Below are 57671 nucleotides of genomic sequence, written 5' to 3'. Positions count from 1 at the left end.
GCAGGATTGGTCAGACGCGCCGACGGCCAGGACGAGATGGTCTACAAAGGACTGGAAAGCGTTCGCACCGATTGGTCGCCGCTGGCCCGTGAGTTCCAGAAGTCGCTGTACTCGAGAATTTTCCACTATCAGGGTTATCAGTCGTATATTCGCGATTACGTGAAACGAACCCTGGCAGGTGAGCTGGACGACTTGCTGGTCTACCGCAAGCGACTGCGCAGGCCCTTGCACGACTATCAGCGTAACGTGCCGCCTCACGTTCGAGCCGCGCGTATCGCCGATGAACACAACCGCTCTACGGGGCGGCCCCTGCAGTATCAGCGCGGCGGCTGGATCAGCTACGTCATGACGGTGGCGGGGCCCGAACCTCTGGAAGTACGAGATTCAGCCATTGACTACGACCATTACCTGACCCGGCAGCTGCAACCCATTGCCGATGCGATCCTGCTGTTCGTCGACGACGACTTCAACACGCTGATCGGTGGCCAGCTCGGTCTGTTTCAGTAGGCTCAGAGGCTCTGGCTGATGAGCTCCATCGCCAGCGCCATGGCCAGGCCTGCTGTCACCCAGCCGCGCAGCCCCAGCCCCTGGCGTGCCTTGTGGTGCCAGCGGTCGTGGCCCAGCTGCGTGGCTGGCGCGAGCAGCTGGCGCCATTGCAGCTCGGTGGCATGGAAAGCGGACAGATGAGCGCCGTCGCTGTCCAGCCAGCGGCGGAAGTCGATGCGCTCGCTGGCGGTGGTCAATGGGCTTTGCAGCTTGACGTACCAGTGGATGGCCATGTTCTGGCCAGCAAGGAGTGGTGTGCAGCAGGCACGCAGCGCGGCCTGCATCCTGGCTTCGACGTCGCCGACTGTCGTATGCAAGCGCTGGGCGATGTCGAGGTAGGGAAGTTCGTCGAGGCGGCTGTAGAGCAGGACTTGTCGAGTCCGCCTTGGCAGATCCAGCAATTGTCGATGAAGACGGTCCGGGTGTGGCTGGTCGTGAATGAGGTCTGACAGATCATGCGAGGGCGTGAGCAGCGGGGTCATCGGTGACACCTCCATTTGCGCGAAACCTGGTCATCTGTAGAGAGAAAGCGAGTTCGGACTTCCGTTTTCCGATGTTCTTTTGATATCATGCGCGCCATCTTTGCAGTGGCGCCTTCAAGTCGGTGAAGTTAGAAACCGACGGCGTGCAACGCTCTTCATTAGCCTGAAGATCCAAAAAAAAGACCCGGCAAAAAGCCGGGTCAAAAACCGTGATTAGCCTGATGAGGAGATAATCTGAAGGTCCGACCTAAGGCCCTTCGGATTATCCAACCGATCTCTCGACCGGTTGAGCTCAATAATAATCGTTATCATTTGCATGTCAAATGATTTGTCTGTGGTTTCCTGTTTTTCTTGTGCGCCCATCCCTCACTCCAGCGGCAGCTCGGTGGTCCGCTTGACTTCGCTCATGGCGATATTCGAGTAGGCTTCCTGCACATGGGGCTTCTGCAGCAGATGGTCGCGTAAAAACCGCTCGTAACTGGCAATGTCCTTGGCCACCACCTTGAGCATGAAATCCATGCCGCCCGCCATCGTGTAGCACTCGAGCACCTGCGGGTAGCCGATGATGGCTTCCTCGAATTCGGTCAGGTGCCGTCTGCCGTGCCCCGACAGCTTGATGCTGACGAAAATGGTCATGCTCAGGCCAAGTTTTTTCGGGTTGAGCAGGGCAACCTTGCGTTCGATCAGCCCTTCTTCCTGCATGCGGTGGATGCGTCGCCAGCAGGGTGACTGGGACAGCTCCACACGTTCGGCGACCTGGGCCGCCGAGAGGTCCGCGTCGTGCTGGAGCAGGCGCAGGATGCGCCGATCGATCGGGCTGAGGCTGGTTTGCATGAATGAGTCCGGTTCTTATGGTTATCGGGTCGACTTCATGCAGAGTATGGCTCGTTTCTGACGATTTGCTCCAGTCACCAGCGCCGATTGGCCCAAGGCAACGCGGCGCGCTCAGCTTGCAATATGACCGAACTTACCCGCCTGGTAGTCGGCAAACGCCTGCTGGATTTCCTCGCGAGTGTTCATCACGAACGGACCGTAGCTGGCCACTGGTTCGCCCAGTGGCGCGCCGTGGCCATAGAGCAGCGTGGCTGGGCCGGTGGCTTCGACCGTTACCCTGTCGTGCGTCTCGTCAAGTTCGACCAGGTGATGGGATTGCAGCGGGGTCCCGGCGATCTCGGCCTCGCCGTCGACCACGTAGAGAAAGACGTTTTCGCCCCACGGTGCCGGCAGCGAGAGGCGGGCGCCGGCTTGCAGGTGTACGGTCATCAGGCACAGGCCGGTGAGGGACTCGATAGGCCCGCGCCTGGCGCCATGCCCATCGGACACATACTCGCCGGAAATCAGGCGTACTTCGGCCAGGGGCTCGGTGATCGTGGCGGTATCCGCGCGTTGCAGGCCGACATAGGCCGGGGGTGTCATTTTCAAACGCCCTGGCAGGTTGACCCACAGCTGGAGGATCTCCAGCGGGCCGCCTTCGCGCTTGAACGACTGCGGCGACAGCTCGGCATGCACCAGCCCGGAACCCGCCGTCATCCACTGCACGCCGCCGGCACCGATGATGCTTTCATGGCCGCCGCTGTCCAGGTGCGACAGCTCGCCCTTGAGGATGAACGTGACCGTCTCGAAGCCACGATGGGGATGCGGCCCGAACGGCAGCCCCTGGTTGTTGGGGGGGTAGGTCTGCGGACCGTGGTGATTGAGAAACAGGAACGGATCGAGCTGCTCGATGCCGGGGCCAGGCAGCGGGCGACGGGTGATCAGGTCACCGATGTCGTCGCGCTGCGCGGGAAACTGCTGGAGGACGGTTCGGGTCATGGGGCCTCGGGGTGCGCAGAGTCACTGCGGTGCATGACTATGCCGCACAAGCCCGTTGCCTGAACAGCTCAGCGGCGATCCAGCCACACGGTCTGCGCGTTGCAGAACTCGCGCAGACCGAAGTGCGACAGCTCGCGTCCGTAGCCGCTTTTCTTGATGCCACCGAAGCCCACGCGGGCATCCGAGGCACCGTAGCCGTTGATGAAGATCGCACCGGTTTCCAGGCGCTCGGTGAAATATTCGATCATCTCCACATCCCCGGTCCACACCGTTGCCGACAGCCCGAAATCACTGTCGTTGGCCAGTGCCAGCGCGTGGTTCGCATCGCGCGCCTCGACGATGGAGGCCACGGGGCCGAACAGCTCCTGATCGAAGGCGGTCATGCCCGGCTGCACGTTGGCAAGCACGGTGGGCGCGTAATAATTGCCGTCGCCGGCCAGCTTGTGTCCGCCCAGCAGCAACTGGGCGCCTTGCTCGATAGAAGCCTGTACCTGGCCATCCAGCTCGTCGCGCAGATCGAAGCGAGCCATGGGGCCGATATAGGTATCGTCGAGCTGCGGGTCGCCGACCTTGAGGGCGCGCGTTGCGGCCACGAAGCGTTCGGTGAAGGCCGGCAGGATGCTCGACTCGACGATCAGGCGCTTGGCGGCGGCGCAGACCTGGCCGGTGTTCTGGAATCGGCCGAGCAGGGCAGCATTGACCGCTTCGTCCATGTCGGCATCGGCCAGAACGATGAACGGGTCGCAGCCGCCCAGTTCCAGTACGCACTTCTTCAGCGCCGCACCGGCTTGTGCGGCAATCGCCGAGCCTGCACCGACGCTGCCGGTCACGGTCACGGCAGCGACCCGTGGGTCGGCAATGGCGCGCGATACGCCAGCGGGCTCGACATTGAGCACACCGAACAGGCCGTGGGGCAGTCCCGCCTGGTCGAACGCCTCACGCAGCAGTGTGGCGCTGCCCATCACGTTCGGCGCGTGCTTGAGCAAATAGCCATTGCCGGCCAGGATCACCGGAATGGCGCCGCGCAAGACTTGCCAAAGCGGGAAATTCCACGGCATCACTGCCAGCACCGGGCCCAACGGACGGTATTCGATGCGCGCTTTCTGGCCGGGCACCTGGGTCGCTTCGGCGGCGAGCATCGCCGGGCCGTGTTCGGCGTACCACTGGCACAGTCCGGCGCATTTCTCGACTTCGGCGCGCGCCTGGGTGATGGGCTTGCCCATCTCCCGAGTGATCATCTGCGCCAGCGGCTCACTCATTTCGCGTAGCACGTGTGCCATGCGCGCGATGACTGCGGCGCGTTCACCGAGCGCAACGTAGCGCCATTGTTCGAAGGCAGCGAAATTGTCGGCCAATGTGTGCTCGAGCTGCGCCTCGCTGTCGAACGGGTAGCGTTGCAGCTCGGCGCCGGTGGCGGGATTCATGGAAATGGCATGCGTCATGGCGTTTACCTGTCGAAGGAATATGTCAGCCACAATACGGGCATGGTTAAATCATGAAAACTGAATAATAATCATCGAAACCATCTCGTTTGGAGAATGTATGGACCTCACCCAACTGGAGCTGTTTCGCGCGGTGGCCGAAGAGGGCAGCATTGCCGCCGCCGCTCAGCGGGTGCATCGAGTGCCTTCCAACCTCACGACGCGGATCAAACAACTGGAGAGCGAGCTGGGGGTCGACCTGTTCATCCGCGAAAAGCTGCGCTTGCGCCTGTCGCCCAATGGCTGGAGTTTTCTCGACTACACGCGACGCATCCTCGATCTGGTCGAGGAAGCGCGCCAGGCAGTGTCGGGTACCGAGCCGCAGGGCTCGTTCGCACTGGGCTCGCTGGAAAGCACGGCAGCCGTGCGCATCCCACCGTTGCTCGCGGCGTACCATCATCGTTATCCCAAGGTCGAGCTGGACCTGTCCACCGGACCGTCGGGCGACATGCTCGACAGCGTGCTCGGAGGGCGGCTGGCCGCTGCCTTTGTCGACGGCCCGCTGCGTCATCCGCTGCTCGATGGGCGCGTGGTGTACGACGAAGAAATGGTCCTGGTCAGCGCGCGCGGTCACGCGCCTGTGTCCCGGGCCCAGGACGTCAATGGCGAAACCATCTACGCTTTTCGCGCCAACTGCTCCTACCGTCGGCACTTCGAGAACTGGTTCGTCGCCGACGGCGCGGCGCCCGGCAAGATCTTCGAAATGGAGTCCTATCACGGCATGCTCGCCTGCGTCAGTGCCGGCGCCGGCCTGGCCTTGATGCCGCGCAGCATGCTGGAAAGCATGCCCGGCAGCAGCAACGTCAGTGTCTGGACCCTGGCCGAAGAGTTTCGCTGGCTGCACACCTGGCTGATCTGGCGCCGTGGCGCAGGTTCGCCCAACCTAGCGGCGATGCTCGAACTGCTCGACGACAGCGTCCCGCAGACCTCTGCGGCCTCCAGGGCTTCGGCATCTGGCACTGCGCTGACCTAGTCATTCACAGGGGCGGGGATTTTCGACGGTCGCAGGGTGGCGAAATGTCGCAGGCAAACGTTGACGTTGCCGGCCACGGAAAATAGGCTACGCGCCGACCCAGGGTAAATGTTCGCGGTGCCTGCGCTTGCTATAGAATGCACCGCAAGTTTTTCGATGCCTGATGAGGGCACGCCAGCCGCTGGCGCCGTCGTGGCGCCCGGCCAGATTTGAAGGAGTACGCATGGCTGTCTACAACTACGACGTAGTGGTGCTGGGTTCCGGCCCCGCCGGAGAAGGGGCGGCGATGAACGCCGCCAAGGCTGGGCGCAAGGTGGCCATGGTCGACAGTCGGCGCCAGGTCGGCGGCAACTGCACCCATCTGGGTACCATTCCTTCCAAGGCGCTGCGCCATTCGGTCAAGCAGATCATCCAGTTCAACACCAACCCGATGTTTCGTGCCATTGGCGAGCCACGCTGGTTCTCGTTCCCGGACGTGCTCAAGAGCGCCGAGCGGGTGATCGCCAAACAGGTGGCCTCGCGCACCAGCTACTACGCGCGCAACCGCGTCGACGTGTTCTTCGGCACCGGCAGTTTCTCCGACGAGCAAACCGTCGAAGTGATCTGCGCCAATGGTGCGCAAGAAAAACTCATCGCCAAGAGCGTCATCATTGCCACCGGTTCGCGGCCTTACCGGCCCGCCGACATCGACTTCAGCCATTCGCGCATCTACGACAGCGATACCGTGCTGAGCATCACCCATACTCCACGCAAACTGATCATCTACGGCGCCGGCGTCATCGGTTGCGAGTACGCGTCGATTTTCAGCGGCCTGGGGGTGCTGGTCGAGCTGATCGACAACCGCGAGCAGTTGCTCAGCTTCCTCGACGCGGAAATTTCCCAGGGCTTGAGCTATCACTTCAGCAACAACAACGTGATGGTCAGGCACAACGAGGAATACGAGAAAGTCGAAGGCCTCGAGAACGGGGTCGTGCTGCACCTCAAGTCTGGCAAGAAGATCAAGGCCGATGCCTTGCTCTGGTGCAACGGCCGTACCGGCAACACCGATCGCCTGGGCCTGGAAAACATTGGCATCAAAGTCAATGGCCGGGGCCAGATCAGCGTCGACGAGGCCTACCGCACCTCGGTGCCGACGATCTATGGGGCAGGCGATGTGATCGGCTGGCCGAGCCTGGCCAGTGCTGCCCACGACCAGGGCCGCTCGGCAGCCGGCAGTGTGGTCGACAACGGCAGCTGGCGCTTCGTCAATGACGTGCCGACCGGGATCTATACCATTCCCGAGATCAGTTCGATCGGCAAGAACGAGCACGAACTGACCCAGGCCAAGGTGCCATACGAGGTGGGCAAGGCATTCTTCAAGGGCATGGCCCGCGCGCAGATTTCCGGCGAGCCGGTGGGCATGCTGAAGATCCTCTTCCATCGCGAAACCCTGCAGGTACTGGGCGTGCATTGCTTCGGCGACCAGGCCTCGGAAATCGTGCACATCGGCCAGGCGATCATGAACCAGCCCGGCGAACTCAATACCCTGAAGTACTTCGTCAACACCACCTTCAACTACCCGACCATGGCCGAAGCCTATCGGGTTGCAGCCTACGACGGCCTCAACCGGCTTTTTTGAGCGGCTCCGGCCGGTGGCCTGAGCCGGCCGGGGAGACCGATTTCAGCGATTCTCGAGGGTGGCGCTGGCCAAACCGGGAAAGTCTGTAATTAGGCTGTCCACGCCGAAGTCGGCGAGCCTGCGCATCAATGCAGGCTCGTTGACCGTCCATACCGACACATGCAGACCCTGGCGCTGGGCCTTGAGCAGGCGCTCGGGTGTGCACAGCGTCCAGTTCAAGGTGAGCATCTCGCAGCCGTAGCCCTGGGCGACCTTGATCGGGTCCAGCCAGGCGTATTCGGCCACCAGACCGCGGGCGACGTCCGGGGTCAACTCCAAAGCGGCGCGCAGCACTTCCCGTGAGCTGGAGGTAATGGTGATCTTGTCCAGCAGATTCATGCGCTGTGCCAGTTCGCGGATTGCCAGCACAGTGCTGGCGGCGCGCGTGCGCGATGCGCTTTTCACTTCCAGTTGCCAGTGCTCGAAGGCGCATTGCTCGAACAGTTCCTCGAGGCGTGGAATGGGGCAGGGCGACACCCATCCCGGCCCACCCTTGCGCGCGTCGTAGCGGGTCAGCGCCTGGGCGTCGTGCTCGACGACCTTGCCGCCACGGCCAGTGGTGCGCTTGAGGGTCGGGTCATGGATGACCATCAGCTCGCCGTCCCTGGACAGATGCAGATCCAGCTCGCACCGGCGCACACCGTGTTCCAGGCATTGCTTGAAGCTTGCGAGAGTGTTTTCCGGGGCTTCGCCCTTGGCACCGCGGTGGCCATAGATAAGCGTCACGTTCGCTCCTTGAATGAGAGTAGTGGATCAATCGGTGGTCGCGTCTTGCCGCTCGCGCGCCTGACGTCGTTGAACCTGCTGCTTGTGCAGAATGTAACGGGCGAGCAGCTGACGCTGGGCATCGCTGATGTCGACGAACTGGGTGCCGATCTCGAACTGGTCGTTACCCACTGCGATGCAGTTGGTGACGCTTGCCTTGAGCGATAGCCCTAGCGCCTGGGGCATCAGCGCGATCCGCAACGCCAGGCGCGTATTTTCTTCCATCGGCTGTTGCTGGAAGAACGCCAGGCCGCCCTCGGACAGCACCACTGGCCGAGCCTCGCCGATACGCTCGACTAGCGTCTGCGCAACCACTTGGCCAAGCAGGTCGATACGCTTGTTCTGGGCCTTGAGCACGGCTTCCACGGCACGGTCGGCTTCGCCGAGCTGGCGCAGCAGATGCTGGGTTTCGAACTCGGCCAGGTGCATCTCGCCAAGCAGGTCGAACAGCGGCGACGCATCCTGCAACATGTCTTCACCCGCCGTCTCGCTGGCCGGGAGTATGGTGATTTCCAGTGCGATGCGGTCATCGATGCGATAGTATTCGCGGCGATCTTCTTCATCTGATGTCGACATGACGAACCCAGGGTAGAGGCGATGGTCCGAGTGTAAAGCTGCTCGTCACGCCCTGCCAGCAGGACGTCTCCTCTTTCACCCGAACAAGCCCCGACATGTTCAGACCTCTTTTCGTTTTCATTGGCGCGCGTTACACCCGTGCCAAGCGGCGCAATCATTTCGTGTCGTTCATCTCCCTCACCTCGATGATCGGACTCGCCCTGGGCGTGGTCGTGATGATCGTGGTGCTGTCGGTGATGAACGGCTTCGATCACGAGATGCGCACCCGCGTGCTGGGCATGGTGCCCCACGCCACCGTCGAATCCGGCCAGCCCATCGCCGACTGGCCGGCACTGGCGGCTCAGGTTCGGCAGAACCCGCAGGTGGCGGCAGTCGCGCCGTTCACCCAGATGCAGGGTTTGCTGACCCACGCCGGCCAGGTGCAGAAAATCCTGCTCAATGGCATCGACCCTGCGCAGGAACACAACGTCTCGATCATCGACGCCTTCGTCAAGCAGGGCAGGGTCGATGACCTCAAGGCCGGCGAGTTCGGCCTGATGATCGGCGACAAGGCCGCGACCAAGCTGGGTGTGGGTGTGGGCGACAAGGTCACCTTCGTCGCACCTGAAGTCACGGTCACCCCGGCCGGCATGTTCCCGCGCATGAAGCGCTTCACCGTGACCGGCATCTTTCACGTGGGCGCCGGCGAGCTCGACGGCTACCTAGGCCTGGCCAACCTCGAAGACCTGGGCAAGCTGCACCGCTGGAAAGCGGGCGAAGTTCAGGGGCTGCGCTTGAAGTTCGAAGATCTGTTCCAGGCTCCGCGAGTGTCCTGGCAGATCGCCAAGCAGTTGGGGGACCAGACCTACTATGCGCGCGACTGGACCCGTACCCACGGCAATCTCTACCAGGCCATCGGCATGGAGAAAGCCATGATCGGCCTGCTGTTGCTGCTGATCGTGGCCGTGGCCGCGTTCAACATCATTTCCACGCTGGTGATGGTGGTCAACGACAAGAAGGGCGATATCGCCATCCTGCGCACCCTGGGCTCGACGCCCGGGCAGATCATGCGCATCTTCATGGTGCAGGGCACGGTGATCGGCGTGGTCGGCACCTTGATCGGCGCCGTGGTCGGCATTCTGGCGGCCTTGAACGTCAGCGCTGCTATTGCCCTGCTGGAAAAAGCCATCGGCCACAAGTTTCTCAATGCCGATGTCTACTTCATCGACTACCTGCCTTCGCAGCTCATGGCCAACGATGTGTTCATGGTCTGCGGCGCGGCATTGGTCCTGAGTTTCCTCGCCACCCTGTATCCGGCCTGGCGTGCTGCGCGTACCCAGCCGGCGGAGGCGTTACGTTATGAGTGAGTCGGGCATGAGTGAACAAGCAGTACTGAGTTGTCGCAACCTGGGTAAATCCTACGAGGAAGGCCCTGAATCCGTGGTCGTGCTGGACAACCTGCAACTGGAGCTGCACGCCGGTGAGCGCGTGGCTATCGTCGGCAGCTCCGGTTCGGGCAAGAGCACCTTGCTCAACATGCTTGGCGGGCTCGATACGCCCAGCCGCGGCAGCGTGTGGTTGGCGGGTGAAGAGCTTTCGGCGCTGAACGAGCGGGCGCGCGGGCTGCTGCGCAATCGTGCCCTGGGCTTCGTCTATCAGTTTCACCACCTGTTGCCCGAATTCACTGCGCTGGAAAACGTCTGCATGCCGCTGCTGATCGGCAAGACCGCCATCCCGGAGGCGAAACAGCGCGCCACTGCATTGCTGGAGCGCGTGGGCCTGGGCCATCGACTGCAACACAAGCCGGCCGAACTGTCGGGCGGTGAGCGTCAGCGCGTGGCCATTGCCCGGGCCTTGGTAAACACGCCGGGGCTGGTGATGCTCGACGAGCCCACAGGCAACCTCGACAACCACACTGCGCAAGGCATTCAGGACTTGATGCTCGAGCTCAGCGTTTCGCTACGCACCGCGTTTCTGGTGGTCACCCATGATCTGAGCCTGGCCCGACAGATGGACCGCGTACTGCGTCTGGAAGACGGGCGTCTGGTGCCGATCTAGCTTCTTCTTTTCTAACGGGTTACCTCTGCATGTTCAGACCCTTGTCAATTTTCATCGGCTTGCGCTACACCCGCGCCAAGCGGCGCAAGAACTTCATTTCGTTCATCTCCATGACCTCGATGATCGGCCTTGCCTTGGGCGTGCTGGCGATGATCGTGGTGCTGTCGGTGATGAACGGCTTCCAGCGCGAAATGAGCTCGCGCATCCTGGGCATGGTGCCCCACGCCATGATCCAGGGCGTGAAGCCGCTGGACGATTGGCGCCCCGTCGCTGCCGCCGCCATGAAAAACCCCGAGGTGCTGGCGGCCGTGCCGTTCACCGAGCTCGACGGCATGCTCTCGTACAAGGGCATGATGCAGCCGATCCAGATCAGCGGTGTCGATCCGGCCCGCGAGGGCGAGGTGTCGATCGTCGCCGACCACATCGTCCAGGGACGCCTGGACGATCTCAAACCAGGTGAATTCGGCGTCGTCGTCGGTGAAATCACCGCCAGGCGCTTCCGCTTGAACGTGGGCGACAAGATCACCCTTATCGTTCCGGAAGTCAGCACTGCGCCGGGTGGCATCACCCCGCGCATGCAGCGTCTCAACGTGGTCGGCGTGTTCAAGGTCGGCGCCGAACTCGATGGTTCCATGGGTCTGATCAACGCGGCAGATGCGGCGGAAATGCAGCGTTGGCAGCCGGGGCAGGTGCAAAGCGTACGGCTCAAGCTGAAGGATTTGTACACGGCGCCCGAGGTCAGTGCCGCCATCGTCAAGGACCTCGGCACAGCCTACAAGGCCGACGACTGGACCCATACCCAGGGCAGCCTGTTCAGTGCCATGAAAATGGAAAAGACCATGATTGGTCTGCTGCTGCTGATGATCGTTGCGGTAGCGGCGTTCAACATCATTGCCACCCTGATCATGGTGGTGAACGACAAAGGCGCGGATATCGCCATCCTGCGTACCATCGGCGCTACGCCGAGGCAGATCATGGGGATCTTCATGGTCCAGGGTACCGTCATCGGCGTGGCTGGCACCGTGATCGGGGGTGTGCTGGGCGTAATCGCGGCAATCAACGTCAGCGCCATCGTCGGCTGGGTGGAGCGCATCAGCGGCCAGCACATCTTCACTTCGGACGTGTATTTCATCAGCAATCTGCCCTCCGAGCTGCAGGGTGGGGATGTCATGCTGATCTGCGGGGCAGGGCTGGTGCTGAGCTTCCTTGCGACTATCTACCCTGCCTATCGGGCTTCACAGATCGAACCGGCGCACGCCCTGCGCTACGAGTGATCCATGACGACCGCGGTGCGGCCGTGCAGCCGCGCCGTCGTCGCCAGGCAGCGGCGCGGCAAATTCGCTAAACTGCCGTCGTTCATTCAGTCAGGTTTATTTCATGCATCCCGCAGCCGAACATTCTCCCCTGGGCAAGTCCAGCGAGTACGTTTCCACCTACACCCCCTCGTTGCTGTTTCCCATTCCCCGCGCAGCAAAGTGGGCCGAGTTGGGCTTGAGCGCGGAAACCCTGCCCTATACCGGCGTGGACGTGTGGAATTGCTTCGAGCTTTCCTGGTTGCTGCCTTCGGGAAAGCCGGTCGTAGCCATTGGTGAATTCACCATTCCTGCGGATTCACCGAACATCATCGAATCCAAGTCGTTCAAGCTGTACCTGAACTCGCTTAACCAGACGGCGTTTGCGTCGATCGATGACCTGCAGGCCGTGCTGGTGGCGGACCTTTCCGGGGCTGCCGGCAAGACGGTGGGCGTCAAGGTGCGCCGCTTGGAAGATGTGCAGGCGGAGGGCGTGGTTCAACTGCCTGGGGTGTGCATCGACGAGTTGGACATCACGGTCAGCAGCTACGATCACCCACAGCCGGAGCTGCTGCGTTGCGACCCGAGTTCCCTCGTGGAAGAAACCATCCATAGCCATCTGTTGCGGTCCAATTGCCCAGTCACCAGCCAGCCGGACTGGGGCAGTGTGTGTATTGCCTACAGCGGTCCGGCGCTGGACCACGCCAGCGTGCTTGCCTACCTGGTCAGCTTCCGTCAGCATTCGGATTTCCACGAGCAATGTGTCGAGCGGATTTTTACCGATCTGCAGCGACTTCTGCAGCCAGAAAGACTGACCGTGTTCGCCCGCTACGTACGCCGCGGCGGCCTGGACATCAACCCCTACCGCAGCACTGACGCGCTGCCCGCGGCCAATGGCCGGCTGGTTCGCCAGTAAGGGTGCATCCAGCAGCCGCTTGGGCAGGCGGCTGCAGTTGTACCGTCTTCAGATACCGATGTTGCCGAGCGTCTGCACGATATTGCGCAGTGCGCCAGCCACACCAGGGTGATCGACTTCGAAGCGCTCGACGGCCAGGTTCACGCTGTCGGCGACGGAAGGGTCCGCCGTGGCATTTTCCAGCTCCATGCGCGCCTTGATCTGCTCCATCAGGACGCGCATGTCTTCACGCTCCTCGAGCGACAGCGTCTGGTTCTTTTCCAGTTGCTCGCGCAGTTCATCGAGTTGTTCCTGCAATTCGCGGGCTGGCATGACGTTCTCCTTGAGTGATAGGCACTTACATGGACCGCGCCCCGTGCGCAAAGGTCCGTGTCGGCTCGCATCATTGGAATTCCATGCCGTTCCAGACGGCCGCTCGAATGAACTTGAGGGCGGGCCTGAAGTCTGGCATGGGTACGTTCAGATTGATCGGCAGCGCTGCGTTCGCCAGCGCACTGCCTAATCCGGCCTGGACACTTTATACTGGGCCACATTTTGTTGGCGGTCGCATGCGACCCAATCGTATCTCAAGGAGTAACACGTATGCGTCTGACCGGTTCAGCTGTCATCGATCGAGTGGCTGGAGCCTGTCTGCTCCTGGGGCTTGCCGTGGCGCCCGTGGTAGCACAGGCCGCCGAAGAGGATCCATGGGAGCCGGTCAACCGTGCGATCTTCCGGGTCAACGATACCTTGGATACCTATGCGCTCAAGCCTATTGCCCAAGGCTACCAGTGGATCACCCCGCAGTTCCTGGAAGACGGCATTCATAACGTGTTCAGCAACATCGGCGACGTCGGCAACCTGGCCAACAACGTCATGCAGCTCAAGCCTGCCGCTGCCGGTACCGACACTGCGCGGCTGATCTTCAACACCACCTTCGGCCTGTTCGGCTTCTTCGATGTGGGCACCAAGATGGGCCTGCAGCGCAGCGACGAGGATTTCGGCCAGACCCTGGGCTACTGGGGTGTAAGCAGTGGGCCTTACGTGGTCCTGCCGCTGATGGGCCCAAGCACCGTGCGCGATGCGTTCGCCAAGTATCCCGATACCTATACCTCACCGTATCGCTACATCGACCACGTGCCGACCCGCAATACCACGCTGGGCGTGAATCTGGTGGATACGCGCGCAAGCTTGCTGTCGGCTGAAAAGCTGATCAACGGCGACAAGTACATCTTCTTGCGTAACGCTTACTTGCAGAACCGTGAATTCCGGGTCAAAGATGGCCAAGTGGAAGACGATTTTTAATTGTAACCAGGCATTAAAAAGGCGACCCGAGGGTCGCCTTTTTAATGCGCGGCGTTCAGTCCATGCTTAGCGTGTGCAGGCCTATGATCTGCATACCATCCTGCTTCGAGCTTTCCACGCGTATCACTTCTGCCTGGATGTCCAGATCGCTGAGCGTGGGATGGTTGGAAGGCAGATGGACGCCAACCTGATCTCCTACGCTTAATTGAGTCTGGGCTTCCAGCTGCATACCGGTGCTCGAAAGATCCTTGCATACGGCGGGAACGACAACGTCGCCGACCCTGAGGTCGACCTTTGCATCCACAGTCATGCGGATGAAATCACGTTTCTCACTGTAGTCACGATCACTGTGGCTCATGGTTTGTCCTTCGATCTGGTTGCTATTGTTAACGTTCTTATAACCCAAGGTAATAGGCCAATCGGCCCGCCCTGGCCCGTGTCGCAACACCCTTGAAACGCTTGCCGGATGGGAGTACCGTCTGCGCCTTACAAGGCACCTCTGCATCCGAATGCTCAGGGCACCCAGCGCTTGTATTCGCCTCTGCGAGAGGCTAGAAGTAAAGGTAGGCGACCCATTGCTTGCATCGCCAGTTTTTACCTTGCTGACCTACTTACGACAACCAATTTCTGGCGCCGTTTGCCCACATGCAGAAAACCAGTGCAACGCTGCTGATCATCGATGACGACGATGTGGTGCGCGCAAGCCTTGCGGCCTACCTCGAAGACAGCAGCTTCAGCGTGCTGCAGGCGAACAATGGCCTGCAGGGCCTCCAGGTCTTCGAGCAACAACAGCCCGATCTCGTCATCTGCGACCTGCGCATGCCGCAGGTGGGCGGCCTTGAATTGATTCGCCAGGTGACCGAGCGTTCTCCCGATATTCCAGTGATCGTGCTGTCCGGTGCCGGAGTGATGAACGACGCAGTCGAGGCGTTGCGCCTGGGTGCCGCCGATTACCTGATAAAGCCTCTCGAAGATCTGGCCGTGCTTGAGCACTCGGTTCGCCGGGCTCTGGATCGCTCGCGGCTGCTGCTGGAGAATCGTCGCTACCGCGAGAAGCTGGAAACGGCCAATCGTGAACTGGAAGCCAGCCTGCATCTGCTGCAGGAAGACCAGACTGCCGGCCGGCAAGTGCAGATGAACATGCTGCCGCAGAGTCCCTGGAGCACGGACGGATTCCGTTTCGAACACCAGATCATCCCGTCGCTGTACCTGTCGGGCGACTTCGTCGACTATTTTCGGGTCGACGAGCACCGCGTGGCGTTCTATCTGGCCGACGTATCCGGTCACGGCGCTTCATCGGCATTCGTCACGGTTCTGTTGAAATTCATGACCACCCGCCTCATGTTCGAATCAAGGCGCGGTGGTGCGATGCCCGAATTCAAACCGTCCGACGTGTTGGGCCATATCAACCGGGGTTTGATCAACACGCGTTTGGGCAAGCATGTCACCATGGTCGGCGGGGTGATCGACGAGCACACCGGGCTGTTGACCTACAGCATCGGCGGGCATTTGCCGCTTCCAGTGCTGTACACCCCCGAGCAAACGCAGTACCTGCAGGGGCGCGGCCTGCCGGTGGGTCTGTTCAACGAAGCCACGTATACCGATCACGTCATGGCGTTGCCGGAGCAGTTCAGCCTTACCCTGCTTTCCGATGGGATACTGGACTTGCTGCCAGGCGAAACGCTGAAGGAAAAAGAAGCTGCATTGCCTGAGATCGTCAGTGCAGCGGGCGGCAGCCTGGATGGCTTGCGGCAAAAGTTTGGACTGGCCACACTCGGGGAGATGCCGGATGATATCGCCCTGATGGTGCTGAGCAGGAACCTTGCATGAGTACTGGTAGAATCCAGTTTGCTGAACAAAGCGGCACGTTCGTGTTGAAATTCGTGGGTGAGGTGCGCCTGACGCTCTGCTCGGCGCTGGATGCGACGATCGAGCGGATCTTCACCGCCCTCGATTTTTCAGCCATCGTGATCGACTTGACCGAAACCCGCAGCATCGACAGCACCACCTTGGGCTTGCTGGCCAAGTTGTCGATCATGTCTCGTCAAAAAGTCGGATTGCTGCCAACGGTGGTGACGACTCACGAGGACATCACGCGCCTGTTGCAGTCCATGGGTTTCGATCAGGTGTTCAACATCGTCGGTCGCCCGATTCCTTGCCCCGACTGCCTGACAGACCTGCCTTCGCAGGATCTGTCGGAGGATGTGGTCAGGGCCAAGGTGCTGGAAGCGCACAAGATTCTCATGGGCCTGAACGAGTCCAACCGCGAAGCCTTCCACGATCTGGTGAACGCGCTGGAACGCAGCTGATTACCTTCGGGTGACTCGCTCGGCTATAAAAAAAGGCGACCTTGCGGTCGCCTTTTTCGTGTGCGGCAAACTGGAATCAGGAAACCTTGGCAGTCAGCAGGGTTTCGAGTTTTTCCTGATCGCGAGCGAATTGACGAATGCCTTCAGCCAGCTTTTCAGTGGCCATCGCGTCTTCGTTCGACGCCCAGCGGAACTGCGCCTCGGTCAAAATCTGCTTGGGTTCGCCGGCATTGCCTGGCTTGAGCTTCTGCTCCAGCGTGCCTTCATCTTCGGCCAGCTTGTGCAGCAGTTCCGGGCTGATGGTCAGGCGATCACAACCGGCCAGTTGCTCGATCTGGTTGATGTTGCGGAAGCTGGCGCCCATGACCACGGTCTTGTAGTCGTTGGCTTTGTAGTAGTTGTAGATGCGCGTCACCGACTGCACGCCTGGATCGTCGGAACCGGTGTATTCCTGGCCGGTGGATTTCTTGTACCAGTCGTAGATGCGACCCACGAACGGCGAGATCAGGAACACACCAGCATCGGCGCACGCCTGTGCCTGGGCGAAGGAGAACAGCAAGGTCAGGTTGCACTGAATGCCTGCCTTTTCCAGCTTCTCGGCGGCGCGGATACCTTCCCAGGTGGAGGCCAGCTTGATCAGCACACGCTCGCGACCGACACCGGCCTTTTCGTACAGGTCGATGATCTGGCTGGCCTTGGCCAGCAGGGCCTGCTCGTCGAAAGAGAGGCGAGCGTCGACTTCGGTGGAGATGCGGCCGGGGATGGCCTTGAGGATCCCGGTACCCACGGCGACCGCGAAAGTGTCCGACGCTAGACCGACATCACCGTTGCTGTCGCTGATGGTCTTGCGCAGCATGTCCTTGTAGGCTTCCAGCGAGGCAGCCTTGAGCAGCAGCGACGGGTTGGTGGTGGCGTCGACCGGCTTGAGCTTGGAGATGGCGTCGAAGTCGCCGGTGTCGGCTACCACGGTGGTCATTTGCTTGAGTTGTTCCAGCTTGGAAGTCATGAGCGTGCTCTGTCCTGTGCGAATGAATGACGTTACCCGAGCGCTGCGTCCGGCTCAAGGGCCAAGGGCGTGCAGCAGGGGGAGGGCGGCGGAAAGACCTACGTTCGAGTGTCGCGCCGCGCGACGGTTCAATGGATCGAGTATGCGCTCCTATCGGGTCAATGATGCATCGTTGGGCGATCAGCGCCCTTCGAGCAATGCCCCGGCCTGATCGAGCAGCGCCAGCGGGTCATCGGCCTTGTGGATATCCACCGACAGCAGTTGACGAAACTTGCGCGCGCCGGGAAAGCCCGTACCCAAGCCGAGCATGTGCCGCGTAACGTGGTGCATGGCGCCGCCTGAGGCGATATGCGCGGCGATGTACGGCCGCATCTGCCGCAGCGCGTCGAAACGGCTGATCACCGGCGTGTCGCTGCCGAACAACTGCTGGTCGACCTGCGCCAGCAGGTATGGGTTGTGATAGGCCTCGCGTCCCAGCATCACACCATCGAAGGTCTGCAGATGCTCGGCGCAGGCTTCCAGCGTCTTGATGCCGCCGTTGAGTATCACTTCCAGGTCCGGAAAATCCGCCTTCAAGCGCTCGGCAATGTCATAGCGCAGCGGGGGGATGTCACGGTTCTCCTTGGGCGACAGGCCCTCAAGGATGGCGATGCGTGCGTGCACGGTAAAACTGCGGCAGCCAGCTTCGCGCACCTGCCCGACGAAATCACACAGCGCCTCGTAGCTGTCGCGGCCATTGATGCCGATGCGGTGCTTGACCGTGACCGGAATCGACACCGCGTCGCGCATGGCCTTGACGCAGTCGGCCACCAGCGCAGGGTGCGCCATGAGGCAGGCGCCGATCATGTTGTTCTGCACACGATCGCTGGGACAACCCACATTGAGATTGACCTCGTCGTAACCGTGCGCCTGCGCCATGCGCGCGCACGCGGCCAGATCGGCCGGCGTGCTTCCACCCAACTGCAGCGCGATGGGGTGCTCGGCATCGTCGTAGCGCAGAAAGCGCTCGTGATCGCCATTGAGCAAAGCGCCGGTGGTGACCATTTCGGTGTAGAGCAGGGTGTGCCGCGAGAGCAGGCGCAGGAAGTAGCGACAGTGGCGGTCGGTCCAATCCATCATGGGTGCCACGCTAAAGCGGCGGAAGGGCTCCAGGCTAGGCGTGGCGGGCGTTTCAGCTACATTCTGTACCATTTTACTCTGCGCGTTTTGTACCAGTTTTCGGGCGTTTTCGGACGTTTTCGTGGGGTGAGTGGTAAGTTTTACCACTGTGAGAATGACCTTAACCACTTTCGCCGGGGCCACTATTCGAGGACGAAAAAGGGCTGGCGAGGTGTTTGCTATGCAGGTCGGCTCCGTACGAAACGTGACGGGAGACAAGTCTACCAAGACACTCGGTCGTTCGTGCGAAAACAGGTCGCTTATCAAGCGCTGCAGGATGACCTTGAGGATCTGCGTTCTGAACGCCTGGCCATCGAACGTCTGTCTGGCATAGACACTGACTTGACCTTGAGCCTGGAAGAAATGAACGCCCGGTTCAAATAGGCATGTGTGCCGTACACCTGTGTTCTTCGTTTCCAGTGCGTGACAGATACAAAGCCCAATCTACCAGGCGAACCTGATACTAACCAAAGAGGCTGGTCAACGTGTCAATGATCAGCCCTTACCAGCGATAGTTGACCGAACCGACCAGCGCTCGCTCGTCGCCGTAGCGGCACGAGACGTTGCAGAACAGGTACTTCTCGTTGGCGACGTTTTGCGCCTTCATGGCCACGGTCCAGTTCTTGTCGACTTCATAGGTGACTTTCGCGTCGAACAGGGTGTAGGCGGAGACCTTCTCGTTGGCGTCCGAGCTGGACGTACGGCTGGTGCCCATGTAGCGGGCGCCGCCGCCGACCACTACCTGAGGCAGGCCCAAGGCAGTCAAGCGGTAGTCGGCCCACAGGTTGGCCATGTGATACGGCACGCCGTCGATGCGCGTACCTACGCGGGTGGACACCGCATCGTCGGTGATCTTCGCGTCGGTGTAGGTGTATGACGCAGTGGCGCTCAGGTTCGCGGTGATCTCCGCTTTGGCCTCAAGCTCCACACCGCGTGAGCGGGTTTCACCGAACTGCACGGTGTTGCCGGTGAGGTCGGTGCTTAGGGAGTTTTTCTGCTTGAGGTCGTAGACCGCGGCGCTCAGCAGCGCTGTGGTACCGGGCGGCGTGTAGCGCACGCCGATCTCGTACTGCTCGCCCTCGGTCGGATCGAACGAGGTGTTGGCGTTGGCGTTGAAGACGTTGGCCGGCAGGAACGACTGGCTCCAGCTGACATAAGGCGCCAGCCCGTTGTCAGCCTGGTAGACCAGGCCGATACGACCGGTGGCTTTCTTGTCATCGCGCGGCGTGCGAGCGCCAGTGGCGAAGCTGTAGGTTCGGCTTTCGGCCCAATCCTGACGACCGCCCAGCAGTAGAATCCACTTGTCGTCGAACTTGATCTGGTCTTGCAGGTAGACGCCGGTCTGAGCGCTGTGCAGGTCCGAGCCGGTGTTGGCGGTTGTGACGTTGGTCGCAGCGCCGTACACCGGATTGGCCGGGCTGAACATGGAGTTGGCGCCAGCGAAGCGATGAGAGTCGTAGGTCTTGTGGTAGTAGTCCACGCCCGCCAGCAGGGTGTGCTGCCAGCGGCCGCTGTCGAGGGTCCATTGCATGTTGTTGTCGCTGGTCCAGCCTTCTGAGCGCTCGCGGCGGATGCTAGGTCGGCGCGCCAGCTGGCCTCGGCTGCGCAGGGCGCCGCTGCCGGTATCAGCGATCTGCATGTAGTCCCAGCTCAGGTCCGCCTCGAAGTGGCGTAGCGAATGGCGGATTTTCAAGTCGGGTGTGAAATCGTGTTCGAACAGGTAGCCCAGACTGGTCGAGTAGTTGTTGTAGTGATCGAAGCCGCGCTCGCCGGTGAACAGGTCGCGGTCGACCTTGGGGTAGCGAGTGCTGGACGAGGTGGTCAGGTCGAAATCCAGCGGTGGTGCAAAGCCGGTACGGGTTTCTTGGTAGTTGGCCAGGACCGTCAGCGAGGTGCTGTCGTTCGGGCGCCAGGTGAAGGCGGGTGCGATGTAGCGGCGGTCGTCGTCGGTATCGGTGGTCTGGGTGCCACTGTCGCGCCAAAGGCCGGTCAGGCGATAGGAGAACTTTCCGGCTTCGTCGATCGGGCCGCCCAGGTCGAAGCTGTACTGTTTGCGCGCATGGCTGCCGTATTCGACATTGACTTCATGCAGGGGCGTGTCGGTCGGACGCTTGGTGATGGTGTTGAGCAGACCGCCCGGCGACAGTTGGCCGTACAACACAGAAGAGGCACCCTTGACCACTTCCACGCGCTCCAGGCCGTAGGGCTCGATGCCTCCGTCATACACGCTGCCTTGCAGTTTCATCCCATCGCGCAGAATGCCGCCGGTGCCTGAACCGACGTTGAAGCCACGGATCGCGAAGTCGTCGGCTACACGGCTGAACCCGCCTGGCTGCGCGATCACGCCTGGCGTGTAGCTCAAGGCCTCGGCCAAGGTGTCGGTCTTGCGGTTGTCCATCTCGTCGCGGGTGATGACCGAAATCGACTGAGGAATATCCTTGATCGCCGAGTCGGTCTTGCTTGCGCTGGTGCTGCGAGTCGCCACAGGTCCACGGATCTGGCCAGTCGGGTTTTCCAGGGCCTGGGCATCGATGGTGGTTTCCTGCAGCTCCAGGGTGGCGTTGGATATGGCAGCGCTGGCGCTGTCGGCGGCGTAGGCCGTGCTCAGTGGCAGGCCACTGAGTAGCATCGCCAGTGTCAGCGGGTGATAGGCAAAGATTTTTTTTGCCGGCATGGGGACTCCTGTGCGTTAAACGTTGTTTGCCTGAAGGACGAAATCAGGCCGCGCCTCCGTCTCGACGATCAGCACAAGCAGAACTGTAACAAATAGGAATGGTTATTATTCATATTTTGCTGCGAATATCTTTTGGAAAGCTACACCCCTTAGATGCTCGACCCGAGGGCAGGGCGCCTCGCATTGCCCTCTCGAACTGTCACTACCAGCGCTAGCGGCGATCATGACCGTCAAGTCCGCCACGCCAAAGGGGCCTGACGATCACTGTCTAAGCTTATGTTTATTCAGTATTAATTGGATTGAAAACGGTCGATTACACTCAGCGACCGCAAGCCAGACGCAGGCGCTTTCCGATGTTCGCTTTATCTATTTCAACACGTCTGGAGGTCAACCGATGACCTTCGACTACGCGTTCGCGTTGTCCACGCTTCCCGCTTTTGCGCGCGCCGTGGGGGTCACTTTGCAAGTCGGCTTGATCGCAATCCTGAGCTCACTTGCCGTCGCGGTGCTCAACGCGGGCATCGCCACGTTCCGGGTCCCGGTGCTGCATCGGCTCGTGCCGCTGTACGTCGAGCTTGCGCGGAATACGCCGCTGCTGATTCAGCTGTTCTTCATCTACTTCGCCTTACCCGCTCTGGGCGTGCGGATTTCCGGTTTCGCAGCGGCGGTCATTGCCATGACGTTTATGGGAGGTGCGTACCTGACCGAAATACTGCGCGCGGGCATCGAAGCGGTGCCCAAGTCGCAGATCGAGTCTGGCCTGTCCATCGGTCTGTCGCGCTGGCAGCTGTTGCGCCATGTAGTGCTGCCCCAGGCAGGCATTCTCAGCTTGCCTGCGCTGTTCGCCAACTTCGTGTTCCTGCTCAAGGAGACCACGGTGGTGTCGGCCGTTGCCGTGCCGGAAATTCTCTACACCACCAAGAGTTACATCGCTCTGTATTACAAGACCTACGAGATGCTGGCAGTGATGACCGGGTTGTGCGTGCTGTTGTTCTTACCGCTGTCGTTGCTGCTGGGCCTGCTGGAAAGGAGGCTCCAACATGGCCAGTTCGGGTCTTGAGCTGCTCTGGGTATCGGCACCTCAACTGCTGACCGGGGCCGGTCGCACCTTGGGTATTTCCGCGCTTGCGATCGTGTTCAGCAGTGTCGGCGGCCTGTTCTATGGCGTGCTGCGCAGCCTGGGCAAGCGCTGGCTGGACGTGCCGCTGAGGGTCTACCTGGAGCTGTTTCGCGCCATTCCGGTACTGGTCTGGTTGTACCTGTTCTTCTTTGGCCTGCCGATCTTCTTCGGCGTCAGCCTGCCTGCGTTCTGGTGCGCGGTGCTGGTGTTGTCGCTGTGGGGCGCCAGCGAGATTGGCGAAGTCGTGCGTGGCGCGCTGCGCTCCATACCCCGCGGGCAGCGCGAGGCAGGACTGGCCATCGGCCTGGGCCTGGGCCAGTTGTACGGTCGGGTATTGCTGCCCCAGGCGCTCAAGCGCCTCACGCCGCCGGTCATCAACGTCTGCACCCGTTTGCTCAAAACCAGTTCGCTGGCGGTGCTGATCGGCGTTGTCGACATCACCAAGGTGGGCCAGCAGATCATCGAGCGCACCTACGAGTCGGTGCTGATCTACGGCTTCCTGTTTGTCTTCTTTTTTATCGTCTGCTATCCGCTGTCGGGCGCTTCCCGCGTGCTTGAACGGCGCTGGAATCACGCATGAGCGCATTGATCGAACTCGCAAGCTTCAGCAAGAAATTCGCCGATACACCGGTGCTGACTGACATCGATCTGCGGGTGACCGAAGGCGAGGTGGTGGTGATCCTGGGCCCCAGCGGCTGCGGCAAGAGCACTTTGCTGCGCTGCCTGAACGGCCTGGAACTGGGCCACAGCGGTACCTTCACTTTCGATGGGCAGTTGCTGCCTGCCAATGCCGACTGGCGCCGCGTGCGTCAGCAGATCGGCATGGTGTTTCAGAGCTATCACCTGTTTCCTCACATGACCGTGCTGCAGAACGTGCTGCTGGGGCCGCTGCAAGTGCAGAAGCGCGATGTCCGGGAAGCGCGGCAGCAGGCCGAGGCGCTGCTGGCTCGGGTTGGCCTGGCCGAACGCGCCAACGCCTACCCCCGCGAGCTGTCGGGCGGCCAGCAGCAGCGGATAGCCATTGTGCGGGCACTGTGCATGAACCCCAAGGTCATGCTGTTCGACGAAGTCACCGCTGCGCTGGATCCGGAAATGGTCAAGGAAGTCCTCGAGGTGATCCTCGATCTGGCGCAGGGCGGCATGACCATGCTCATCGTTACCCACGAAATGGCCTTCGCCCGCGCGGTGGCCGACCGCATTTTGTTCATGGACCGCGGCCGTATCGCGGAACAGAACGATCCTGAAACCTTCTTCAGCGCCCCGCAGACCGCACGCGCGCAGCAGTTTCTGGAAAGGTTTTCCTACGTAGAAAACATGCCGAAAAGGAAAGCATCGTGAACTTCAAAACTGCCCTGGTTCTACCCGTACTCGCCCTTGTATTGCTGGCCGGTTGCGATAAACCGGCCGAACCCAAGGCCGCCACCCCAGCCGCGACGGCGAAACCTGCCACCAGCTACCTGGAAACCATCAAGGCCCGCGACAAGCTGATCGTCGGGGTGTTCAGCGACAAACCGCCCTTTGGTTTCGTCAATGAGCAGGGCGAATACGTCGGGTTCGACACCGATCTGGGCAAGCGCTTCGCCAAGGACCTGCTGGGTGACGAGAAGAAAATCGAGTTCGTCAGCGTCGAGCCGGCCAGCCGCATCCCATTTCTGCAGAGCGACAAGGTCGACCTGATCCTGGCCAACATGACCGTGACACCCGAGCGTAGCCAGGCGGTGGACTTCACCAACCCGAACCTGCGTGTCGCCGTGCAGGCGTTGGTGGCGGACGGCAGCAGCGTACAGCAGCTCGATGACCTGGCCGACAAGACCACCATCATCACCACCGGCACCACGGCCGATCTGTGGTTGACCAAGAATCACCCTGACTGGAAGCTGCTCAAGTTCGAAAAGAACTCCGAATCACTGCAAGCCCTGGCCAGCGGCCGCGGCGACGCCTATGCCCAGGACAACCTCGTGCTGTTCAACTGGGCCAAACAGAACCCCGGTTACCGCGTACTCGCCCAGAAGCTGGGCGATGAGGCGCCTATCGCACCGGCCGTGAAGAAAGGCAACACCGAGCTGCGCGATTGGGTGAACGACGAATTGGCCAAGCTGGGTGAAGAGAAAGCCCTGCTCAAGCTTTATGACCAGTACGTGCGCAAGGACTTGCCAGCGGACACCGACCCTAATCTGGTCATCGTGGAGGGTGGTCGCTGGAAGCCGTGAAGGCGGACGAGCTCGCGGATCAGTTCTGCCCCAGCTTGAAATGGAAATTCTTCATGAAATTCCACGAGTAGGAGGGCGGCGGAGAATAGCAGCCAGGTTGATTGGCGGGCGTGGCGTCACAGCGCACTGTGTAGCCCTTGCTGCCGATCTCGCGACCGCCTTCGCCGGTGCCTTGGTCGCTGTAGGAGGCACAGCCGCTCAGTACGCCCAAGATCAATAGTGCAGACAGTGTTTTCATTCCAGACTCCTTCCGTAGAGCGCGCAGCTTAGCCTCGATCCGTTTTCAAAAGCTATCCACCTGCGAACATGCCTCCACCGCCGCGCGCCTGATGTGATCAGGCGCGCGGTAGCTTTCAGGTATCGTTGCGCGCTGCCATCAGCTGCTTCATTTCCTCGCCGCGCAGCGGTGGGCTGAGCAGGTAACCCTGGACGAACGGGCAGCCCAATGCCTGCAGCCGGTCCAGCTGGTCCTGGGTTTCCACGCCTTCGGCGACGATGTCGACATCCAAGGCGCTGCCCAGCGACAGGATGCTGGTGACGATGGCGATGGTGCGTCTGTGGGTCATCATGCGCGTGACGAACGAGCGGTCGATCTTGATCGAGTCGATCGGGTAGCGGTCGATGTAGCCCAGCGAGCTGTAGCCGGTACCGAAGTCATCCAACGCGATGTGTACGCCCAGCTCGCGCAGGTCGGCGAGGGCGATCGCCACGGTTTCCGGTTCGTTGAGGAAGACCGATTCAGTGATTTCGATCTGCAGGTTGTGGGCGCTGAAGGAGGTGTCCTTCAGTATTTCCGCGACCTTTGCCACGAACCCGACATGGTTGAGCTCGGCACCCGAGACGTTGACGTTGAGCTTCAGTGTGCAGGCCGCATTGGCGTTCCAGCGCTTGAGCTCGGCACAGGCGGTCTGCATGACCCAGCGGCCCATTTCATGAATGATGCCGATGTCTTCCGCCACTGCGATGAACACGTCGGGCGGCACGTTGCCGAGCACGGGGTGCTGCCAGCGGACCAGCGCTTCCACGCCTTCGATGCGGCGCGAGCGGGCGGCAAAAATTGGCTGGTAGACCAGGTAGAACTCTTCTCGCGCCAAGGCGTGCTTGAGCGCGTTGCGCATCAGCAGCAAATCGACCGCCGCCTGGCGCATGGACAGGTCGAACAAGGTCCATTTGCCTTGGCCTTGTTTCTTTGCCGCGTACATGGCGACGTCGGCATCGCGGACGAGGTCTTCGGCGCTGGTGTGAGCGGCGTCGAGTGTGACGATGCCGACGCTGCAGGAGGTGAAGATCGCCTGGCCCTCGACGTCGACGGCAACTCCAAGCGCCTGGATGACCCGTTGCGCGGTCTCTATCGCAGCGTGCTTGGAGTCATTGCCGGTGTGGAGGATGGCGAACTCGTCACCGCCGATGCGCGCCAGCACGGCGTTGCCGTTCAGGCAGGACTCCAGCCGCTGCGCCACGATCTGCAAGAGGATGTCACCGGCACGGTGGCCCATGCCGTCGTTGATGTATTTGAAGCGATCCAGGTCCATGTACAGCACTGCCGCTTCGCGCTCGGCATGGTCAAGGTTGAACACTTCCTGAATCTTGGCCATGAAGTAGGCGCGGTTCTTCAGCCGGGTCAGGTCGTCGTGGAAGGCGGCGTAGGTCAGCTCTTCCTGGATTCGTTCACGCTCCACCAGGCGCGAGCGCAGCGCTACCTGTTCCTCGCGGTCGATCTGCGCCTGCTTGAGGCTTTCTTCGGCTTCCTTGCGCTCGGTGATGTCACGCTGCACGGACACCCAATGGGTGAACCAGCCTTTTTCGTTGGCCACCGGCACGATGCTCAGCTGCACCCAGAAGCGGGTACCGTCACGGCGCGTGTTGATCAGTTCGACTTCGATCGGCTGCCACGTGGACAGGGCGCTGCGGATCTGATCCAGGGTGCCGCGATCGGTTTCCTCGCACTGCAGGATACGCGGCGTCTTGCCGACGATTTCTTTCAGGCTGAACCCGGTGGTGGCCAGGAAGGCCGGGTTGCAGTAGACGATCCGCGGGCCGGGCTGGTCGATCGGCTCGGCCTCGGTGATCAGGATCGCATCTTTGGCATGAACGACCACCGATTCGAGCAGGCGCAGACGCTCGATCACTCCGGCAGGACCGGTACTGGCGGCCACCGGCAGGGACGGCGCCGAGTGGTAGAGAGCAACGGAGTGAGTCTTGAGTGCGTAGATCTGGGCGGCGCTGAGCAACTTGAACGGTGGCGTCAGCGCCAGCAGAACGATGCCGACGAGCGCGTCGCTGTGGTCTTTGACGGCGATGCACACGCGGTAGGTGTCCGCCAGCGAACCGAGAAAATCCGGGATCGAATGGATGAAAGGCGAGCCGTCGCCGATGTCGACCACGTCGCCGTAGGACATCAGCATGCGCAGCCAGGACTCGGTGGCGGCATCGACCGGCACTTCGCGCGTCGTGCCGCAGGCGGCAGTCACGTGCCAGGCGCCGGGTGCGCCTTCGATGAGCAGGGCGCCGCAACAGTGTGTGATGGCCGCTGCCGCCTGAACCAGACCTTGAAGAGCGGTGTGCTTTGAATCTTTTTCAGGGACAGCTGCGAGCATGTGAAGGACCCAGACAAGGACGAGAAACGGCGACCTCATGTCACTCGATGTCATTTTGACATCATTGTGATAGTGATACCACGCCTTCCCGTCGGACTGCTCCAGAGTCGTTAAAGTGCATCCATGCGTTCAAATATCGGCGCAAGAGAGCAGGGTGGCGATCAGCGGTCGTCTACCCGGTTCAAGCGGTAACGCAGGCGCGACTCGAACGCGCTCAGAAGTACTTCAGCCAGCCGATGTCGCGCCGACGCTGTTTGAGCTGCGCGAACCAACGAGTGGGAAAGTACAGGGCAATGGCCAGCACCGCAGTCCACAGCCAGATTCCGCCCAGGCTGTCGAAACCGTAGTACTTGCCCTGGTTCAAACCCCAGATCTGCACGGCGAGCAGGTACATCGCCTTGAGCACCAGCAGGTGCAGTACGTAGAAAAACATTGGTGCGCCACCGTAGCGCGACGGCACCTTGAGCACTTGTCGGCCTTCGAGGCGCTGGAACAATGCAAGCAGCAGCAAGCCTGCGCCCATGGTGGGCATCAGGTACAGCAGCGACGGCGGGTATTTGGTCAGCGACATGAAGCTCATGAAGGTACGCACGTTGTCGTCCAGCACGCTCCAGGGTTTTTCGCCGTAGCCGTTGAGATAGCGAATGGCGATGAAGCCCAGGATCAGGCCAATCCCCCAATTGAGCAGCAGGCGCTGGCGTCGTGCCGGGTCGGCGCCGCGGGCGAACCAAGGGCCGGCGCAGTAGCCCAGGGCGATCAGGCCGATCCACGGAAGGATGGGGTAGGTGGTGCGGGCGCGGGTGTATTCGGTGATTTCCAGGAACGCGCGCTGGTGCAGGATCGACCAGATCTCGAAGAACGGCGAGTCGGCGGTCAGGACGATGCCGTCCAGCAGATTGTGTCCGGCGACGATGACCGCGCCCACGATCGCCAGTGCGGTGCGCGGCATGTGAATGAGTGCCGCCAGTGCGATCATGCTCAGGCCGATGGCCCAGATCACTTGCAGCCACAAAGTAGTGGGCACCAGGGTTGCGTTCCAGGCGAAGTTGACCAAGGTAAGTTCGAGGAAGACCAGGAACAAGCCGCGCTTGAGGAGAAATATCGAGACCTCCCGCGAACTGTGGGATTGCCCATACAGCCAGGCGGAAAGGCCGGTGAGAAAGACGAACACGGGCGCGCAGACCATGCTGCTGATACGGGTGAAGAACAGTTCGGGAGGGGTGTTCAGCGGGTCCATGGGGTCGCTGACTTGCACGTGGAGGAAGAAGGTTTCCCGGACATGGTCGACGAGCATGAAAAGCATGACCAGTCCACGCAATGCGTCGATCGCGAGCATGCGGGTGCGTGACACCGCCTGGGTCGAGGCAGTGGAAAGCGAGCCGGGGAAGGGTGGTGAAGCGGCGGCGTCGGCCATGGGCATGCATCCAAAAATAAATCGGGATGCTAATGTTACGATATAACGTGAATATTGGAAATCGTTATGGCGAGGTGCGTCTAACCGCCCCAGCTGCAAGTAAGGCGCAGCGGTGCGTCAGATAGACCGTGTAAAGCTTCGCGGGCAGAGTCCGCTCCCACAGGGGATGAGCCCGTGTGTGGGAGCGGGCTCTGCCCGCGAAAAGAACAACGCTGGGTATCGAGAATGCTCCAATCAGGCGCTTTCTTCCTGTTGCAGGCGCTTGATCAGCGCCTGGGCGGCGGCTTCGGAAGACGCAGGGTTCTGGCCAGTGATCAGGTGACCGTCTTCGACCACGTAGCTGCCCCAATCCGGCCCTTTGGAATACTCGCCGCCATTGGCCTTGAGCATATCTTCAACCAGGAACGGCACGACGTCCGTCAAACCGACGGCATCTTCTTCGGAGTTGGTGAAGCCGGTGACCTTCTTGCCCTTGACGATGGAATCGCCGTCCGGCGACTTGACGTTCTTGAACACCCCAGGTGCATGGCACACAGCTGCAACGGGTTTGTTGGCGGCGTAGAAGGCTTCGATGATGGTCTTCGAGTCGGTGTCTTCGGCCAGGTCCCACAGTGGCCCGTGGCCGCCTGGGTAGAACACGGCATCGAAGTCGTACGGGTCAGCCTCGCCAAGGGGAAAGGTATCCGCCAGGACTTTTTGAGCCTGCGTATCCTGAGCGAAGCGGCGGGTGGCGTCGGTCTGCGCATCCGGCTCGTCGCTCTTGGGGTCCAGCGGTGGCTGGCCACCCTTGGGCGAGACCAGGGTCACTTCGGCGCCTGCATCGACGAAGGCATAGTAGGGTGCGGCGAATTCTTCCAGCCAGAAGCCGGTTTTCTTGCCGGTATCGCCCAGTTGATCGTGGGACGTCAGAACCATCAAGATCTTCATGCAAACTTCTCCAGCAGGTATAGGGACGCAACGCATCGCATTGCCCGGTTCTGTTTTCTGAAAGCACTTGGCCGCAGACGTTCAAGACAATCCGCGTCTGGTACGCTTTGGGTCGGATGGAACGCTGGCGCATCACCCCAGTCATTTCCTTCAGGACCGACCCTTTGCGGCCTTCCAGAACGGGCTCGCGCCCACCATCGAGAGGATTTGGCCAATGGCAACTGCAACCGTGCGATACCTGTTCAACGGCGCCCCGCGCAGCTGGACCCCACCGGACGAGGTCGAACAGAGTCTTCACAGTATCGTGATGCATCTGTTGCAATTGCATTTCGGCGACGGCGAAAACAGCTTGGTGATGCCCACTGCAGAGGACACCGACGAGCAGGTTCTCGAGCAGGCGGCGCGCATGGGGCTGACCGACATCGAAGTGACCGAAGGCGTCGTGCGCTAGGCCCTCACGGCCCGATACAGAGCGCGGATCAGATCGGATTGGGTGATGATGCCGACCAGATGGCGTTCGCTGTCGATGATGGGGATGTGCCGATGGCCATTTTCCGAGAACACCGGCACCAGCTCGGTCAGCAGGCGGTCCGCGCTGGCTACGCGCACTGAACGCGTCATGATCTGCCCGACGATGCTCGTCGTCGGCTGATTCCGGCGGGGTCGCAGAAGGGCGCGCAGGTGCCAGGCCACACCGTCATGGGCATCCAGATCCAGTTGCTGCATGAAATCGGCCACTGTGACAATGCCCAGCAGATGACGCTGTCGGTCGATAACCGGCAGTGCCTTGATCTTGTGTTTGCGCATCAGCGCCCAGGCATCGCGCAGCGGCATTTCCTGGCGTGCGGTGATCGGTTCGCGACTCATGACTTCGGCGCAGCGCAGCTCACCCATGTTGCGCTGGTACGCCGATGCCTCGGCGTGCTCGAGCAGTGCCTGCAGATCGTTGCGATCGACGTCTAGCACCTGGTTGTAGTGCACCAGTGCGGCGTCCAGGTCAGCATGGCTGAAACGGCTGGGGCTGGACGGCGTGCTGGTGGCGGGTACATGGGGCCATGGCCGACGTGTCAGGTTGTTGTAGATCAGCCCGGCGGCGACCAGCAGCAGCGAATCGATCAGCACCGGATTCACCGCGTAGGTGAACTGCTCGCAGCCCATCACGACCATGAGCAGCGCCGCCGCGCCGCCGGGTGGATGCAGGCAGCGGGCCGCGAGCATCAGTGCGATCGCCAGGCCAACTGCAAGGGCCCCAGCGAACGTGGGATCGGGGATCCACTTGACGCAAGCAATGCCCACCAGCGCGCTCAGGGTGTTGCCGCCCGCCACCGACCAAGGCTGGGCCAGGGGGCTTGCGGGAAGGGCAAACACCAGCACCGCGCTGGCGCCGATGGGCGCCACGATGGCCAGGCCCAACGCGCCATGTTCGGCAGCCCAGTGTCCTTGCAGGCCCAGCGCCGCTACGGTGCAGACCACCAGCACGCCCAGTGCCGCGCCAATGCAGGCGCGCCATTTTTCTCGAGCGTTGATCGGCTGGCGGCTTGGCCAGAGTGCGCGCAGTCGAAGCACTGTCAATGCGGGGCGCGGCGGATGGTCTTCATCAAGTCCTGCGGGCTGATCTGACCGACCACATGGACTCCGCTACCCGGCAACGGCAGGTCGAGGATATGCCCCTTCATCTTGCCGATCACGTGCATCTCGCACGGCTTGCAGTCGAACTTGAGCGTCAACACTTCATCGCCGTGAATCAACTGCATGGGCGCGACCTTGGTTTTCACACCTGTCACCCCCTTGGCCTGTTTGGGGCACAGGTTGAAGGAGAAGCGCAGGCAGTGCTTGGTGATCATCACCGGCACTTCGCCCAGCTCTTCATGGGCCTCGTACGCGGCATCGATCAGCTCGACCCCGTGCCGAAGGTAGAAGTCGCGGGCCTTCTGGTTGTACACGTTGGCCAGGAACGACAGGTGCGATTCCGGATAAACCGGCGGCGGTGTCGTTTCGGCCTTGCGGCTGCCACGAGGATGGGCCTGGACACGCGCGGCCGTCAGTGCCTCGATGGCCTCGCGGCGCAACGCCTTGAGCTGCGAGTTGGGAATGAAGAACGCCTGCGGCGCATCCAGTTCGATGGCCGTCGCATGGTACTGGGTGGTGCCCAGTTGACCCAGCAGATCATGCAGCTGCTCCAAGGCCTGCTCAGGCTTGTTGGCTGGGCCGAACGGGCCTTCCAGCGTGACGTCCACGCGCACGCCTTCCTCGCTGGTGGCAGTCAGTTGCAGGCGCTGCTCGGTCAGCTGTGCGAGCCAGGCCAGGCCGATGCGTCGCTCGGCGGACGTCTTCTGCAGTGCCTGCTGCCAGTTGTGGTCCAGGTTGCGGTTGAGCGGGTGATTGGGCCTTAGCTGGAACAACCCTGCAGGCATCTCATTGGGCTCGACCCGATAGCGGTAGCGCTTGTGGCCGTCCTCTTCGAACTCGCCCTTGAGCTCGGCGATGTTGGCGCGAAAACCCACGACTTCGCGCTTGACCAGCACGTTCAGACCGTCGCCGTTGGACAGTGGCTGCTCGCTGACCACCAGCATGTCGCGCTTGCCGACTTTCTCCACCAGCCCCACCGGCAGGCCGGTGAAGGTCGGCGAGTCGAACGCGCCGATGTCGATCTTGCGTTCGCTGACGAAATAATCGGTGCTGCCGCGGTGAAAAGTCTTGTCCGGGTCTGGTACGAAAAAGTGCGCAGTGCGGCCGCTGGAGGCGCGTGCCAGGTCCGGGCGGTCTTCCAATACGTCGTCCAGGCGCTGGCGGTAGTAGGCAGTGATGTTCTTCACATAGCCCATGTCCTTGTAGCGGCCCTCGATCTTGAACGAACGCACGCCGGCTTCGACCAGCGCACGAATGTTGGCGCTCTGGTTGTTGTCTTTCATGGACAGCAGGTGTTTTTCATAAGCCACCACGCGACCCTGGTCATCCTTGAGGGTGTAGGGCAGGCGACAGGCCTGGGAGCAGTCGCCACGGTTGGCGCTGCGCCCGGTGTGTGCATGGGAGATGTTGCATTGACCGGAGAAGGCCACGCACAGGGCACCGTGAATGAAGAACTCGATGGCCGCGTCGGTTTCTGCGGCGATCGCGCGGATTTCGCTCAGGTCCAGTTCGCGTGCCAGCACCAGTTGGGAGAACCCGGCCTGGTCGAGAAACCTGGCCCGAGCCAGGGTACGGATGTCGGTCTGGGTGCTGGCGTGCAGCTCGATTGGCGGGATGTCCAGTTCCATGACGCCCAGGTCCTGCACGATCAAGGCGTCCACCCCGGCGTCGTACAGCTGGTGGATCAGCTTGCGGGCCGGCTCCAGTTCGTTGTCGTGCAGGATGGTGTTGAGCGTGGTGAACACCCGCGCATGATAGCGGCGAGCGAAGGTCACCAACTCGGCGATGTCGCTCAGCTCGTTGCTGGCGTTGTGACGCGCGCCGAAGCTGGGGCCGCCTATGTAGATGGCATCGGCGCCGTGCAGGATGGCTTCGCGGGCGATGGCGACGTCGCGTGCAGGGCTGAGCAGTTCGAGGTGGTGCTTGGGCAGGGACATGTTTTTCTGGTCTGAGTCATCACGGTCAAGGCCGCCATTGTAGCGGCGAATGAGCGGGACGGCACGGTCCGCGCGTCGCGGCGCCGTTCGCGGGCGCTGGCTGGGGTCGACTGGCATGCAGGCGGATCGAACCTGTCGGCCGTGGCCAGCGTCTACCTAACCTTACCTGCATGACGCCGATGGGGGACCCAGCCGATGAGCAAGCACGTTACCGCCCATGAACTGGGTATCGACATCAACGAGCAACACGGCCTGTTCAAATGGTTGTTGGCCAGCTTTCTGATGGGCAAGCGGATCCAGGCGGACATTGCCGTGGAGGCCTATCGGGTGCTGGTCGACAAACATAACCGCGACACGCCCCGCAAGCTGAGCAATTGCACGCACCGCGAATTGGTGGCCATGCTGGGCGAGGCGCATTACGTGCGCTATGACGAAAGTACCGCAACGCGCTTGAGCGCCTTGGCGAAAAAACTGCAAGCCGAGTATGACGGTACGATCGGTGGGATGCGCGCGGCAAGCACGGATCGCCGTGACTTCGAACGCAAGCTGGAAGCGTTCGAGGGTGTCGGGCCCAAAACCGTCGAGATTTTCATGCGCGAGGCGGGCGGGGTGCTGTTTTGAACAGTCACTCCATACGGGTAGGCTGCGCCGGCTGGAGCCTGTCACGCGAACATGCCGAGCGCTTCGCGGCTGACGGTACCCATCTGCAGCGCTACGCGTCGAAGTTGAGCTGTGTCGAGATCAACAGCTCGTTCTACCGTCCGCACCGGCCGCAGACTTATGCGCGATGGGCGGCTTCGGTGCCCGATGATTTCCGCTTCTCGGTCAAGGTACCGAAACAGATCACTCATTTGCAGCGGCTTGAAGAGTGCGCTGTGGCCTTGGACGAATTCCTGGCGCAGTGCGGACAGCTTGGCGACAAACTCGGTTGCCTGCTGGTGCAGTTGCCGCCTTCGCTGGTGTTCGACGCTCAGGTTGCCGAGGACTTTTTCAGTTGCCTGCGCGAGCGATTTGTCGGGCCGGTGGTGGTCGAGCCTCGTCATCCTTCCTGGGTCGAGGCCGAGACGCTGCTGCAGGCGCAGCGTATTGCGCAGGCGGCTGTCGATCCTTCCCGTATAGCCACCGATCCCACCCCCGGTGGCTGGCGTGGCTTCCGATATTGGCGGCTGCATGGCTCGCCGCGCATCTACCACGACGCGTACGACGCCGAGTATCTCTCACGCTTGCGCGTGACTCTGGCTGAGGCCGCCGCAGACGCCGAGGTCTGGTGTGTGTTCGACAACACCGCCTCGGGCGCCGCGCTCGCCAATGCATTGGATATGCGGTATCCGCCCCGGCGGTGCTGCGGTGTGTCTGGGTAAACGCGTTGAAGCCGGACGCGGCTTGCGCCGCTGCTACAGGGGGTGCGTCGGGTGCGGATGCGGCTGCTGTGCGTGTAGCAGCGGCGCGAGCCGCGTCGGCGGTGCCTGCGGTGTGTCTGGGTGAACGCGTCGAGGCCGGACGCGGCTCGCGCCGCTGCTACAGGGGGTGCGTCGGGTGCGGATGCGGCTGCTGTGCGTGTAGCAGCGGCGCGAGCCGCGTCGGCGGTACCTGCGGTGTGTCTGGGTGAATGGGTTGAAGCCGGACGCGGCTCGCGCCGCTGCTACAGGGGGTGCGTCGGGTGCGGATGCGGCTGCTGTGCGTGTAGCAGCGGCGCGAGCCGCGTCGGCGGTGCCTGCGGTGTGTCTGGGTGAATGGGTTGAAGCCGGACGCGGCTCGCGCCGCTGCTACAGGGGGCGGTTTTGCAGGCTGCGTTCGATGCGGGCGAGGCCTTCGGTCAGCAGCGAGCGCGGGCAGCCGAAATTGAGCCGCACGAACTGTTCCAGGCCTGCACCGAAATCCGTGCCGGCGCTCAACCCCACGCGCGCCTGCTGAAGGAAAAAGCGCTGCGGGTTTTCCAGGCCCAGGGCCGAGCAGTCCAGCCAGGCCAGGTAGGTACTTTGCGGCGCATGGACGACGATGCCCGGCAGGCGCGCGCGAATCGTTTCTAGCAGATAGTCGCGGTTGTCCTGCAGGTAGGTTTTCAGCTGCTGCAGCCACTCGCCTGGCTGCGCATACGCGGCGTGGGTAGCCTCCATGCCCAGCGGGTTGACGCTGTCGACCATGCCCACCCGCGCAGCATCGAAGCGCGCGCGCAATTCAGCATTCTGAATCACTGCGAAGGCCGTCTTCAACCCAGCGACGTTATACGTCTTGCTGGCTGACATGAGGGTGATGGTGCGCTGGGCGACCTCAGGCGACAGCGAGGCAATCGGGACATGGCGGCGGCCGTCGAACTGCAGGTCGGCATGGATCTCGTCGCTGATGATCAGCACATTCTGCGCTACACAGGTGTCGGCGATGGCCTGCAGCTCGTCGCGCGAATAAGTCTTGCCCAGCGGATTGTGTGGATTGCTGAGGATGAACGCCGCGCTGTCGCCCAGCGCCTGTTGCAGGCGGTGCGGGTCGCAGGACCATTCACCTTGCGCATCGACGGTCAGCGGGACTTCGATGCTGCGCATCTTCCAGTGCTTGGCCGCTTCGCGCAGCGGCGGGTAGTTTGGCGTATGCACCACCACGCCGGCGCCTTCGGCCACCAGACCATGCAGGGCCATGTTGACCCCCGGCACCACGCCCGGCAGGACCACGATGTCCTGCGTCTGCACCTGCCAGTCATAGTGATCGCGCAGGTAATCGACCAGCACCTGACGCAGCGCTTCGGACGGCATGCTGTAACCCAGGACAGGGTGCGCCAGCCGCGCCTGCAGCCGTTCGATGACTGCCGGTGGCGCAGCGAAATCCATGTCCGCCACCCACATGGGCAGTACGTCTTCCGGGTAGCGGCTCCATTTGGTGCTGCTGGTGCCGGTACGGTCGAACAGCGTGTCCAGGTCTGTGCTCATCATGTGCTCGGGGCTGCAATACGTGAAAATTGAAGGGCTTGTGGCGGCATAGTACTCAGCGCAAAGGTGGCAGGCTACCGATGGCGAAGGATATGGCACATTCGTACGTAAAAAGATATTCAGGGTTTTTTTCAAACTTTTTCACTTGCGCCTGGGTCATTGCAGTAAGCGGGTGCTCGTACCCGCTCTGCCATTGACCCCAAGGACTACCATCATGATCCGCGATGACCGTATCGCTCCAGACGGCTACACCACCCCGGTCTACCATGACCACGCCACGACCGCGCCGTTGCTCAAGCGAATTTCGTGGAGTGCCATTCTGGCCGGTGTGGTACTGGCCATGGTTGTTTCGCTGTTGTTGAACCTGCTGGGCACGGCCATCGGTACGGCCACCATCGATCCGATGCAGGAAGCCAATCCGCTGTCCGGGATCGGTACCGGTGCCGGCATCTGGGTGGTTGTCAGCGCTGTCATTTCGTTGTTCGTAGGTGGTTGGGCTGCAGGTCGTCTGGCACAGCGCGAAGGCGCGTTCCATGGTCTGCTGGTATGGGCAAGCGTTTCGCTGATCACCGTCTACTTGGTGTCCAGTGCAGTCACTGGCGTCGTCCGTGGTGGCCTGAACCTGGCTGGCAGCGGTATGTCGGCGCTGGGCAGCGGTATCGCCCAAGTAGCTCCAGCGCTGGGCGACAAGATCCAGGATCAGCTGCGCGCACAGGGCATCGACTTCAACCTGGACGATATCCAGGGTGAAATCGAGTTGGCCATGCGTCAGACCGGCAAAGCCGAACTGAACCCGGACAACGTCAAGCAGGAAGCTCAGGCTACTCAGCAGGATGCTCAGAACACTGCTCAGCGCAGCGCCGAGAATCCTCAGCAAGCCGACAACCAGTTGGGTGGTCTGATGGACCGCATCAAGGCCAAGGGTGACCAGGCTTGGGATGCTGCCGACCGTCAAGCACTGGTCAACCTGATCAAGGCTCGTGGCAACAAGACCGACGCCGAAGCCAACCAGATCGTCGATCAGGCTCAGGCCAGCTATCGTCAGGCTTACGCCAAGTATCAAGAGCTGAAGGCTCAGGCCGAGCAGAAAGCCCGTGAAGCTGCCGAAGTGGCTGCCAAGCGTGTTTCGCAAGGCGCCTGGATCCTGCTGATCACCTTGGTGATCTCGGGTCTGGTATCGGCCGGTGCCGGTGTACTGGGTCGTCGCACTCAGCCACCTGCCAAGGTTGTTGCTGCGGTCTAATCAACCGCCCGCAATACCACGGTTATAGAAAAGCCCGCGCTGACCTGGTCATCGCGGGCTTTTTCTTGGGCTACGAATATGCGATTCGAAGCCAGTAACATTCGACTGAAGAAAGGCTAGCCCAGTAGGCTTTCGTAGGGAATGTTCATCCCGACATGCAGGCGCTTGATCATCGCAAGACTCAAGGAGCGTTTGGCGTTCAATACCTCAGACACACGCCCACTCGACCCGATGAAGGGCTCCAGATCGCGCATACTCAGTCCTAGCTGGTCCATTCGAAATTTTATCGCTTCGATAGGATTGGACGGGCCGATAGGGTAATGCTGGTCCTCGTATTTCTCGATAAGTATCGCGAGGACTTCCAATTCGTCGGCACTAGCAGTACCGGGCTGCGCACCCCACAGCTCCTCCATGCGAACAAATGCCTTCTGAAGGTCTGTCTCGTTACGGATGGGTTTCAGATTCATCAGATGGTCTCCACGTCGATCTGGTCATACTGGGCATGAGTGCCAACGAACTTTAACCATGCAATCTGGTGGTTGTAGTCGATCGCTACGACCAAGCGATATTTGTTGCCTGCTATGTTGAAAACGACCCTGCCTGCTTTGATGATGCTCGCTGTGCCGATCTCAGCTTTTAGCGCCTGAGGGGTAAGCCAGTTGGCGTTGATCATGAGATTGTGCCACTCAATCAACGGCCGTTGCGCGTCACCGTGTCCGCTCCGCTCCCAGAATTCCCGCAATGTTCGCTTGGCAATGACTCTCATGATAAATGCGGATCTCCCTTTTTGGGAGGATTTTCTGAATCAATTGCATGAGGGTCAAGTGGTGTTCTGGTGCCGCATGTGTCCCGACCGATCCCTTTGCACCGCCGGTACTGTCGCTGAGCCAACAGCAGAAGGACAGGTTGCACGATAACGATCGCTGCGCTGCTATCGCGAGCCCAGCCTATGGGGTTTTACCTTTGGCACGATAGCTGCTGAAGCCCCCTGCGAGCGCGACTATACGAATAGAGGCTCCTTCTCTTTTCGTAGCGTTCAGGAGCTTCATTCATGGGTTCAACATCGGGCCGCAAGCCCAGTGGTTCATATCGTGCTTTTGTATCGAGCAGCGTGGCATTGTTCACCGCCACCAGTTTGGGTCTGGCCCACGCGGAGGATACGCAGCTGTCCACGGTGGTGGTGACGGGCGCGGCGCGCAGCGAGGCGCAAAAGGCCAAGGTCGAACTGGACAAGACTCCCGGTACCACCGCAGTCGTCGACATGAAAGAGGTCGAGAAAGGCCGTGCCTCCAATGCCGAAGACGTACTTGCGCTACAACCGGGGGTGTTCGCGCAGGCCAGCAGCGGCACCGGTGCCAACAAGATTTCGATTCGCGGTTCGGGTTTGAATACCTTCTATCAGGGGTATGCCCTGGGCATCAAATTCCTCTACGACGGACTGCCGATCACCGGGCCGGGCGGCACTCAGGAAGACCTGCTGAACATGGCCGCAGTCGATCACACCGAAGTGCTGTACGGCGCCAACGCCTTCAAGCACACGGCGCTGTCGCTGGGTGGCGCGATCAACTTCGTCAGCCGTACCGGACGCACGTCCCCAGGCAACTACGCACGGTTCGAAGTCGGCAGTTTTGGCTACCGCAAGCAGCAACTGAGTACCGGTGGCGTGGTCGGCGACAGCGACTACTACGTCAGCGTGCTGCACAACGAACGCGACGGCTATCAAGACAATACGGCCAACAAGGGCCGCGACCTGATCGCCAACTTCGGCCATGTGTTCAGCCCCAAACTGGAAACGCGTTTCTTCCTGCGCTACCGCGAAGAACAGCTCACCAATGGCAACACCCTGACCCGAGCCCAGCTCAAGCACAATCCGCGCAGCAACGACGTCCCCACTGGTCGCAAGAAGGACGGCACCACCTTGCTGGGCAGCAACACCACCTACAGGTTCGACGACGACTCGACCCTTGAAGTGGGCCTGGGGTACAACGACTACCCGTTGCTCAACGGCTGGCGTTATTCGGTTTCGCCGCAGGACTGGCGCTCGAAGGACACCAGCGTAGTGCTGCGCTATCGCCGCGCCCATGATGAGCTGTTCGGCCTGCCCAGCGACAGCAGCATCACCTTCAGCAATACCCTGGCCTACCTGGGCGATGTCAAATCCCACAGCCGCAGCACCGGGCAACTGTTGCAGTACACAAAGTACACCGGCTCGCGCGACAGCGTGCTGGCGCTGGGCAACGAGTTGCAGCTCAACGACAGAACCTGGCTGTCCACGGGGCTTTCGTTCATCAACATCAAGCGCAAGGCCGAGATCGAATACACCACCGGGGTGAACACCAGCGAGTTTCCCGATGGCGTGAACTACTCCGAATGGGACACCGCGCCGCGGCTGGGGCTGCGGTATGAACTGACTCCAGATATCCAGCTGTTCGGCAACGTCAGCCGCTCCATCGACCCGCCCGTGACCTGGCAGCTGGGCAGCACCGGCTCGCCGTTCATACGCGACGTCAAACCACAGAAGGCCACCACGGCCGAGCTGGGCGTGCGTGCCAGTGCCGGGATTTTCGATGGCAGCCTGACCTTCTATCGCTCGTGGATCGATGACGAGATTCTGTCCGTGGTGGTGCGTCAGGCCTCGGCCAATCAAGACCAACTGGTGGCTTCGTCCAACGCCAGCCCAACCATTCACCAAGGCGTCGAGGCGGGCTTGAATGCACTGCTGTGGGAAGGCGACAACGGCGATACGCTGAACCTGCGCCAAGCCTACACGTTCAACGATTTCTACTACCGTCACGACAACACCTTCGGCGGCAACGAACTGCCCAGCCTGCCACGCCACGTGTACCAGGCCGAGCTTCAGTACCAGCAGGCCGGAGGCTTTTACGCCCAGCTCAACCTGCGTTCGGCCTCTAGCTATTTCGTCGACTACGCCAACAGTTTCAGCGCACCGTCCTACACCATTCTCGGCGCCCGCGTAGGCTTCGAAGCCCCGAGCAAACGCTGGGACGTGTTCCTGGACATGCGCAACCTGACCGACGAACGCTACGCCACCGCAGCCAACACCACCTACGACGCCCGCGGGCAGGATTCGCCCAATTTCTACCCGGGAGATGCGTTCAATGTCACCACTGGCGTTGCGTTTCGGTTTTGATTGACCGATTCTGCATGGCGCATCGGGCGCCGAATGGCTTTGGTGCACCACTCACACGGACGTTACGCGGACCGATCCAGGACGAGGCGATCACATGCAGGAAACGGAATTCAAAGCGTTTGAACTACAAAGCGGGCAGGGCAAGGTTCAGTTCATGGATGTGCAGACGCCGCTGCTGACGCCACGTCTTGAAATAGTCGCCCCGAATGTTGCCCTGGCACAGCTCTTGGCGGATGCCTTGAACGCGAGTTACGAAACCCATCGTCTGTTTCTGGTTTGGAGCCGGCCCCGCTGGGAGCTGACCGATACGCTGGACACCCTGCAGCGAGCGCAGAGCGATTTCGTCCGCCACGATGCGGAGAAAAAGTTCTTCCTGCTGACTCGCGAGCACCCGCAGCAACTGGTGGGGTGTATCGGCTTCACCCCCAAGGCCGATGGCTCCCACGAAATAGGCTACTGGGCGAACCAATCGTTGCAGGGCCGGGGTTTGATGCGCGAAGCATTGACGGCACTGATTGCCCAGTTGCCTGGAACACGTGTGTACCTGACGACGTCTTCAGCCAACGCCGCCAGCCGCCGGCTCGCGGAGTCGGCCGGGTTTCGCCTGGTTCGCACCCTGGTCGGTGATCGTCGATCGGATGTCTTCGGGGTGTGTGACACGCTGGTGTTCAACTGGCCCGTAGTGCGGCCTGCAGCATTCGAAGATGCGGCGCAGATCGCCGATGTGCATATCCGCAGTTGGCAGCAGGCGTATCGTAGTTTGATGGATCAAGCTTATCTGCACGGACTGGACCAGACCTTGCTGCAGAGACAGGCAAACTGGGAACAGAGCATCACGGGGCACGATTCGCAAGTGCAGGTCGCCTCGTTGGCGGACGCTGTCGTTGGCTGGATATCGTTCGGGCCCAGCCGCGACCACGATGCAGACCCTCAACAGGTAGGCGAAGTGATGGCCTTGTATGTGCTCGCCGAGCATTGGGGCTCAGGAGTGGGGCGGCGGTTATGGCTGGCAGCCCTGGCCTGGCTGGCCGAGCAGGGCTATGAAAAAGTCACGCTGTGGGTACTGGTCGAAAACGTACGGGCGATCAGGTTTTATCAAGCTGCTGGACTTGCAGAGGAGCCGGAAACACGACGAACGCTCGAACGCGGCGGGACGAAATTGCAAGAAGTCCGGTACAGCGGCCGTCTTTGACTGAGCGAGGTAGGTTTCATGCAGTTGTATGTCGTTCGTCATGGCGAAACATAGGCCAATGCCGAGCATCGGTATGGAGTACACGCCGTTGCAACTTGACGACCAGGAACATCACTGGCTGGAAGCATCCTCCTGAACCCCATCAATGGTCAGCAGTTGCTCCAGTATCTGCTTGGCCTGCGCGCCTGAAGTGCGTTTGAGTTCGATGGTGATGCTGTCGGTGTCGTCACGGTTGCCTTTTTCGACGATGAACTGCCTGACCTTGCCCGCGCGGTTGCCCATCACCTCGTTGACCTTTTTCAGGGACAGGGTCTGCGATGGCGCGATGAGTTTAATGACGTGGACTTGCACGCGGTTGCGGTAGACCCGTTCCATGGGTTTTATGGCGATCAGGATCACCAGAATGATAAAGGTGGCGGCGGTGCTGACCACGTACAGCCCACCGCCTACCGACAGGCCGATGGCGGCGACCGTCCAGAGGCTGGCCGCCGTGGTGAGTCCGCGAATCACTTCGCCGCGCAGCAGGATCGAGCCGGCGCCCAGGAAACCGATACCTGAAACCACCTGCGCCGCCACCCGCGAGGGGTCGAGTTCGGTGTGCGCCATGGCCAGGGCATCCTGAAAGCCGAACGACGATACGATCATGAGCAGGCACGAGCCCACGCACACCAGCATGTGAGTACGCAGGCCTGCGGCCCACAGCAGCCGCTCGCGTTCGAGTCCGATCAGGCTGCCGAGCAGAGCAGCCAACAGCAGGCGGATACACATTTCCCAATCGGTGAGCATGGTTGACCTCCTTGATAAGGGTGAAGCCCGCCGTCGATGGCGTCGGGTTCCAAATTGACGATAGGCATGCTGACGACTCCAGGCGCTTATTGTTCACGATAAATAGGTGAAGAATTCTTCGCGGACGATGATCACGCCCACGGATGAGTGCGATTGTATTTTTTTTGTAGGAGCGGTCCCCGGCCGCGAAAGGATCGCTGCGGTATGTCAGGTAAGTTGCGGTAAAGCCTTCGCGGCTGATGACCGCTCCCACGGATGAGTACGATTGTATTTTTTGTAGGAGCGGTCCGCGGCCGCGAAAGGATCGCTGCGGTGTGTCAGGCAAGTTGCGGTAAAGCCTTCGCGGCCGATGACCGCTCCCACGGATGATTGATATCAGGTGTTTGTTGACAGGGCTGTAGTGAAGTTTCAAGTGTTCGAATCGAGGCAGTCGTTCATCACCAAGTGTGTGCTGGCGGCCACTTGGCCGCTCTAATGTACGGTTTTAACGAGTTTCAGCCGCCCAATAGCTGGCACGCTCTCTGCTATCACCCTGTTGCCAATAAATAAGCACCGCCTTTTTTCAGGGCGGTGTTATATGAGTCAAGCAGGAGCAGGGAATGAACGGGGAAGTCATTGCAACAACCACGGCACGCAGTCGCTTGCCGTCGGCGCTGGGCGCGGGGGCGACATTGCTGTTTATCGGCCAACTTCATGCCGCACCAGTCAGCGAATCGGCCGAGCAGAAGCCGACCAGTCAACTCAGTACCGTAGTTGTTCAGGGTGCCAGGCTGGACGAGAACCAACGCGCCGAAACGGCTTTGAAGGAAGTGGCAGGCGGGGTCAACTATGTTGATTCAGCGACGGTTGAAAAGGGGCGCGTGTCGACCAGTACCGATATCTTCGCTCTGCAGCCCGGTGTGATCGCTACGCAGGGCGGCGGCAGCAACGACGGCACACGGATTTCCATTCGTGGGTCGGGTATCAACAAGGGTGTGGGTTATTTCCGCGCCGGCATCTTCTACCTGTTCGACGGCCTGCCGGTGTCCGGGCCCGGCGGTACCCCCTACGAACTGTTCGAGCCGCTGGGCCTGAGTCATACCGAAGTGCTGCGCGGCGGCAATGCTTTCGATATCGGCTCGTTGTATCTGGGCGGTGCGATCAACTACGTGACCAAGACCGGCTACAATTCCGCGCCCTTGCAAGTGCGCTACGAGGCCGGTAGCTATGGCTATCAAAAGCGTCAGATCAGTTCAGGGCAAGTGCTGGGCCCGCTCGACTATTACGTCAGCCTCACTGACTCGGCGTCGGACGGCTTTCAGGATCAGACCCAAGGCAAGAGCGCCGGGTTTGTCGGCAACGTCGGCTATCAGTTTTCGCCGCAGTTGAAATCCCGTCTGTACTACCGCTACCGAACCACCGACAACGAGACGCCGGGTTATATCACCCGCGCGCAACTCAAGGATGACCCCGAACAAGCCAACCCGGCCAGCGTGAACGTGCGCGCCCATCGCAAACAGCCAGGCTCGACCTGGGTCGCCAGCAAGACCCAGTACACCTTCGATGACGATTCCAATCTGGAAGTGGGGCTGGTCTACCACGACTACCCGATCGACGCGCGACAGGGTGTCAATCGCACGGCCTGGGGCTTCAGCGATTACTCCGCCAGTTTGAAATACGACCGCCTGGATACCCTGTTCGGCAAGAACAGCATCACCCGGTTCAACGTGCTGCGGACCGAGCATTTGAATGCTTACGCCAAGACCAAGGTGCGGATTCCTTCCGGTATCACCGCCAACCTGCCGTCCGGGGCATTGGTGCGCAAGGCTGAGTACGAAGGCTCCGACACCGTATTGAGCGCCAGCAATGAAACCGAGTGGATCGACAACACACTGTGGTTGAGCGCAGGCCTTTCCGCCGTGGAGTTCCAGCGCAAGGCCAAGGTGTCGTATCCGGCGGGTGGCGAGGCCGACAACCCCAACAACCCCATCGAAAAGAACGACTGGGAGTTTGCGCCCAGGGTGGGGGTGCGTTATCAGATCAACCCCAACTGGCAGCTGTTCGGTAACCTCAGTCGCACGGTCGAGGCGCAGCAGTCGTGGGCCTACGTGTCCGGTGCGCAGGTGTTCACGTCCGGGCCGGCCACCGGGCTCAATTCCGGTGGGCAGAAGCTCGAACCGCAGATCGCCGATACGTTGGAGTTCGGTACCCGTGGGCAGTTGGGCAACAACACTTGGGACCTGACGTTCTATCGCTCCCATGTGCAGGATGAACTGCTCTCGGTGATCATCAGGGAGGCGACTTCCAGCGCCGATGCATTGACCTCCGAATACAACGCCAGCAAGACCATTCATCAGGGTGTGGAGCTGGGTCTGGATTCTCTGCTGTACCAGAACGACGGCGATGCGTTGCACCTGCGTCAGTCCTATACCTACAGCGACTTCTTCTATCGCGACGACGAGCAGTTCGGCAGCAATCGGTTGCCGGGTATTCCCAAGCATAACTATCAGGCTGAACTGCGTTATGACTTCAGCAATGGCGTGTATGTGGGGGTGAACACCTACTACGCTTCCAAGACGCCGATGGACTTTGCCAATACCAAGGATGCCGGCTCCTACAATCTGTGGGGCGCGATCCTGGGATGGGACTCGCCGAAGAAGGATTGGAATGTCTATCTGGACCTGCGCAACCTGACGGACGAGAAGTATGCGGCGTCCATCAGTCCGGCGTTCAATGCCGGCGGCAATGATGTGCGGGCAATCATCCCAGGGGATGGGTTCGGCGCATATGCCGGGGTGCAGTACAGTTTCCGGTGATTCAATGCCTGCGCAGGAGCGGTCATCGGCCGCGAAAAGGGCGCTGCGGTGTGTCAGGCATACCGAATCGCGCCCTTCGCGGCCATGGACCGCTCCTACAGGGTCATTTGCCCATCGTGGTAGGAGCGGTCATCGGCCGCGAAAAGGGCGCTGCGGTGTGTCTGGTGTATTGCGGGACCTTCTTCGCGGGCAGAGCCCGCTCCCATAACGATGATAAGTGTTGCTGGAACAGCAGTCATTAAGCAGTTGCAGCCATTTCAAACATCCAGCCGCTACCTGATATCAATGAAGTTCCCTGTTCAGGGCACTTGGCGATTGGCACGAACACTGCAATCCACAACGTTATCGATGGCGTCGCAGACCTCATCACTCGAGTCCGACTATACCAATAGAAGCTCGCCTTATATTCATTGGGTGGGAGCAACACATTTGAAGTTACATGCCTATACGCCGTCGTTGAACAGTCGGCGCAGTACCGCCTATCGCTATACCGAATTCGCTTCAGGCCTGGGTGCCTGCCTGTTGTTCACTGTCGCTCCTGCCTTCGCCGATACACCAGAGCAACGCTTGCAAACGGTCACTGTGCGGGCCGCCAAGGCGACACCGGTCGAGCTGTCCCGTGCGCAGCTCAAGGAAGTGCCCGGGGGCACCAGCCTGGTCGAACAGGCCGAGGTCGACAAAGGGCGCTCCGCCAGCCTCGAAGACACCCTGGCTTACCAGCCAGGGGTGTACGCGCAGTCGGCCGGTGGCAACGACGCGGTCAAGATTTCCATCCGCGGCTCCGGCGCCAATGCATCACCGGGCTACTTCCGCGAGGGCACCAAGTTCCTCTTCGACGGATTGGCATTGACCGGCGCCGGCGGTACGCCGTACGAGCTGCTGGACGGGCAGGGCTTGCAGTACACCGAGATCCTGCGTGGCGCCAATGCCTTCGAGTACGGCGCCTTGTCTCTGGGTGGCGGCATCAATTTCATCACCCATACCGGCTACAGCGCGCCGGGCAGCCAGATCAAACTGGAAGGTGGCAGTTTCGGTTGGCAGAAACAGACCCTTCGCACCGGCGGTGTGGTCGGTGATGCAGACTATTTCGTCAGCGTCGACAACGCTCGACGCGATGGTTATCAGGATTACACCTTCAGCAAGTCCAAGGGAGTCGTGGGTAACTTCGGCTACCGGTTCAATCCGAAACTTCAGACGCGTCTGATCGTGCGCTACCGCGAGGAATTTCACGAGAACGCCGGTGCGCTGACGCGCGCCCAGCTCAAGCACGACAGCACCCAGACCAACGCGGCCACGCGCGCCAGCCGCGGCGACTCGACCAAACGCGGCTCTACCTGGGTAGCCAGCAAGACCACCTACACCTTCGACGACGACGCCACCCTGGAATTCGGCGTTGGGTACCACGACTATCCGCAGATCTTGAACCGTCGCAGCACGGTCAACCCCAACTACTGGGACTGGAGCGACATCAACGCATCGCTCAAATACACCCGCTACGACCAACTGTTCGGCCTCGACAGCACCACCACCCTGGGCTTCACCAGCACCGAGCACTTGAACGCAGGCGCCAAGACCTATCGCGGCGACAAGGACCTTGGGCTCCTGCAGAAAAACGTCAAGTACGACGGCTCCTTCGACCATGTGTTCACCGTCGGCAACGACCTGGGCCTGACCGATCGGTTGTACCTGACCACCGGCGTCTCGGCGATCCAGATCAAGCGCGACATCGACGTGTCTTTCAGCGATCGGCCCAACACCAGCGGCTTTCCCACGCGCTACGACTACGACGACTGGTCCCTGGCACCGCGTGCGGGGCTGCGTTTTGAACTGACCCCAAACTTGCAAGTGTTCGGCAACGTCAGCCGCTCCGTCGATCCGCCCAGTTCGTGGTCGATCTCCAACTCCGGGGTGACCAACAACTACATCAAGCCGCTGGTACCACAAACCGCGAACACCGTGGAATTCGGTGTCCGCGGCCAGTCCGAGCGTTTCGACGGCAGCCTGGTGCTGTACCGCTCCTGGGTCAAGAACGAGTTGCTGACCACCCAGATTGCCGCCGCCACCGGCACCAGCGCGGCGATTGTCTCGACATCCAATGCCACCCCGACCATCCACCAAGGTATCGAAGCGGGCCTGACCACCAAGCTCTGGCAGGGCAGCAACGGTGATGTACTCAGCTGGCGCCAGGCCTACACCCTCAACGACTTTTACTACCGCCACGACCCTGCCTTCAGCAAGAACGAGTTACCGGGCCTGCCCAAGCATATCTACCAGGCCGAACTGCAATACCAGTACGCCAATGGTTTCTACGCCGGCGTCAGCGTTCGCTCCGCGTCGAGTACGGCGGTGGACTACGCCAACACGTTCAACGCACCGTCGTACACGATCTTCGGCGCACGCCTGGGATACGACGCGCCGAGCAAGAAGTGGCAGGCCTACGTGGACCTGAAAAACCTTGGCGACAAGGATTACGTGACCGCCATCGTACCGGGCTACAACGCTCAGGGGCAGGACACTGCAGCGCTGTATCCGGGGGACGGCTTCGGTGCGTTCACCGGCGTGACCTACAACTTCTGATGGCTGCCCGACCCATGACCTCGACCTTCTTCGGCTGCGCCTTGATCGGCGTGCTGTTCACGCTCTCGGCCTGTTCGCCTGCTGCCGATGCGCCAGCCACACCGGTGGCGCAGGCACCGAGCACCGACGGCATCGTCAATGGCGATCTGATCAGCTACCCCGCTTCCGACTACCACGAAGAGGAACCCGGCAAGCGCGGCGGGACGCTGCGCGTGACCACGGCCGCCGACACCGGCACCTTCGACGTACATTCGATTTCCCATGGCAACGTGCAGTGGTTGGGGCGAGTGTTGTACGACTGCCTGGTTTACCAGGACGAGGAGGGCAGGGTCTCGCCCTGGCTGGCAAAGTCCTGGGAAGTGTCCGAAGACGGCAGGACCTACACCTTTCACCTGCGCGAGGGCGTGACCTTCAGCGACGGGGAGAAATTCAATGCCCAGGCGGTGAAGATCAACCTGGAACACATGCGCGATCCCGCGACCAAGTCGCCCTTGGCGGCAGCCTATATCGCACCGTATGACCAGGGTCGGGTGATCGACGAGTACACCTTCCAGGCGACTTTGCGCGAACCCTATTCGCCGTTTCTCGACGTGCTGGCGCAGTCCTGGCTGGGGATGATTTCGCCGAAGCAGATCCTCGAAGCACCCAAGTCGATCGCCGAGCACCCCGTAGGCTCCGGGCCGTTCGTGCTGCAGAGCTATACCCGCGACCAGGGTGCGGTGTTCACCCGTCGCCCCGGCTACGACTGGTCGCCACCGGTGACTCGCCATCGAGGCGAGGCCTACCTGGATCGCATCGAGCTCAGCTTCGTGCCCGAGGCGATGATCCGCTTTACCTCACTCCAGGCTGGGCAGTCGGACCTGACGCTGGACGCGCCGCCGCAGAACGCCAAGGCCATTCGCGCCTCCACCGACCTGACCCTGCGCAGCCGCATTCGCAAGGGCAACCCGTTTCGCAGCCTGACGTTCAACGTCGAAAAGGCGCCGTTCGATGACGTGCGGGTACGTCGCGCGGTAGCCAAGGGCATCGACCGCGAGGGCCTGGCCTGGATCATCGGGTTCGGCGAATACCGGGTGAAGGCGGATTTTCTCGCCGCCAATACGCGCTACTACGACCCCATGTACAAGGATGTGCTGGCCTACGACGTCAAGGCCGCCAACGCCTCGCTCGACGACGCCGGCTGGACCGCGCGCGACGAGCAGGGCTATCGCACCCGCAACGGTGAGCGGCTGGGCGCGACCCTGCTGGCAACCGAAAGCGCGAGCTTCTCCAGCAGTGTTGCGGTGGCGATTCAGGCGGACCTGAAGAAGCTCGGTTTCGAGTTGCGCATCGAACTGCTGCCGCTGGCCCAGGTTACCGACCGCCGTTATGCCGGCAACTTCCAGGTCATGGGCGGTGGTTACTGGCACACCAACACCCCGGACGGTCTGTACATCCTGTACCACAGCGATTCCATCACTTCGGAAAAACGCATCGGCCAGAACGGCGGGCGTTTTCGCGATGCCGAACTGGATCGACTGTTGGCCGCAGCCCGACGCAGCCACGACCCGGCTCGTCTCGAACGATTGTACAGCAAGGCCCAGCAGCGCCTGGCCGAACAAGTGCCGGTGGTGCCTTCGTTCGAGAGCCATGTGCTGGTCGCCTACTCGAACCGCCTTGCCGGGGTGATTTTCGACACCTCGCACAACACGGTCTTTCTGCCCAGCCTGTGGCTGCAAACGGAGGCGAAATGAACACTGCTCTGCGCAAGGTGCTCTGGCGCCTGCTGGCTGGTATCGGCGTCCTCTGGGGAGCCGCGACCCTGACTTTTCTGGCCATCAACCTGAGTGCCGGTGACCCTGCACTGGCCATTCTCGGCGGTCCGGAATCCATGCCGACCCCAGAGATGATCGTGCGGGTACGCGCCGAATACGGCCTCGATCAGCCGCTGATCGTGCAGTACGGCCACTATATCGCTCGCTTGGCTCAAGGCGATCTGGGCGAGTCCTATCGTCTGCGCATTCCGGTCACCCGCGCCATTGGTGCGCAGATCGGCGCCACCGTGCAGCTGTCGATCTGCGCGGCGCTGGTGGCGGTGATCCTGTCGGTCATCAGTGCGATCACCACGGCCAAGCGCAGCCCATGGGTGCGCTCGCTGGTATCTGGATCTGAGCTGGTGTTGTCGTCGGCGCCCTCGTTCGTCATCGGCATTCTCCTGCTGCTGGTGTTCGCCTTTCACTGGCACGTGCTGCCACCTTCGGGGTCGGGCAGCTGGCAGTCGTTGATCCTGCCGACCCTGGCGCTGGCCCTGCCGATTGCCGCCGTACTGACCCAGGTGTTGCGCCAGGAGCTGGAAGACATTCTCGACCAGCCTTTCATTGCCATGGCCCGCGCCCGCGGCATGTCCGAGACCGGTGTGCGCCTGCGCCACGCCCTGCGCCATGCCCTGGTGCCGCTGGTGACCCTGGCCGGTTTCGTCTTCGCCAGCCTGCTCGGCGGGGCGGTGGTGGTGGAGCTGCTGTTCTCCCGCCAGGGTATCGGCCGGCTGATGCTCGATGCCGCCAATGCCAAGGACGTGCCCATGGTGTTGGGCATCACCCTGTTGGCAGCGGCGATCTATGTGGCGGTGAACCTGGTGGTGGACCTGGTGAACCACTGGATCGACCCGCGAGTGAAGCCCGCATGACCCGAATTTTCACGGCTGCCAGGCAGCCCGATGACGCAAGGAAAAGACCATGAGTGTTGAACAGCGTACCGGCGGTTTCCCGCTGGCCCCGGACTATGCCCGCCTGCGTGCCCCTTTTGCGCCAATCTTCACGCGCATCGAGGAGACTGCACTGGCCCGCGAACAGCAGCGCGAACTGGCCTTCGAAGCGGTGAGCTGGCTGCGCGAGGCCGGTTTTGGTGCCTTGCGTGTGCCAAGCGAGCAGGGCGGCGCGGGCGCCACCCTGCCGCAGTTGTTCGAGCTATTGATCGAGCTGGCCGAGGCGGACTCCAACCTGCCGCATATCCTGCGCGCGCATTTCGGCTTCGTCGAAGGCCGCCTGTCCCGCGATGAAGCCGAGTCGCAGGCGTACTGGCTGGCCAAGGTGGTGGCCGGTGACCTGTGGGGCGCGGCCATGGCCGAGCGCACCGACACCAGCAAACAGAGCGTGACCCTGACGGCCGAAAGTGAGCAGAGCTGGCGCCTGGACGGCAAGAAGTTCTACTGCACCGGCACCCTGTACGCCGACTGGATCGCCGTGTCGGCGCTGACCGGTGAAGACTTCGTCAGCGTCTCGGTGCCCACCACCGCGCCAGGCGTGAGCCGCGACGACGATTGGGACGGTTTCGGCCAGCGCCTGTCGGGCAGCGGCACCACGCGTTTCGACAACGTCCCGGTGCCGTCCGAGTACGTGTTGCGTCGCTATGCGGCCGGCGAGCAGCGTCCCGAGTCCTATATTTCTGCCTTCTATCAGCTGTTTCACCTGGCGACATTGGCCGGCATTGCCCGCGCGGTGCTGCGCGACGCCAGCGAGTTCGTCCAGGGCCGGACCCGTGCCTTCGGTGTGCCGGGCCAGTCCAGTCCCAAGGACGATCCACTGGTGCAGCGTGTCGTCGGCCGCCTGTCGAGCCTGGCCTATGCCGCGCAGACCCAGGTACTGGCGGTGGCGCAGGTGCTGCAGAACGTCCACGAAGCCGAACGCGCCGGGCAGGCCAGTGAAGCCCACTACACCGAGGCCGAGGTGCGCGCCTTTCAAGCCCAGCAGATCGTTCTGGAGCAGGTACTGGAAGCCACCACGTTGTTGTTCGAGGTGGGCGGTGCATCGGCCACCAGCCAGTCGCGGCGCTTGGACCGGCACTGGCGCAACGCGCGCACGCTGGCCTCGCACAACCCGGCGATCTACCGCGAAAGGGCGCTGGGCAACTACTACCTCAACGGCATCAGCCCGAATGCCGCCTGGCGCGCTTCGCAGGCCGAGCACGCCGCCGCCCGATCCGAACCGGTCGCTGCTCTGCACGACGAAGCCAGCGCCGTCTGAACCGCCTTCAAGGAACCGCCATGAGCCCCAAACCGCAAATGAGCATCGGCATGAACATCCTCGGCTTCGGCTCGCACTCCGCCGCCTGGCGAATGGGCGAGGTGCCGGCCAATGCCTACCTGGATGCCGAGTACTACTGCAACATCGCGCGCATCTCCGAGCGTGGCACGCTGGACGCGATCTTCCTCGCCGACGGTCCGGCATTGGGCGGCGACGTGGCGCAGCACCCGGCCGGGCGCCTCGAGCCCACGGTGCTGCTGACGGCCGTGGCCCTGGCTACGCAACGCATCGGCGTGATTGCCACGGCATCGACCACCTATAACGACCCGTTCAACCTGGCCCGGCGTTTCTCTTCGCTGGACCATATCAGCGGCGGCCGAGCGGCGTGGAACGTGGTGACCAACGCTGGCGATGCCGCCGCGCAGAACTTCGGCCTGGCCGGTGCGCCGCTGCACGTGGATCGCTACGCACGCGCCGACGAGTTCATCGACATCACCCTCAAGCTGTGGGACAGCTGGGAGGACGACGCCATCATCGGCGATGCCGTCAGCGGCCGTTTCGCCGATCCGGCCAAGGTGCACGCGCCCGATTTCGTCGGCAAACACTTTTCGGTCAAGGGTCCGCTCAACCTGCCGCGCTCGCCCCAGGGCCGGCCGGTGTTGGTGCAGGCCGGCTCGTCCGAAGGTGGCAAGGCGCTGGGCTCGCGTTATGCCGATGCGATCTTCACCACCCAGACCACCCTGGAAGACGGCCAGGGCTTCTATCAGGAGATGAAACACCGCGCCCGGCAATGGGGGCGCAACCCGGCGCACTTGAAGATCATGCCGGGGCTGTCGACGGTGATCGGCAGCACCGAGGCCGAAGCTCATGCACGTTTCGATCGCCTCAACGATTTCTACGGCGAAGAAGGGCTGCTGTATCAGGTGGCCGCGCGGGTGGGCTTGAGCGTCGCCGAGTTGGACCCCGATGCGCCGTTGCCCTGGGACAGGATCGGCCCGGTGGCATCCTTCGAGCGCGGCTCGCACGGGTTTCTCGAAGCCCAGCTGAACCTGGCGCGCCGGGAAAACCTGAGCATTCGCCAATTGTCGCGGCGCATTCTGGTCGGCCACCGCTTGCTGGTCGGCACCCCGGAGCAGGTCGCCGACACCCTCGAGCACTGGTTCCTGGCCGGTGCTGCCGACGGCTTCAACATCATGCCGGACATGTTTCCGTCCGGCGTCGAAATCTTCGTCGATGAGGTGGTGCCGCTGCTGCGTCAGCGCGGTGTTTTCCGCCACGAGTACAGCGGCGACACCCTGCGCGATCACCTGGGCCTGCCATATCCGGCCAGCCAGTACGCACGCAGCGCCTGAACCTTTCATGCCCGCAACGGACCGATTCGAACCATGAAATATCGCACCCTTGGCAATACCGATCTCAACGTTAGCCTGCTGGGCCTGGGCACCATGACCTGGGGGCATCAGAACAGCGAGCAGGACGCCCATCGGCAACTGGACCTGGCCCTGGCGCACGGCGTCAATCTGATCGACACCGCAGAGATGTACCCCACCCCGACCCATGCCGAAACCTGGGGCAGCACCGAGCGCTTCATCGGCACCTGGCTGCAGCGCAGCGGGCGCCGCGCCGACATCGTGCTGGCCAGCAAGATCATCGGCCCACCGCGCCAGCCGGGCACCGGCGGGCATATCCGTGACGGCCTGACCCGCCACGACCGCGCCAACATCACCGCAGCACTGGACGGTAGTCTCAAGCGCCTGCAGACCGATTATCTGGACCTCTACCAACTGCACTGGCCCGACCGCACCACCAACATCTTCGGCCAGCGTGAATACCCGTACGTCGAGGACAATGGCAGCGTCGCCATCGAAGAGACCCTGGAGGTGCTCGGTGAACTGGTCAAGGCCGGCAAGATCCGTCACATCGGTGTGTCGAACGAGACCCCTTGGGGCGTTGCGCGCTTTCTGCAGCAGGCCGAGCAGCGCGGGCTGCCGCGCATCGCCAGCGTGCAGAACCCCTACAGCCTGTTGAACCGACTGTACGAAGGCGGGCTGTCGGAGTTCAGCCATCGCGAAGGGGTAGGGCTGCTGGCCTATTCGCCGCTGGCATTCGGCACGCTTACCGGCAAATACCTGAACGGCGCGCGACCACAGGGCTCGCGGCTGACGTCGGTGTATCGCACCTTCAACCGCTACGACAGCGAGTCGGCCAGCCGCGCCATCACCGCCTACGTGCAGTTGGCCAATGACTATGGCTACACCCCCGCGCAATTGGCGCTGGGCTTCGTCGCCCGGCAGCCGTTCGTCAGCAGCGTGCTGACCGGCCAGACCAGCGAAGCGCAGTTGCAGGACAACTTCAGTGCGCTGGACATCGAGTTCACCCCGACCCTGCTGGACAAGATCGCCGAGATCCATCGCGCGATCCCCAACCCGGCGCCTTGATCGGTACCTGCCCTACGGAGAATCGCCATGGCAATCAGCTCATCACTCACGGTGCTGGGTCCGGTACCCGCAGGCACGCTGGACGCAGGCATCGATCACCCTCGGGCGCGCACCCGGCTGCGGCCGGGACTGGTACTGGCCGGCGCGTTCGTTCTGCTGCTGATCGTGGCAGCCATCGCCCCAGGCCTGCTGACCACGGTCGATCCACTCGACGCTGTGGCACGCCATGCGTACCGAGCGCCCGAGGCCGTGTACTGGTTGGGCACCGACGAAAACGGCCGCGACGTCCTCAGCCGCCTGATCCATGGCGTGCGTCCGTCGCTGCTGCTGGGCTTGGCGGCCACTGCCATGGGTTTGGCGCTGGGCACCTTGCTTGGCCTGGTTGCAGGCCTGGGGCCGCGCTGGCTCGACGCCGCAGTGATGCGTGCGGTGGACGTGCTGCTGGCGTTTCCGGATCTGTTGCTGGCCTTGGTGATCATCACCTTTTTCGGCCAGGGCACGTTGAACCTGATCATTGCCGTCGGGATCGCCAGCGTGCCGCGCTACGCCCGCCTGGTGCGTGCGCAAACCCAGGTGGTGCGCGGTGCTGGCTACGTGGAAGCGGCGACGACGCTGGGCCTGGGTCGCGCGGCGGTGATCTGGCGACACGTGCTGCCCAATGCGATCAAGCCGATCCTGATCCTGGCCACCATCGGCATCGGCGGCAACATCACCGCTGGGGCGGCCTTGAGCTTCCTGGGTTTCGGCGCGCCGCCGCCCGCGCCGGAGTGGGGCACCATGCTCGCCATCGGCCGCAACTTTCTCGCCAACGCGTGGTGGCTGGTGGCGTGGCCGGCGCTGGCGATCACCTTTACCGTCATCTCCATCACCGCCATTGGCCGTGAACTGCTGCGTCGCAGCGAAGGAAAGCGCTTATGAATGCCATCGTCAATCCGCCGCAGCCGCTGCTCGACGTGCAAGACCTGCACGTGGCGTTCAGCGCCCACGCGCAACCGGTGATCCGCGGCATCAGTTTTCAGCTGGCCGCCGGCGAATGCCTGGCGCTGGTGGGCGAGTCCGGCTCGGGCAAGAGCGTCACCTCGCGTACCTTGGCCGGACTTACCGGCGCGCATTCCGAAGTGCAGGCCCGGCGCTTGTCGTTCGCCGGGCGTGATCTGCGCACGTTTCGCGAAAAGGACTGGTTGCAGTTGCGCGGTGCCCAGTTGGGTTTCGTCATGCAGGATGCGTTGGGGGCGCTTGACCCGCTGCGGCGAGTCGGTCAGGAAATCGCCGAGCCGTTGCGCCTGCACACCGAGATGAAGCGCCGGCAGCGCGAGTTGCGTGTCATCGAGCTGTTGCGTTCGGTCGGCGTTCCCGAGCCCGAACTGCGCGCACGCCAGCATCCGGGCCAGTTGTCGGGAGGGCTGCGCCAGCGCGCGTTGATTGCCTCGGCCATCGCCTGCAACCCCCGCTTGCTGATCGCCGACGAACCCACCACGGCGCTGGACGCGACCGTTCAGGCGCAGGTCATGAGCCTGCTCGAATCGCTGCGCGGCGAGGACACCGCCATGCTCATCGTCAGCCATGACCTGGCGGTAGTCGCGCGCCTGGCCACGCGCATAGCAGTGATGTACCGCGGGGTGATCGTGGAGCAGGGTAGCGTCGATCAGATTCTGCGCGACCCTCGCCATCCCTATACCCAGAGCCTGTTGGCAGCCGGTACCGCGGTGCATTTCCGCCGCGCCTACGGCGACTCGGCCGCGGCCGCTGCGACGCCTGCAGCCGGTGAAGTCCTGCTGCGAGCCGAGCACCTGAGCAAGTCTTTCCAAGGCCCGGACGGGCGTGTGCGCACGGTGGTGGCGGATGTTTCGCTGCGCCTGGAGCGCGGTCGTACGCTGGGTATCGTCGGCGAGTCCGGTTCGGGCAAGACCACCCTGACGCGGATGATCCTGGGGCTGGAGCGTCCCGACAGCGGCGACGTGTGGATCGACGGCCAGCGCTGGTCCGATCTGGACAACGCCCAGCAAGCTCGGGTCCGGCACAGCATTCAGGTGGTGTTCCAGGATCCACTCGGCTCGTTCGATCCGCGCTATACCGTGCAACGGGTCTTGTTCGAAGCGCTGCAAGTGGCGGGGCATCCACGGGCGACCTGGGACGCTCGGGCCGAGCGCTTGCTGGCGCTGGTGAAAATGGATGCTGCGGTGCTCGATCGGCGGCCCATCGAATTGTCCGGCGGGCAGCGTCAACGCGTTGCGATCGCCCGCGCACTGGCGGCCGAGCCACAGATTCTGGTGTGCGACGAGCCGGTGTCGGCGCTGGATGTGTCGGTGCAGGCGCAGATTCTGCAATTGCTCGACGATCTCAAACACCGGCTGGGGCTGGCGTGCCTGTTCATTTCCCATGATCTGGGGGTGATCAACCACGTCAGCGACCATGTGCTGGTGATGAAGGACGGCGAAGTGGTGGAGGCGGGCGCAGTGCGCCAGGTCCTCGACCGGCCGCAGCACCCTTACACCCAAGCCCTGCTCAGCGCCGTACCGACCTTGCAGACCGGCGCCCTGCGCGCGCTCACCTATCTGCCCCTGGCGATCTGAACGAACACCCCGGACGCGGCTCGCGCCGCTGCTACACGGTTTGCGCGTTCCTCTGTAGCAGCGGCGCAAGCCGCGTCGGCGGCATACGCGGTGCACCAGTAGAAACGCAACATCCCGGACGCGGCTCGCGCCGCTGACACTTGGAGACTATCGTTTGAAACCCTCGTACAAGGATCGTCAACACGCCCTGCGCAGCTGGAACATCCAGTCGCTGCCGGACACGCCCTTTGCCTTTGCCCGCTTCTTCGTCGGCCATTTCCGCGGTTGGTACCTGGCGATTCTCCTTTTGCAGGTCGTGGCGGTCACCTGCACGGTGCTGGTGCCCTGGGTGCTGGGGCAGATCACCTGGGTGGTGAGCCACGCCAGCGCGGCGACCCTCGACTGGCAGACATTGAGCCAACCTCTGCTGCTGTTCGCCGGCCTGTTGCTGCTGGAAATGCTGTGCACCCGTGGCGCCACCGGTGCGCACATCCGGGTGCTGCCGCTGCAGCGACGCACCGTGACCCATGCGGTTTACGCTTACCTGCAGCGTCACTCCCATCGCTTCGTCAGCAGCGAATTCGCCGGCGCCCTGGCGCACAAGATCTCCGAAGTCTCCATGGGCGTAGGCCAGGCGCTGGCGCTGTTGCTGTTCGACCTGATTCCGTTGCTGGTCACCCTGACGCTCGCCGTAGCGGTGCTGGCTACGGCCTCGGTCTGGCTGGCGCTGTTCATGTTCGGCTGGTCGGTGTCGTTCATCACCGTCTGCTATTTCCTGGCCAAGCGCAGCCATCCGTTGTCCCAGCAATACTCGGCGGCGCGCAGTACCAGCAACGGCAAGGTGGTGGATGCGGTGTCCAACCTGACCAACATTCGCCTGTTCGCCCGGCATTCGTTCGAGCATCGCTACCTGGGCGATTACCTGGACCGCGAGCTGAAAGCCGCAGGCCGTTCGTTTGGCTACATGGAGAAGATTCGCTGGTTCCAGTCGATCTGCGGGTTGTCGCTGAAGGTCGGCATGCTGCTGATCGCCCTGTACCTGTGGCGCCTGGGCAGCATCGACATCGCGACCTTCGTGATGGCTACCAGCCTGTCGCTGTTGATCATCACCGACGTGGCCAACCTGTCGCGGCGTTTCCTGGACTTCTTCGAGGCCACCGGCAACATCGCGAACGGCGTGCGCACCCTGATCCGCCCCCATGAAGTGGTGGAT

The 57671-nt window shown here is 61.9% G+C and carries 51 protein-coding genes and 1 pseudogene (2 of these 52 running past the window's edge); 31 read left to right on the top strand and 21 right to left on the bottom strand.

Annotation, left to right across the window (positions count from 1 at the left end):
* Positions 1–507: the end of a DNA polymerase II gene (locus IFT80_RS09275; protein WP_192137400.1), read on the top strand. Its footprint begins 1860 nt before the window's first position; 507 of the gene's 2367 nt are visible here — the last part of the coding sequence; the start codon falls outside the window, past its left edge; the stop codon is at positions 505–507.
* 2 nt (positions 508–509) lie between these two features.
* On the opposite strand, the gene IFT80_RS09270 is transcribed toward IFT80_RS09275, so the two are convergent.
* The 4 genes from IFT80_RS09270 to IFT80_RS09255 all read right to left on the bottom strand — a co-directional run bounded on the left by IFT80_RS09270 (position 510) and on the right by IFT80_RS09255 (position 4282).
* Positions 510–1028 carry a sigma factor-like helix-turn-helix DNA-binding protein gene (locus IFT80_RS09270; RefSeq protein ID WP_192137399.1) on the bottom strand — a complete coding sequence of 173 codons (519 nt, stop codon included), beginning with the start codon at positions 1026–1028 and terminating at the stop codon, positions 510–512.
* A gap of 366 nt (positions 1029–1394) precedes the next feature.
* A complete protein-coding gene (locus tag IFT80_RS09265; RefSeq protein WP_122477453.1) occupies positions 1395–1862 on the bottom strand; it encodes an Lrp/AsnC family transcriptional regulator in 468 nt (155 codons plus the stop codon).
* Positions 1863–1973: 111 nt separating this feature from the next.
* Entirely contained in the window at positions 1974–2840 is an 867-nt protein-coding gene (locus IFT80_RS09260) for a pirin family protein (protein ID WP_192137397.1), read from the bottom strand.
* A 68-nt stretch (positions 2841–2908) separates the two neighbouring features.
* The gene (locus IFT80_RS09255; RefSeq protein ID WP_192137395.1) at positions 2909–4282 is read right to left on the bottom strand and encodes an aldehyde dehydrogenase family protein; all 1374 of its coding nucleotides are present in this window, start codon (positions 4280–4282) and stop codon (positions 2909–2911) included.
* 100 nt (positions 4283–4382) lie between these two features.
* Between IFT80_RS09255 and ptrR the strand changes: the two genes are divergently transcribed.
* Positions 4383–5294: a putrescine utilization regulator PtrR gene (gene ptrR, locus IFT80_RS09250; RefSeq protein WP_192059799.1), complete on the top strand. Its 912-nt coding sequence runs from the start codon at positions 4383–4385 to the stop codon at positions 5292–5294.
* Positions 5295–5517: 223 nt separating this feature from the next.
* Complete coding sequence (gene sthA / locus IFT80_RS09245) at positions 5518–6912, top strand: Si-specific NAD(P)(+) transhydrogenase (RefSeq protein WP_049859964.1); 1395 nt, start codon at positions 5518–5520, stop codon at positions 6910–6912.
* Positions 6913–6954: 42 nt separating this feature from the next.
* Here sthA and IFT80_RS09240 read toward each other — a convergent pair whose 3' ends face one another.
* Complete coding sequence (locus tag IFT80_RS09240; protein WP_192137393.1) at positions 6955–7677, bottom strand: glycerophosphodiester phosphodiesterase; 723 nt, start codon at positions 7675–7677, stop codon at positions 6955–6957.
* A gap of 27 nt (positions 7678–7704) precedes the next feature.
* Positions 7705–8292: a PilZ domain-containing protein gene (locus IFT80_RS09235; RefSeq protein WP_122477463.1), complete on the bottom strand. Its 588-nt coding sequence runs from the start codon at positions 8290–8292 to the stop codon at positions 7705–7707.
* A gap of 95 nt (positions 8293–8387) precedes the next feature.
* Between IFT80_RS09235 and IFT80_RS09230 the strand changes: the two genes are divergently transcribed.
* From IFT80_RS09230 to queF, 4 genes are all read left to right on the top strand, one after another.
* Entirely contained in the window at positions 8388–9638 is a 1251-nt protein-coding gene (locus IFT80_RS09230) for a lipoprotein-releasing ABC transporter permease subunit (protein ID WP_122477464.1), read from the top strand.
* Positions 9639–9645: 7 nt separating this feature from the next.
* Positions 9646–10329: a lipoprotein-releasing ABC transporter ATP-binding protein LolD gene (lolD, locus tag IFT80_RS09225; protein WP_192049034.1), complete on the top strand. Its 684-nt coding sequence runs from the start codon at positions 9646–9648 to the stop codon at positions 10327–10329.
* Between the two features lie 29 nt (positions 10330–10358).
* Complete coding sequence (locus IFT80_RS09220) at positions 10359–11603, top strand: lipoprotein-releasing ABC transporter permease subunit (RefSeq protein WP_122477468.1); 1245 nt, start codon at positions 10359–10361, stop codon at positions 11601–11603.
* A gap of 103 nt (positions 11604–11706) precedes the next feature.
* Positions 11707–12537 (top strand): NADPH-dependent 7-cyano-7-deazaguanine reductase QueF, encoded by an 831-nt coding sequence (queF, locus tag IFT80_RS09215; RefSeq protein WP_192137392.1) that lies wholly within the window; start codon positions 11707–11709, stop codon positions 12535–12537.
* A 48-nt stretch (positions 12538–12585) separates the two neighbouring features.
* On the opposite strand, the gene IFT80_RS09210 is transcribed toward queF, so the two are convergent.
* Entirely contained in the window at positions 12586–12849 is a 264-nt protein-coding gene (locus IFT80_RS09210; protein WP_122477471.1) for a DUF4404 family protein, read from the bottom strand.
* Between the two features lie 270 nt (positions 12850–13119).
* Between IFT80_RS09210 and IFT80_RS09205 the strand changes: the two genes are divergently transcribed.
* Positions 13120–13821, top strand: a complete 702-nt coding sequence (locus IFT80_RS09205; protein ID WP_122477473.1) for an MlaA family lipoprotein — start codon at positions 13120–13122, stop codon at positions 13819–13821.
* Between the two features lie 55 nt (positions 13822–13876).
* Here IFT80_RS09205 and IFT80_RS09200 read toward each other — a convergent pair whose 3' ends face one another.
* On the bottom strand, positions 13877–14179 hold the full coding sequence (locus IFT80_RS09200) for a PilZ domain-containing protein (protein WP_122477474.1): 303 nt from the start codon (positions 14177–14179) through the stop codon (positions 13877–13879).
* A 287-nt stretch (positions 14180–14466) separates the two neighbouring features.
* Between IFT80_RS09200 and rssB the strand changes: the two genes are divergently transcribed.
* Together rssB and rssC are read left to right on the top strand one after the other, a co-directional pair.
* On the top strand, positions 14467–15651 hold the full coding sequence (rssB, locus tag IFT80_RS09195) for a two-component system response regulator RssB (RefSeq protein WP_192103333.1): 1185 nt from the start codon (positions 14467–14469) through the stop codon (positions 15649–15651).
* On the top strand, positions 15648–16130 hold the full coding sequence (gene rssC, locus IFT80_RS09190; protein WP_122477478.1) for an anti-sigma factor antagonist RssC: 483 nt from the start codon (positions 15648–15650) through the stop codon (positions 16128–16130). Before rssB ends, rssC begins: the two co-directional genes overlap by 4 nt.
* Before the next feature lie 76 nt (positions 16131–16206).
* On the opposite strand, the gene tal is transcribed toward rssC, so the two are convergent.
* The 3 genes from tal to IFT80_RS09175 all read right to left on the bottom strand — a co-directional run bounded on the left by tal (position 16207) and on the right by IFT80_RS09175 (position 20968).
* Complete coding sequence (gene tal, locus IFT80_RS09185; RefSeq protein WP_122477480.1) at positions 16207–17136, bottom strand: transaldolase; 930 nt, start codon at positions 17134–17136, stop codon at positions 16207–16209.
* Between the two features lie 180 nt (positions 17137–17316).
* A complete protein-coding gene (dusA, locus tag IFT80_RS09180; RefSeq protein ID WP_192137390.1) occupies positions 17317–18327 on the bottom strand; it encodes a tRNA dihydrouridine(20/20a) synthase DusA in 1011 nt (336 codons plus the stop codon).
* 469 nt (positions 18328–18796) lie between these two features.
* On the bottom strand, positions 18797–20968 hold the full coding sequence (locus IFT80_RS09175) for a TonB-dependent siderophore receptor (RefSeq protein WP_192137388.1): 2172 nt from the start codon (positions 20966–20968) through the stop codon (positions 18797–18799).
* A gap of 394 nt (positions 20969–21362) precedes the next feature.
* Here IFT80_RS09175 and IFT80_RS09170 point away from each other — a divergent pair, with 394 nt between their 5' ends.
* The 4 genes from IFT80_RS09170 to IFT80_RS09155 are packed head-to-tail and all read left to right on the top strand — an operon-like array spanning position 21363 to position 24298.
* Positions 21363–22028 carry an amino acid ABC transporter permease gene (locus tag IFT80_RS09170; protein ID WP_192137470.1) on the top strand — a complete coding sequence of 222 codons (666 nt, stop codon included), beginning with the start codon at positions 21363–21365 and terminating at the stop codon, positions 22026–22028.
* Positions 22009–22668 carry an amino acid ABC transporter permease gene (locus tag IFT80_RS09165; RefSeq protein WP_192137386.1) on the top strand — a complete coding sequence of 220 codons (660 nt, stop codon included), beginning with the start codon at positions 22009–22011 and terminating at the stop codon, positions 22666–22668. The genes IFT80_RS09170 and IFT80_RS09165 overlap by 20 nt, the downstream gene beginning before the upstream one ends.
* A complete protein-coding gene (locus IFT80_RS09160; RefSeq protein ID WP_192137384.1) occupies positions 22665–23426 on the top strand; it encodes an amino acid ABC transporter ATP-binding protein in 762 nt (253 codons plus the stop codon). The genes IFT80_RS09165 and IFT80_RS09160 overlap by 4 nt, the downstream gene beginning before the upstream one ends.
* The gene (locus IFT80_RS09155) at positions 23423–24298 is read left to right on the top strand and encodes a transporter substrate-binding domain-containing protein (protein WP_192137382.1); all 876 of its coding nucleotides are present in this window, start codon (positions 23423–23425) and stop codon (positions 24296–24298) included. Before IFT80_RS09160 ends, IFT80_RS09155 begins: the two co-directional genes overlap by 4 nt.
* 19 nt (positions 24299–24317) lie before the next feature.
* Here the strand turns inward: IFT80_RS09155 and IFT80_RS09150 are convergent, their stop codons facing one another.
* From IFT80_RS09150 to IFT80_RS09135, 4 genes are all read right to left on the bottom strand, one after another.
* Complete coding sequence (locus IFT80_RS09150; protein ID WP_192055426.1) at positions 24318–24536, bottom strand: hypothetical protein; 219 nt, start codon at positions 24534–24536, stop codon at positions 24318–24320.
* Positions 24537–24651: 115 nt separating this feature from the next.
* Positions 24652–26895, bottom strand: a complete 2244-nt coding sequence (locus IFT80_RS09145) for a putative bifunctional diguanylate cyclase/phosphodiesterase (protein ID WP_122477592.1) — start codon at positions 26893–26895, stop codon at positions 24652–24654.
* Between the two features lie 214 nt (positions 26896–27109).
* Positions 27110–28315: a DUF1624 domain-containing protein gene (locus tag IFT80_RS09140; protein WP_446730982.1), complete on the bottom strand. Its 1206-nt coding sequence runs from the start codon at positions 28313–28315 to the stop codon at positions 27110–27112.
* A 228-nt stretch (positions 28316–28543) separates the two neighbouring features.
* Complete coding sequence (locus IFT80_RS09135; RefSeq protein WP_192137379.1) at positions 28544–29236, bottom strand: type 1 glutamine amidotransferase domain-containing protein; 693 nt, start codon at positions 29234–29236, stop codon at positions 28544–28546.
* Positions 29237–29450: 214 nt separating this feature from the next.
* Between IFT80_RS09135 and IFT80_RS09130 the strand changes: the two genes are divergently transcribed.
* Positions 29451–29687, top strand: a complete 237-nt coding sequence (locus tag IFT80_RS09130) for a hypothetical protein (protein ID WP_192055419.1) — start codon at positions 29451–29453, stop codon at positions 29685–29687.
* Here the strand turns inward: IFT80_RS09130 and IFT80_RS09125 are convergent.
* Positions 29684–30802: an HPP family protein gene (locus IFT80_RS09125; protein WP_342214337.1), complete on the bottom strand. Its 1119-nt coding sequence runs from the start codon at positions 30800–30802 to the stop codon at positions 29684–29686. The two genes, IFT80_RS09130 and IFT80_RS09125, sit on opposite strands and share 4 nt — an antisense overlap.
* Before the next feature lie 2 nt (positions 30803–30804).
* Complete coding sequence (locus tag IFT80_RS09120; RefSeq protein WP_192137376.1) at positions 30805–32802, bottom strand: peptidase U32 family protein; 1998 nt, start codon at positions 32800–32802, stop codon at positions 30805–30807.
* A 195-nt stretch (positions 32803–32997) separates the two neighbouring features.
* Here IFT80_RS09120 and IFT80_RS09115 point away from each other — a divergent pair, with 195 nt between their 5' ends.
* Positions 32998–33423, top strand: coding sequence for a DNA methylase (locus tag IFT80_RS09115; RefSeq protein ID WP_122477603.1), 426 nt, complete (start codon positions 32998–33000; stop codon positions 33421–33423).
* On the top strand, positions 33420–34163 hold the full coding sequence (locus IFT80_RS09110) for a DUF72 domain-containing protein (protein ID WP_192137375.1): 744 nt from the start codon (positions 33420–33422) through the stop codon (positions 34161–34163). Before IFT80_RS09115 ends, IFT80_RS09110 begins: the two co-directional genes overlap by 4 nt.
* 405 nt (positions 34164–34568) lie before the next feature.
* Here IFT80_RS09110 and IFT80_RS09105 read toward each other — a convergent pair whose 3' ends face one another.
* Positions 34569–35723: a MalY/PatB family protein gene (locus tag IFT80_RS09105; protein WP_192137374.1), complete on the bottom strand. Its 1155-nt coding sequence runs from the start codon at positions 35721–35723 to the stop codon at positions 34569–34571.
* A gap of 214 nt (positions 35724–35937) precedes the next feature.
* Between IFT80_RS09105 and IFT80_RS09100 the strand changes: the two genes are divergently transcribed.
* Entirely contained in the window at positions 35938–36966 is a 1029-nt protein-coding gene (locus tag IFT80_RS09100) for a hypothetical protein (protein WP_122715619.1), read from the top strand.
* Positions 36967–37082: 116 nt separating this feature from the next.
* Here the strand turns inward: IFT80_RS09100 and IFT80_RS09095 are convergent, their stop codons facing one another.
* Entirely contained in the window at positions 37083–37433 is a 351-nt protein-coding gene (locus tag IFT80_RS09095; protein ID WP_192137373.1) for a helix-turn-helix domain-containing protein, read from the bottom strand.
* The gene (locus tag IFT80_RS09090; protein ID WP_185793154.1) at positions 37433–37732 is read right to left on the bottom strand and encodes a type II toxin-antitoxin system HigB family toxin; all 300 of its coding nucleotides are present in this window, start codon (positions 37730–37732) and stop codon (positions 37433–37435) included. The genes IFT80_RS09095 and IFT80_RS09090 overlap by 1 nt, the downstream gene beginning before the upstream one ends.
* Before the next feature lie 285 nt (positions 37733–38017).
* Between IFT80_RS09090 and IFT80_RS09085 the strand changes: the two genes are divergently transcribed.
* The 3 genes and pseudogenes from IFT80_RS09085 to IFT80_RS09075 all read left to right on the top strand — a co-directional run bounded on the left by IFT80_RS09085 (position 38018) and on the right by IFT80_RS09075 (position 41309).
* Positions 38018–40117 carry a TonB-dependent receptor family protein gene (locus IFT80_RS09085; RefSeq protein WP_192137372.1) on the top strand — a complete coding sequence of 700 codons (2100 nt, stop codon included), beginning with the start codon at positions 38018–38020 and terminating at the stop codon, positions 40115–40117.
* 94 nt (positions 40118–40211) lie between these two features.
* Positions 40212–40709 (top strand): annotated as a pseudogene (locus tag IFT80_RS09080) (GNAT family N-acetyltransferase); the annotation flags it as partial.
* A 72-nt stretch (positions 40710–40781) separates the two neighbouring features.
* Entirely contained in the window at positions 40782–41309 is a 528-nt protein-coding gene (locus IFT80_RS09075; RefSeq protein ID WP_240998783.1) for a GNAT family N-acetyltransferase, read from the top strand.
* A 111-nt stretch (positions 41310–41420) separates the two neighbouring features.
* Here IFT80_RS09075 and IFT80_RS09070 read toward each other — a convergent pair whose 3' ends face one another.
* Complete coding sequence (locus IFT80_RS09070) at positions 41421–42095, bottom strand: MgtC/SapB family protein (RefSeq protein WP_043190299.1); 675 nt, start codon at positions 42093–42095, stop codon at positions 41421–41423.
* 599 nt (positions 42096–42694) lie between these two features.
* Here IFT80_RS09070 and IFT80_RS09065 point away from each other — a divergent pair.
* From IFT80_RS09065 to IFT80_RS09020, 10 genes are all read left to right on the top strand, one after another.
* Positions 42695–44890 carry a TonB-dependent receptor family protein gene (locus IFT80_RS09065; RefSeq protein ID WP_192137370.1) on the top strand — a complete coding sequence of 732 codons (2196 nt, stop codon included), beginning with the start codon at positions 42695–42697 and terminating at the stop codon, positions 44888–44890.
* Between the two features lie 429 nt (positions 44891–45319).
* Positions 45320–47467: a TonB-dependent receptor family protein gene (locus IFT80_RS09060; protein ID WP_244652379.1), complete on the top strand. Its 2148-nt coding sequence runs from the start codon at positions 45320–45322 to the stop codon at positions 47465–47467.
* Positions 47468–47481: 14 nt separating this feature from the next.
* Complete coding sequence (locus IFT80_RS09055) at positions 47482–49200, top strand: ABC transporter substrate-binding protein (RefSeq protein WP_192103360.1); 1719 nt, start codon at positions 47482–47484, stop codon at positions 49198–49200.
* Positions 49197–50132 (top strand): ABC transporter permease, encoded by a 936-nt coding sequence (locus IFT80_RS09050; protein ID WP_122477624.1) that lies wholly within the window; start codon positions 49197–49199, stop codon positions 50130–50132. Before IFT80_RS09055 ends, IFT80_RS09050 begins: the two co-directional genes overlap by 4 nt.
* A 49-nt stretch (positions 50133–50181) precedes the next feature.
* Entirely contained in the window at positions 50182–51468 is a 1287-nt protein-coding gene (locus IFT80_RS09045; RefSeq protein WP_122477626.1) for an acyl-CoA dehydrogenase family protein, read from the top strand.
* Positions 51469–51488: 20 nt separating this feature from the next.
* Entirely contained in the window at positions 51489–52820 is a 1332-nt protein-coding gene (locus IFT80_RS09040; protein ID WP_192137367.1) for an LLM class flavin-dependent oxidoreductase, read from the top strand.
* A gap of 33 nt (positions 52821–52853) precedes the next feature.
* Complete coding sequence (locus IFT80_RS09035; protein ID WP_192137365.1) at positions 52854–53906, top strand: NADP(H)-dependent aldo-keto reductase; 1053 nt, start codon at positions 52854–52856, stop codon at positions 53904–53906.
* 27 nt (positions 53907–53933) lie between these two features.
* Complete coding sequence (locus tag IFT80_RS09030; protein ID WP_192137363.1) at positions 53934–54824, top strand: ABC transporter permease; 891 nt, start codon at positions 53934–53936, stop codon at positions 54822–54824.
* A complete protein-coding gene (locus IFT80_RS09025) occupies positions 54821–56479 on the top strand; it encodes a dipeptide ABC transporter ATP-binding protein (RefSeq protein WP_192059762.1) in 1659 nt (552 codons plus the stop codon). Before IFT80_RS09030 ends, IFT80_RS09025 begins: the two co-directional genes overlap by 4 nt.
* A 154-nt stretch (positions 56480–56633) precedes the next feature.
* On the top strand, positions 56634–57671 hold the 5' portion of the coding sequence (locus tag IFT80_RS09020; protein ID WP_244652377.1) for an ABC transporter ATP-binding protein. It continues 786 nt past the right edge of the window; only the first 1038 of its 1824 coding nucleotides appear in the window; its start codon is at positions 56634–56636; its stop codon lies off the right edge, out of view.

Origin of the sequence: Pseudomonas sp. CFBP 8771 (assembly GCF_014841695.1) — a bacterium.
In the GTDB taxonomy this organism is placed as follows: Bacteria; Pseudomonadota; Gammaproteobacteria; order Pseudomonadales; family Pseudomonadaceae; genus Aquipseudomonas; species Aquipseudomonas baltica.
This window is presented reverse-complemented; position numbering and strand designations above follow the sequence as displayed.

Excerpts from the sequence above, each read along its gene's own strand:
- IFT80_RS09270 (WP_192137399.1), bottom strand. The coding sequence starts at position 1,028 with ATGACCCCGCTGCTCACGCCCTCGCATGATCTGTCAGACCTCATTCAC.
- IFT80_RS09265 (WP_122477453.1), bottom strand. The coding sequence starts at position 1,862 with ATGCAAACCAGCCTCAGCCCGATCGATCGGCGCATCCTGCGCCTGCTC.
- IFT80_RS09260 (WP_192137397.1), bottom strand. The coding sequence starts at position 2,840 with ATGACCCGAACCGTCCTCCAGCAGTTTCCCGCGCAGCGCGACGACATC.
- IFT80_RS09255 (WP_192137395.1), bottom strand. The coding sequence starts at position 4,282 with ATGACGCATGCCATTTCCATGAATCCCGCCACCGGCGCCGAGCTGCAA.
- ptrR (WP_192059799.1), top strand. The coding sequence starts at position 4,383 with ATGGACCTCACCCAACTGGAGCTGTTTCGCGCGGTGGCCGAAGAGGGC.
- sthA (WP_049859964.1), top strand. The coding sequence starts at position 5,518 with ATGGCTGTCTACAACTACGACGTAGTGGTGCTGGGTTCCGGCCCCGCC.
- IFT80_RS09235 (WP_122477463.1), bottom strand. The coding sequence starts at position 8,292 with ATGTCGACATCAGATGAAGAAGATCGCCGCGAATACTATCGCATCGAT.
- IFT80_RS09230 (WP_122477464.1), top strand. The coding sequence starts at position 8,388 with ATGTTCAGACCTCTTTTCGTTTTCATTGGCGCGCGTTACACCCGTGCC.
- lolD (WP_192049034.1), top strand. The coding sequence starts at position 9,646 with ATGAGTGAACAAGCAGTACTGAGTTGTCGCAACCTGGGTAAATCCTAC.
- IFT80_RS09220 (WP_122477468.1), top strand. The coding sequence starts at position 10,359 with ATGTTCAGACCCTTGTCAATTTTCATCGGCTTGCGCTACACCCGCGCC.
- queF (WP_192137392.1), top strand. The coding sequence starts at position 11,707 with ATGCATCCCGCAGCCGAACATTCTCCCCTGGGCAAGTCCAGCGAGTAC.
- IFT80_RS09210 (WP_122477471.1), bottom strand. The coding sequence starts at position 12,849 with ATGCCAGCCCGCGAATTGCAGGAACAACTCGATGAACTGCGCGAGCAA.
- IFT80_RS09205 (WP_122477473.1), top strand. The coding sequence starts at position 13,120 with ATGCGTCTGACCGGTTCAGCTGTCATCGATCGAGTGGCTGGAGCCTGT.
- IFT80_RS09200 (WP_122477474.1), bottom strand. The coding sequence starts at position 14,179 with ATGAGCCACAGTGATCGTGACTACAGTGAGAAACGTGATTTCATCCGC.
- rssB (WP_192103333.1), top strand. The coding sequence starts at position 14,467 with ATGCAGAAAACCAGTGCAACGCTGCTGATCATCGATGACGACGATGTG.
- rssC (WP_122477478.1), top strand. The coding sequence starts at position 15,648 with ATGAGTACTGGTAGAATCCAGTTTGCTGAACAAAGCGGCACGTTCGTG.
- tal (WP_122477480.1), bottom strand. The coding sequence starts at position 17,136 with ATGACTTCCAAGCTGGAACAACTCAAGCAAATGACCACCGTGGTAGCC.
- dusA (WP_192137390.1), bottom strand. The coding sequence starts at position 18,327 with ATGGTACAGAATGTAGCTGAAACGCCCGCCACGCCTAGCCTGGAGCCC.
- IFT80_RS09175 (WP_192137388.1), bottom strand. The coding sequence starts at position 20,968 with ATGCCGGCAAAAAAAATCTTTGCCTATCACCCGCTGACACTGGCGATG.
- IFT80_RS09170 (WP_192137470.1), top strand. The coding sequence starts at position 21,363 with ATGACCTTCGACTACGCGTTCGCGTTGTCCACGCTTCCCGCTTTTGCG.
- IFT80_RS09165 (WP_192137386.1), top strand. The coding sequence starts at position 22,009 with ATGGCCAGTTCGGGTCTTGAGCTGCTCTGGGTATCGGCACCTCAACTG.
- IFT80_RS09160 (WP_192137384.1), top strand. The coding sequence starts at position 22,665 with ATGAGCGCATTGATCGAACTCGCAAGCTTCAGCAAGAAATTCGCCGAT.
- IFT80_RS09150 (WP_192055426.1), bottom strand. The coding sequence starts at position 24,536 with ATGAAAACACTGTCTGCACTATTGATCTTGGGCGTACTGAGCGGCTGT.
- IFT80_RS09145 (WP_122477592.1), bottom strand. The coding sequence starts at position 26,895 with ATGCTCGCAGCTGTCCCTGAAAAAGATTCAAAGCACACCGCTCTTCAA.
- IFT80_RS09140 (WP_446730982.1), bottom strand. The coding sequence starts at position 28,315 with ATGCCCATGGCCGACGCCGCCGCTTCACCACCCTTCCCCGGCTCGCTT.
- IFT80_RS09135 (WP_192137379.1), bottom strand. The coding sequence starts at position 29,236 with ATGAAGATCTTGATGGTTCTGACGTCCCACGATCAACTGGGCGATACC.
- IFT80_RS09130 (WP_192055419.1), top strand. The coding sequence starts at position 29,451 with ATGGCAACTGCAACCGTGCGATACCTGTTCAACGGCGCCCCGCGCAGC.
- IFT80_RS09120 (WP_192137376.1), bottom strand. The coding sequence starts at position 32,802 with ATGTCCCTGCCCAAGCACCACCTCGAACTGCTCAGCCCTGCACGCGAC.
- IFT80_RS09115 (WP_122477603.1), top strand. The coding sequence starts at position 32,998 with ATGAGCAAGCACGTTACCGCCCATGAACTGGGTATCGACATCAACGAG.
- IFT80_RS09105 (WP_192137374.1), bottom strand. The coding sequence starts at position 35,723 with ATGAGCACAGACCTGGACACGCTGTTCGACCGTACCGGCACCAGCAGC.
- IFT80_RS09100 (WP_122715619.1), top strand. The coding sequence starts at position 35,938 with ATGATCCGCGATGACCGTATCGCTCCAGACGGCTACACCACCCCGGTC.
- IFT80_RS09095 (WP_192137373.1), bottom strand. The coding sequence starts at position 37,433 with ATGAATCTGAAACCCATCCGTAACGAGACAGACCTTCAGAAGGCATTT.
- IFT80_RS09090 (WP_185793154.1), bottom strand. The coding sequence starts at position 37,732 with ATGAGAGTCATTGCCAAGCGAACATTGCGGGAATTCTGGGAGCGGAGC.
- IFT80_RS09085 (WP_192137372.1), top strand. The coding sequence starts at position 38,018 with ATGGGTTCAACATCGGGCCGCAAGCCCAGTGGTTCATATCGTGCTTTT.
- IFT80_RS09070 (WP_043190299.1), bottom strand. The coding sequence starts at position 42,095 with ATGCTCACCGATTGGGAAATGTGTATCCGCCTGCTGTTGGCTGCTCTG.
- IFT80_RS09065 (WP_192137370.1), top strand. The coding sequence starts at position 42,695 with ATGAACGGGGAAGTCATTGCAACAACCACGGCACGCAGTCGCTTGCCG.
- IFT80_RS09055 (WP_192103360.1), top strand. The coding sequence starts at position 47,482 with ATGACCTCGACCTTCTTCGGCTGCGCCTTGATCGGCGTGCTGTTCACG.
- IFT80_RS09050 (WP_122477624.1), top strand. The coding sequence starts at position 49,197 with ATGAACACTGCTCTGCGCAAGGTGCTCTGGCGCCTGCTGGCTGGTATC.
- IFT80_RS09045 (WP_122477626.1), top strand. The coding sequence starts at position 50,182 with ATGAGTGTTGAACAGCGTACCGGCGGTTTCCCGCTGGCCCCGGACTAT.
- IFT80_RS09040 (WP_192137367.1), top strand. The coding sequence starts at position 51,489 with ATGAGCCCCAAACCGCAAATGAGCATCGGCATGAACATCCTCGGCTTC.
- IFT80_RS09035 (WP_192137365.1), top strand. The coding sequence starts at position 52,854 with ATGAAATATCGCACCCTTGGCAATACCGATCTCAACGTTAGCCTGCTG.
- IFT80_RS09030 (WP_192137363.1), top strand. The coding sequence starts at position 53,934 with ATGGCAATCAGCTCATCACTCACGGTGCTGGGTCCGGTACCCGCAGGC.
- IFT80_RS09025 (WP_192059762.1), top strand. The coding sequence starts at position 54,821 with ATGAATGCCATCGTCAATCCGCCGCAGCCGCTGCTCGACGTGCAAGAC.